Below are 57,671 nucleotides of genomic sequence, written 5' to 3' on the forward strand. Positions count from 1 at the left end.
TCGTGCTGGTGTGGGACCGCCTGAACACCCACGTCTCCCGCGCCATGGGCGAACTGATCGCCGAGCGTGCATGGCTGACGGTGTTCCTGCTGCCCTCCTACTCACCCGACCTCAACCCCGTCGAAGGGGTATGGGCACACGTCAAACGCAGCCTGGCCAACCTCGCCTTCGTGGCCCTGGACCGGCTCGAAGCACTCGTACGCAACCGGCTCAAGCGCCTTCAATACCGGCCCGGAACCCTCGATGGCTTCATAGCCGGCACCGGCCTGACCCTCAAGGAACCAGCGCCACCTTGACGAGCCGAAGTCAGTAACGATGGACCCGGCAGAGCTACAGGCCAAGATCGACGAGCTGATGCGGCAGTACGACCACGAGGAGATTGACGGCGCAACCTACGCCCAGGCGATGATCTGGCGCGCAGGCACCGACGGACCGACGCACGGCGTGAACACGCAGGCCAGCACCGTCAGGACCAGACATGTGGTGGCCGACAGGATGACCCTGCAGCTCCGGAAGCACCATCTTCACGAAGGTGTGTAGAGGCGGATCAGACCCAGTGCAGTGAGAGGTCAGCAGTCAGCCGCATTTCACCGCGCGCGTGGCTGTCGTGAAGGAACCGGATGAGCCACTCTTCGTCGACTGTGTCGGTCGCCTCCTGGTTCCGACGCGCGTCTTCGGCAAGCTCCCTGTTCCAATCATCGGCATACTCAGCCAGAGTCCACGCGTGTCCATCGGGATGCTCGTCGTCGATGATGGTGAAACGGCCAGCAGCCAGCAGCCTCTCCAGCTCGACATCTGCTCGCTGCAGCGGGCCCTGATAGAGGTCCTCCAGCTCTTTGGACCGGGCAGCCCCGAGCTCCCTCTCCGCTTCTCCGTGTTGGCACGGAACGTAGTGCGGATAACGGAGTTGTAGGCTGCGCTGGCTGGCACGCCGAGCCGCTGCAGACTTCTTCGACTTCTTCGACTTCGCCACGCGCACCCTCTCTCCGACGTGCCACGAGCGTACCGGCTTGCATGGCAGCCGCCGGCAGGACGGCGGGCACGGTCTCAGGCCACGTGGCCTGGCTTCGCTACGCGGTGCGGGGCTGACGCGCCGGACTACCCACGGGTGGCTCCGCCTCGGCCGCGGAGGGTAACGCCGGCTTCGGTAAAGATGCCGTGGACGAATCCGTACGAACGCCCGGTGCTCTCGGCCAGGGCCCGGATGGAGGCGCCGCTCTCGTACGCCTTCCCCAGGTCGGCGGCGAGCTTGTCACGCGCCGCGCCGATAACCCTCGTGCCCTTGCCCACCATGACTCGTCTCCTTCGCCGCGTCTCGGAAGGGGATCATCGCGCATCAGCCCGGCGTCCGACACAGGATCGGGGAACCCTGGTGAGGACCGTAGGCCGATCTTGTCCCGGCGGGCGTACGACGTAGCGCCGATTTCCGGTCGGACGATCGGTGGGAGTTGTGGTGCTATGCGTCGTTGGTGAACCGGATCTGGCCGAACTAGGCCCGGAAGGCGTACGTGAGCGCGATCATTCCGGGCGCGAAGAGGCTGGCCCACGCATGGTCGATCCCGGCGAGCTGCTGTTCAGCCACGCCGTGCACGGTGCCATGGCCGGGCCCGGCACCGGATCCCTGCGCTCACCCGCCCTGCGGACCCGGATCGAGGACTTCGTCACCTGGGCCAACGCCGAAGCCGCCCGCCAGGACCTGCCCGGCTAGGTGATCCCGCCCGACCCGCACGGGGCGGTCGGCACAAGGCGCTTCCGCCGCACCCTGGCCTGACACATCGCCCGCCGCCCGGGCGGGCTGGTCGCTTTGGCCATCCAGTACGGCCATCTGCGCACCGCGCTGGTCTCCGAGGGGTACGCGGCGCGCAGCCGCGACGGCGTTCACGAGCTGATCGACATCGAGACCGTCCGCGCCGTGGCCGACACCATCGCGGATTTGAGCGAGGACCTGGAGGCCGGTGGAGGCCTCTCCGGTCCGGCGGCCCGGCGCGCCATCAAGGCCGCCGCCCGCGCCCCGCGCTTCGAGGGCACCGTCATCAACGCCACCACCGCCCGCCGCCTACTCGCCAATGACGACGCCCTCATCTACGACAACCCGCAAGCGCTCCTGCTGTGCCACTACAAGCGCGAGCACGCCCTGTGCCACCGCACTGGTGTCCGCGACTCCCCGCGGCTCGATCACTGCATGCCCGGCTGCGGCAACGTCGTCCGCACCGACCACCACGCCACATCACTGCGCAGCCGCGCCGACACCCTGGACAAACAGGCCACGCAGGTGCCCCAGCCGATCGGTGAACGACTACGCGACCACGCCGACCGCCTGCGCCGCATCGCCGACACCCACGATCGCACGCGGATCACCCTGAAGGACCCCTCACCGTGAGCCGAGCAGCAGACGAGCGCGACCGCATCCGCGCTGCCATGTATCGCATCTTGACCGGCCGCCCCGAGCGCTCCAACGGAGCCCTGACCGTGGTGGCCCTCGCCCCTCGAGGCCGGCGTCCCGCGCAACGCCCTTACGCAGCGCCACCTCGATCTGAAGAACGAGTTCTACGCCAAGGTCAAAGAGCGCGGGCAGCCTACCGACGCCAAGACCCGGCTGCGTAAACAGGTCGTACGGCTCAAGGAACTCTGTGAAAAGGACAAAGCCGAACTCGAACAACTCCGCGCCGACGTTCAGGGGCTGGTCCGGGTGGTCAACCAACTGAGCTTGGAAAACCATCAGTTACGCGAAGCGTTGTCGCCCCCCGATCCGGTCGTCCGGATCCTTCCCGTCCAGCGCACACCGCCTCAGCACGGGTGACCTTTGAGTGCGGATTCCGTGCTACCCGCCCTGGCCGCTCGTGACAGCCACTTCCCTCGTCCTGACCGGCCGCTGGGCCGCCGGCCGCGAGCGCGGTGTACATGCTGCTCGGCCTGCTTCACGACGAGGTGGGCAGCGTCATCTCCGCGCTCGCCTCGTCGGTGGCCCCGCGTGCGCGGGTCTCTGGATCGACGATGGCCTGCACGTTTGCTGAGAACCGGTAGTTACGGGGGGGGGAGGCGCCCACGCCACGGTCACGGATCGGGATGAGGTGCCGTCCACGATCCATACCCCGTCCGGGGCGTCGGCGGAGCGGGAGGCCGGTTCGAGTGCGAGCAGTGGTACCAGGCGCTGGATGACACGGCATACGGTGAAGGAGGAGACGCCGAACAAGGGCCCAGCTGTCGCGTCGTCAACTCCGTGCGGTAGTACACCGCGACTCACGAGCGGCAACAGCACTCTGCGAGGCCGATCCTGGTCTTTGCCGCTTGTAGAACTGCGTCATCCGCAGCCCCGTGAACGTCTCCACCCCCATCCGCTCAGCACGTAACACCGCGGTCATACCCAGAAAGTGCCCAGCTCACGGCCTTGTGCAACACCCTTTAATACTCCTGTTAGAGGTGCTGCGCACGCTACAAAGAAGAGCCATCCGGTCCTCCGGTGGCGTCGTTTCTATGCCCTGCGGGCTTTAGAGGTGCTGCGCTCCGGGGGCGAAGAGATCGTGGAAAGCCCCAGCGCCGGGAGTTTCTATGCCCTGCGGGCTTTAGAGGTGCTGCGCACTTCTTCTTCAATTCGGAAAACTGGGCCAGTGACGGCTACGATGTTTCTATGCCCTGCGGGCTTTAGAGGTGCTGCGCACATTGTCGCAACTGTGTCGGTACCGGCACGCGCTCCGGGTTTCTATGCCCTGCGGGCTTTAGAGGTGCTGCGCACCTTACCCCATCTGAGGGTGTGTTTAACCAGCGGCGATGGAGATCGTTGCGTGGGCCTGCCGTTTGGCACGCCATGGAGGCAGTGACCTGGGTCACATTCTATTGATCATGTCGTTGACCTGGGATGACGGCTTGCGCGCACCTCGGTGGTTTTCCCGCGTGTCGCGTGGGGGCTGTACGTGGTCTACCCGTCGGGGCGAACGGGCAGGTCGGGGCATGGTGCGGCTTGCGGCGGTGGTGTCGGGCGGCGCGGTGAGGGGGCATCGGGTCACACGATCCAGAAGTCGGCGCGTTCTTCGAGGCGGCGGTTGCCGAGGATGGTGATCTCGTTGAGGTCGGGGACGGAGAGCGGGTAGATGCGGATCTGGTCCTCGTCGGGGTCGATGAGTTTCTTGAGGGCGGAGCGGAGGCGGGCGGTGGCGGCCTTGGAGGACAGGGCGACTTCGAAGACGCTGTACTGCACGCGGGGGCCGTGGCCGGAGAGCACGTCGGAGACGTCCTGGCGGCGGTCGTTGTCGGCGATGTCGTAGGCGACGAGGAAGAAGTAGCGGGGGCGTCGCTGGGACACGGGGTCACCGCCAGGGGAGCGGGGTGTAGGTGTCCTCGCGGCCGTCGAGGACGGCGGCGAGGAGGCGGGCCTGGAGGGTGAGGGCGGCGCGGTAGGAGGTCTTGCGGCCGGCCCAGGGGTGGTGGGCGAGGGTGAGCATGCGGCGCTCGTACGCGGCGAGGAAGGTCTTGCGGGCGGCATCGTTCATCCGGCAGCCCTTGCCGCCGGTCTCGTCGACGATGAAGTCGCCGGGGCTGAGTTGCCCGGTGGCGAGGAGGCGGACGACGAGGGAGTCGACGATCACGGGCCGGAACTCCTCGATGAGGTCGAGTGCGAGGCTCGGGCGGCCGCGGTACATCCCGTGCAGGAAGCCGACCTGGGGGTCGAGGCCGGCGATCTCGCAGGCGGCGACGGCGTCATGGGTGAGGATGGTGTAGCCGAAGGAGAGCAGGGCGTTGACCGGGTCGGGTGGCGGACGGCGCTGGCGGTGGGTGAAGCCCCAGGTCTCGCCGAGGATCAGGCCGAAGCAGGTGAAGTACCCGCGGGAGGCCGCGCCCTCGCAGCCCATCAGCTCCAGGTGGGTGGCGGCCGTGGTGGCGCTGGTGCGGGCGGTGATCATACGGGCGGCCGCGGTGGTGACGTCGATGGCGGGGCTGCGGCGGGCGGCGCGCAGCAGCCCGGTGCGCATGTTGGTGATCTTGCCGGTGACGAAGGCCCGGGCGAGGTCGAGGGAGCGGCTGGTCTTTTCGGCGGTGCGGTGCTGGGTGGCCCGGCGTTCCACGTGGTTGCCGGCGGGGCCGGTGAGGCGGCCGAGGTAGCGGCCGAGGTCGTCGAGGAGGACGACGTCGACGCCGTGTTCGAGGGCGCGGTGGAGGAAGGGGGTGCTCATGCCGACACGGCCGGCGCACACCACCTGGCGGACGCGCTTGAGGCTGACCGAGAGCAGGGTCTGGTCGCCCTTGGTGACGCGTAGGCGGTCGCCGCGGGTGCGCAGCAGGGAGCCGGGCTCGGTGATGTAGACGGTGCCTTCGAGCGGGTGGGCCAGTTCGTCGCCGCGCAGGCCGTCCCTCGGGCCGAGGGTGCGGCCGAGGAACTCCACGCCCTCGTCGAAGGAGACGATGCAGGACTTGGCGTCGTTGAGGCGGAGTCCGAGTCCGCGGAGGGTGCCGGCGGCGAGTCGGAGGATGTGTTCGCCCTGGCTTCGGCTGGCGACGGGGATGGCCAGGTCGTCGGCGTAGCGCAGGACGGTGTGTCCGGCGGCGAGCAGGGCGCGGTTGAAGGCGTCGAGGTAGAGGTTGGTGAGTACGGGGGACAGGGCGCTGCCCTGGTACAGGCCCTTGCCGGTGCGGGCCCGCTTGGCGGCGGGGCCGGTGGCGGTGCGGTTGACGAGGCGTTGGACGAGGTGGCAGAGGTCCGGGTCGGGGAGGAGTTCGCGGAGGCGGGTGAGGACGGGCCAGCGCGGGATGTCCTCGAAGCAGTCTTCGATGTCGGCGCGGACTACCCAGGCGTGTCCTGCCTCGTCCCGGGCTGTGGCGAGGGCGTGTACGGCGTCCTTGACGCCGAGGCCCTTGCGGTAGGCGAAGCTCCACGGCAGCAGCACCGGATCCACGTACGGATCGATCACCTCGAGTGCCGCCCGTTCCACGATCCGGTCGGTCACCTGGGGAACGGCGAGCAGGCGTGTTCCGCCGCTGGGCTTGGGCACCTCGATGGCGGTCACGGGCGACGGTTCGTACGTCCCGGTGCGTAACTGCCGGCTGAGGTCGATCAGCCGGTGCAGGGCGCCCTGCTCGAACTCGGCGACGTGGCGGCTTTTCTCGCCGTCCTCGAGGTCGTTGTCGCGGACCTCGGCCCAGGCGGCGAGGCGTTCCTCGGAGGCGACCTGGTGGAGCAGCTCACCCATCGGCGGGACCTTCCCCGGGGTTGGTGGCTGAGACCGAGCCGGGCCGCGATGGAGGCGTGCGGTCGGTGAGGGCGGTACGCACGTATCCGAGCCCGTGCGTGGTCTGGGCGCCGACGCCGGCGACGGCCGCGAAGCGGGTCAGGGCGGAGAAGGCCGCAGCGGCTTCGGGGCTGGTGCCGCCGAGGAGGGCCAGGGCGGCCTGGCCCGTGAAGCCGACGCGGTTGCCGCGCGGGAGGGCGACCGGCTGGCTGAGGATGTCGTGCGCGGTGAGCACCACGGCGTCGAGAAGTTCCTTGACCACCGTCTCGGCTATGGGCGCAGGGGCGTACTGGTTCCAGCGGCGCAGCAGGCTTTGGTAGACGAGCTCGGGGTCCGGCAGCGGGATCCACCGTCCGGACCGGGTGAAGAGGGTGGGGCTGAGGAAGGTCAGCTCGGCGCGTCGTGCGGCGGGCGCGCTCAGCAGGGCTTCGTACGGGGCCGGTTCCGGGTCGGCGTGTACGACGGTGAAGAACTGCGAGCCGAGGCGTATCCGGTGGCCGACAAGGACGTCGAGCGGCGGGTGGGTGCGGTCGTCCAGCCAGCCGATGCACAGTTCGGCGATGCCTCGGCGAGGGTCGGCGGCGAGCAGCGGGGAGGTGGAGAACGGCTTGTGCTGGCTGGTGTGGTCGGCGCCTGCGCCCTCGAAGAGAGCGCAGGCGAGGCCGTGCAACTGCGCAGGGGTGGCGTGCCGCGCGGCTTTGGGCGAGTGGAGCCGTACGGTCCATCGAACGGGCATCGGATGGATCCTCGAGGAAGGTGGGGTGACGGGTCAGCCGGCCGCGAGACGGGCGATCTCCTGTCGGATGTCCTCCATCCGGGTCGCGTTCGCGCTCTGAATGTCCTTGTGCATGTACCTGTGGACCCAGGTCGCCACCGGCGGGGTGGAGGTGCGCATCTCGAAGATGGAGTCCTGGACTTCCCGGCAGTCGGACGCGGTGATGGGGCGTCCGGCCGCGTGCCGCTGCCACAGCTCCTGGATGCTTTCTTCCAGGCGCTCCCGAGCCTGTGCGGCGTCCTGGTGCTGGCGGGGCAGTTCGGAGAGGTCGAGCAGGGCTGGAACCAGTGGGACGAAGAGCTTGGCCAGGAAGACGCCCGTCGAGAACTCCTTGGCTGCCCATACGGCGAGCGCAAGGGCGATGACCACGGCGAAACCGGTCCAGAGGACCTTGGCGTAGGCGCGATGGTTCTTACGGGACCACAGCAGGTTCTGGACCTGGCAGGCCAGGGCGTCGAGGGGCCAGGGGACCTCGGGCACCTTCTCGTACCAGCCGAGGTCCTTGTCGATCGGGCGTGCGCGGACCGTGCTGATGGCGTCCCGGGCCTTCCATCTGGGACCGGCGACGGCAGTGTTCCACTCCAGCCCGAACAGGCCGACGTCGTAGAGCTCCTGGAACTTCGCGCTCCGGGCGTGCAGGCTGCGGTGGAGCGACTTCAGCCAGGTGCGTCCGGCGAACAGCCAGACGACGGCTGCGATCGCGAGCGTGTCGGATCCGTGCGGCCAGAACAGGGCCAGCAGCGGTGCGGCGATGGCCAGGACGATCGTGCCGAAGTTCTGGGCCAGGCGGATCAGGTCGGCACGGTCGGACGTCCTACGCGCTGCCGCGCGCATGGCGACGAACTCGTCCTCGTCCTGCCGGCGGGGGATCGGCACGTGCTCTTCGACGGTTCCGGCGCTCATGGGTCCCTTCTTCCGCGGGTCGCTGCGGCACTGCGGCGCCGGTCAGCGACGCCGCCGGTTCTTGCGCTGTTTGTCGGGGTGGATCGGCAGGTACGGGTTGTCCCAGCGCGGCAGGCTTCGGCCCCGGTCGTCGGATGGGGTGCGCCTGCCCTCGTTGGCCACGAACCAGGCGAAGGACCGGCCTTCGGGATCGGGCACGGTGTGCTCGGACTCGTCTTCGCCGAAGGGGCGCGTACGGGGATAGTGGACGGCGAAGCCCTCCTTGCCGGCTGCGGCGGCGAGGAAGGCATGGAGATGCGGTGCTTTCAGGCCGCCGGCCGGGATGTTCATCTCCTCCTCGAAGCGACGGCGAGCTTCCTCGAGGTCGGCCAGGATGTCGTCACGGGACCGGGTGCTCTCCGGCGCCAGGCTGCGGTAGGAGCTGATCCACTGTTCTCCCGTGCGCAGGTCGCATTCCGAGTCGGGATCGAGGTCCAGACGGATGCTGCCGAATCCCAGCGGCTTGCCGTAGCCGAGCCGGTGGTAGTGCCCGTCGGGGAGCTGGAGCAGCCAGAGCAGGGCGCCGAGTTCGACGGTGGAGAGGTTGGTGACGCCGATGGTGAAGGCGAAGGTCGACCCGGGCCGGATCCAGCCGCGCACGGAACGGTTCTGGGTGTCCCGCTGAGATCCGTCGCGGTCGTCCGGGCGCCGGTACTCCTGGGCGCGGCGGGTTTCGGGCTCGAGTTGCTGGGTGCGGTCCTCGGTGGGCTTGTCCCAGTAGCCGGCGGGCAGGCCGCGGTGGTGCCAGTAGGCCTTGCGGCCGCGCAGGGCCTGGCCGCGGACGTACATCCTGTTGCGCTCGAGGCCGTCCTTGAGCGGGTTGATGCCGTCCGGCCCGGCCCCGACGTAGAAGCGGGCCTGCTGGGGCTTGGGCTGGCCGAGGATGGCGAGGGGAACGCCGTCCGCGCCGAACGTGTCGGTGTGGGCGTCGACTTCGACGACGGGGCCGATGCGCAGCTTGCCCCGGTGTGCTCCCGGGCCTGCGGGAGAGACCCAGCCGAAGACCCGGTCGGCCGGCGAGAGCTGGGTGAGCGCTTGGGCCGGCTTGAGCGAGTCGTGAAGCAGTTCCTCGGGCGGGAGGTCGAAGAGGCTGCGGGAGATCATGACCGGGTAGAGGCCGAGGACGGTCCGGCGGTCTTTGGCGAGGTGTGCGTAGCAGAGGGTTCCGGGCGCGAGCGTGTCGTAGGAGCGCTGGTACTGGTGAGGGCTCCAGGCGGTGGCTCCCGGGTCGTCGCCCAGGTAGTCGTCGGGCTCAGCGTGCCTGCCGGAGCGTGCCTTCCCGCCCGAGGGCTTCTCGCGCTCGTGGATCTCCGCGTGGCTGTGGGCAGCGCGGTAGTTGCGGATCGTGGCGTTCCACTGGGCGTCACGTGCGGGGGTCAGCGGGACCTCGACGAGGTCCTCTTCATCGGTGAAGAAGACACGTTCGTCGTGCTTCTTGTTGATGTTCTGGTTCGTCACGCAGACCCAGCCGCGGATCTGCTTCTGCTCGCCGGTGGGCTCGTGCCAGGAGTTCCAGGGCGTTCGCGGCATCTCGGGTGCCGGTTCGACAGGCCGGGGAAGGTGCTCGCCCTCACGGGCGATCACGCGGACCCGCCAGAACTGGAAGTCGGCCTGGTGCTCCTTCTTGTCCCTGTTCCAGCGGTGGTGCTGGATCCGTTCCACCCATGCGACGACGCGGTCTGCGTGCTGCGGAAGCTCGCCGTTGCTGTAGGAGACAGCGAAGCCGCCCTTGGGGTCTGCGGAGTAGCGCGGCAGCCAGGCTGCGTGCAGCAACGGGTTTCTGCCCGCCTGCCCGCCCAGGGGGGTGTCTCCCGGCAGCAGGGTGATCGCCGTGCGGTCGTCGCTGATTCTGGCAGGGACCATGTGCCGGCTTGCGTCGGCACCCATCCGGTGGGCGAGCCGTTCGTCGTGGCCGTTGAAGACGCCTAGACGGGAGTTGGTCACCGCCTCGTAGGCGGCGCGGAGCATGCCCTTGATCGACGTGGCCGGCAGGTGGACCCGTCCGTTCCGCTCGAGGAGGGGGAAGGTGGCGTGGCTGCTGCCGTCCTTGCCTGCTCGTTCGGCACGGGAGGGGTCCAGGAGCAGCAGTGGGGTGGCAACGGTGAGCCGCACCGGAAGCCGGCCGGTCCACCGGTCCTCGTGCAGGCGGTCGTGGCCCACGGGCGCGGCGTCGGCGAGGTCGCCGACGGCCTGGCTGCGCGGGGTGGCGGGCAGGAAGGTGTAGGGGTTGATGAATTCGTTGCTGTCGACCGGCTTCCGCTTGGCCTCAGCCTTGGCCTTGACCTGGGCGGCTGTTCCACTCGGGCGGACGTCCCGGGTCTTGCTGCCGCTCCAGGTGAAGTCCACCGGCATGCCGTCGAGTTCCGGGACGGGCCGGTCCTGCAGGACCGGGGAGAGGTCGTGCGGGGGCCTGACCCGGCGTCGGCGGCCGCCTTCCTCGGCGACCAGGACGAACAGTTTTCGCTGGGTCTCGTCCCAGGACAGGACGCCGGTGCGGGGCTCGTCAGGCATGCTTCCTCCTGTCCGGGACGGACTGGGTCGGCTCGATGCCGAGGAGCCGCTCCTCGCTGACATAGGCGTTGCCGTGATCGGGTTCGACGCTGATGTACTCGCGGGCGACCAGGCGCAGCCGGCGGTCGGGCTCCGGGGTGGGGACGGGCACGTGGAGGGCGCCGATCCGCGGGGTGTGCAGGGTGGTCCAGTCCGCGCGGTGCTGCGGCTGGGGGCGGCCCCACAGCAGGTAGTGGGTCTCGAGGGTCTCCTCGGCGGCCAGCGACGGGACGTCGGCGGCGAAGGTGGCGGGGAGCTTGTCCGCGTCCTCGGACAGCAGCACGGCTCGGCCCCGGGTACCGGAGTCGCAGAGCCACCGCAGTTCCCTGTCCTGGTCGAAGACGCGTGCTTCGAACACGGCCTCCAGGGGGTACGGGTCGCAGTTGCGGATGCGGCAGGCGCCGTCGCTCACCTGGGCGACGACGTGCTCGTGCGGGGAGGACAGCAGCGCGACGGCGTTGTGGAAGCCGACCCGGGCCAGGGCGTCGGTCAGGGTGATGCCGTCGTGGGCACGGGCGTGCAGGGTGGTCATGCCGTGCTCCCGTCGATGTAGGCGCACCAGCTGGTGGTGAGCTCGCGGGCGGTGTCGCTGGTGAGGTAGTCGTCCAGCTCCACGCCGTCCGGGTGGTCGGGAAGGGTGAGGGTGATGTCGTGCACAGTGATGTCGCCCATGCCGCGGTTGGTGGCGTAGCCGACGGGGATGCGGCCGGCCTTGAGGTCGCGCAGCACCAGCAGGACCAGTGCCTGCGCCGGCTCGTCGATGCCCGCGTGGTGGTGGGCGAGGCGGCCGAGGTCGACGGTGAGGTTGATCGGGTCCCAGGCCACGCCGTGGGGTTCGAGGACGCTGTACAGCCGTTTGTCGGCGGCGCCGCCGGTCCAGCGGTCGATGGCCACGTGGTCGGCCCGCTCGAGTTTGTGCTTGCGCAGCTCGACCAGGGCCAGGGGTGTGGCGTCGGCGTCCTTCGCCGCCGGCTCGTACACGGCCTCCCACGTTGTGGCGGGGACGAGGTCGGTGGCGTAGCAGTCGTCGACGGTGACGGTGCCCATGCCGCGCGGGTCGTCCGGCTTGCCGAGCGGGGCTGCGCCGAAGAGCGCGCGGACCGCGTCAAGCTGGTCGAGCTGCTGGCGGAAGGCGGCGCTGCGGTCGGTCGCGGGGGCGTCGTGGGCGGCTGCCGGTGCGTCACGCCGGAGGACGGTGCGTTCGATCTGCTCGGCGCGGGAGCGCAGGACGCCCTTGAGGGAGGTGCCGGGCAGGACGAGGGCGAACTTGCCGGGCTCGACGGCGGAGGCGAGCGGGATGGCGTCGACCATGAAGCCGTCTGCGGCCGAGCGGACCATGACCGGCGCTGCCGGACTCCAGGTGATCTTCACGGACATGGTCTGCCGCGCGGGTGGGGACGCCTTCTTCCACTCCTCGGAATCCCACGGGGTGGCTGCGCCGCCGAGGGCGGCGAGCAGCCCGGCCGCGCTACCGAAGTCCTCTTCCCGTACCTCGGTGTGCTCGTCGGCCAGTTCCAGGTGACCGAGGCCGCGGGTTCTCGCGGCGCCGACCCGCAGGCCGCCGTCGTGCAGCAGCCGCAGCAGCCGTTTGAGCTGCTCCCGGTCGTCCTCGAGGGTGCGCTCGGTCGCGTTCAGGTCGAGTTCGAACCGCAGGTACGAGCCCTTGGGCACGACGGTGCGGGCGTGGAGGAACCCGTGGGCCGCGACGCCGCCGCGCCGGTCGATGCCGACGGAGAACCGCGTCTCCAGCCGGGCCGGGTCCAGCGCCTCGCTCGGCAGGTCGTCCTCGTCCAGGCCGGTGCCTGCAGTGATCAGCGCGTCGCGGACCACGATCCGGCTGACGGTGCCGTCCTTGCTCCTGGACTCGGCGTAGCCCCACAGGTCGTTGGCGGTCTTGCCACGGGGCCCGGTGGCCTGGTCAGGTCCGGGATGGAGCAGGCTGCGCAGGCCCCCGGCCAGGCTGGTCCCGGGCACGTACGGGCGGCTTCGGCCGTCCAGCGCGACGGACAGCGCCGCGTTGGGGTCCTGGCCGGCGCCGCCGACGTGCAGCGGGCTGACGGCGTGCAGCCAGCCGCGGACCCGAAGCCGGGCTGTCATCGCTCGCGTGGTCGTCATCTCAGTCCTCCCCCCGTTCGCGGGCGGCGCGGGCGTGGGCGGTCAGGCAGTCCTCGACCAGGGTGCGGACCGCCTCCGGCCAGAGCCGCGCACGGAGCCAGCTGATCCGGCTGGCGGCCGCGGTGATCTTCTCCTCGGGCAGGTCGAGCAGCGCCCAGATGCGGTCGTCGGTCCGCAGCAGTGCGGTGAGGCTTGTGACGGTGTCCTCGGGCCAGCCGCGCCGCAGCTCCTGGCCCTCCTGGGTGGGGCGCAGCCGGGAGAGCCAGGTCTCGGCCTGCCCGTCGCCGGGACCGCCGAGCCGACTGACGAGCATGCGCAGGGCGCCCAGTTGCGAGGGGGGTACGTCGGCGTGGTTCTCGCCGAGTACGGCGGCGCGGCGGTCGCGGGCGACCTTCTCGCTGTGGCGGCGGATCTCCTGCCGCCAGGCCGCCTCCTCCAGGATGTCCACCAGGCCGCCGTGGTCCCGCAGGACGCTGTCGGGGAAGTCGGGTTCGGCCGTGGTCTGTCCTGTGCCCGTGCCGTCGGGTTCCGGCTGGGCGGTTTCGCCGGTCTCGGCGTACAGCAGCGGGTCGCCGATGCGGAGCTGCCCGAAGCCTTCTGCGCGGCGCAGCCCCACGCCTGCGGTCTCCACCCGCTGGACGGCCTGCGGGGTCAGCGTGCCGCCGACGATCTCGAACGACAGGCAGCTTCCTGCCCGGATGCCCAGCAGCGAGGCCCGGGGCAGGCCCCACCGCTGGTGCCAGGACTCGAAGCGCCGCGGTTCGCTGACCCGGCGGAGGGCGCCTGAGCTGTCCAGGTCCGCCACGGGCCGCAGCTGCACGCCCAGTGCCCGTCCGAGTTCGGCTGCCAGGTCCTGCGGGCGGGAGCTGGGCCGCAGCCGTTCGTCGGTGACCAGGACGTCCGAGAGCAGCCACACCCGAAGCGGGCCGGGTGGCACCGTCCTGGCGGCGGGTGTCCCGGCCGGCCCGGCTGTGACCTCGGTGAGGCCGTAGCCGTCCTTGCGGGAACGGCCCAGACGCCAGGTCCCGTTCAGCCGCTCCTGCCATCCGGCGGGCAGCAGTCCCTCCGGGACGCGTACCTGCGCGCGCAGCTCGGTGCCAGCGGCCATGGCCTGGTACGTGTAGAGCCCGCCGACCTCCTCCACCGGCCGCTGCTGGCGGTCGTCGATGGTGTTGTGGGTGTGCTCGGTCCGCGTGCACGACTGCACGGCCAGCGGCTCACCCGGCCGGTATCCAGCCGTGTAGTCGTCCTCGAAGGGCTCCGCCGGGCCGCCGCCCGGGGCCGCGCAGGTCAGGAGGTTGGACCAGGTCGTGGAGCTCTTGCCGTGCACCAGGGCCAGCGGCACCGGCTGCCCCAGCCGGCCCTCGACCTCGACGGTGGCGTTGGTGACCACCAGATCCCCCCGGCGCGCCGCCAGCGCAACCTCCGGGCAGTCCAGACGCTGCAGTACGGCCGGCAGCAGAGCCGAGCCGGGGACGAACGCGGCGCTGCGGACGGCGTTGCCTACCGTACGCGCATGCGCGACCAGGGGGCGGCGCAGTACCAGCCGCAGCTCGGCGCCCTCCCAGCGGTCCTGCGGCTCGGCCGCCGCCGGTGCACCGGGGGCCGTGACCCCGACCGGGTCGGGCAGGGGCGGCGGGGAAGGGCGGTCGCGCAGCCACTTCCAGTCGGCCGGCGGCCCCTGGAGGCTGATGCGACAGCGGCCCGCGCCCCGCCGACGCTTCCCGCCGATGCTCTCCACCAGCCGCGCACCGGCGTCCAGCAGCGCCGAAGCGCACTTGAGCTGCTCCTCGTCCAGCCGCGCGGCCCCCGGGATCGCGGCGCGTCCGGACAACGTCGCGCCGCCACGCGCCATCTCCTCGAACCGCAGCTTCTTGTCCTCGGCCCGGCCGGTGGCATCGTCGATGGCGACGCCCGGCTTGAGGAAGGTCACCGCCTGCCGCAGCATCGGCTTGCCGCCCAGGGCATCGGCGAGGTCGGCGGGGTAGTGCAGACTGTCGAGGAACACGGCCGCCGGCCGCGGCCCGTCGTCGGTGCGGCCGGGGATCACCCCCAGCTCCTCCAGGGCCGGCTGGCTGCCGAAGAGGAATTCCAGCCACTCCTGCCACGGCCCAGGCGCGCCGCCGTCCAGGGCATGGACCACCGTTTCGCACCCGTCGCGCCAGACCCCGGTGAGGGACTTGGCGGGGATGTACGGCAGATCGTGCCCGTCACGCTGGAGCAGCCGGTCGACGAAGGCGTGGCGGCCGGTGCCGGTGCCCACGTGCCAGTCGCCGAGCATGGTCACGTTCAGGGCCAGCTCCGTCATCGCTCCACCCCCACGAGCAGGAATCCCTCGGCGTCCATGGCGTCCAGCAGACCGGTCACCCAGCGGCCGGGCCGGCCCGGATCGCGGCGCTGCTCCTGCCAGAAGAGGCTCTTCGGATCGCCGAGCAGTTGCCGCAGGCCGCTTTCGCCGTAGGCGGGCAGGAGGTTCTCAAGCCGGGCATCGGCCACCGCCGGGCCCAGGAACAGCCCCTCACGCAGTTCGTGAAGCTGAGAGGCGGGCAGCTTGCGCTCGCCCTCGTCACCGCGGGAGGCCAGGGCCGCCACCCGCTGTTCGAGGTCCCGCCAGTGCCGGCCGCGGGCCCATGGCGCCTCCTGCTGTGAGGCGCTGACCACGTAGGGCTGGGCGCACAACACGGTCCTGCCGTCCCGCGCGGCTTGTGCGGCGGTCTGTGCCGCGGCCTCGTCCGGCTGCCGCGTGGGGGGCCACTGGGGCAGCTCGGTCAGCGTGATCTGCCGGCGAATCCGGTCCAGATCAGCGCCGGAGCTGTCGTACAGCACATGGAACGACAGCGCCGAACACGGGCCCTCGATCTCCTTCTTGACCTGCTTCGCCTCCCTGAGCAGGGCATAGGCGAGATCCTGCGAGGCGGCGAAGGGGAAGTGCGGCTTGACGATGGCCACCCCGGCGCAGGCCGACAAGGCGGCCACCTCGCCCTGCCTGCGCAGCGGCTCCATGATCTTCTCTGTTGCGGCCGTCAGACGTTCGAACTCCCGCAGGTATGCTTCGGCGAACGTGAGCGCCCACTCCCCGTCGCACAGCGCCACCATGTCGTCTCCGCCGAGAATCAGCGGCAGCACCGGGACCGGCCCGTCACCGCCCTTCACTCCCGCCCCCGCGTGCTCCATCGCCCCGACCGCCTCCAGGAACGCATCCCGGGCCGCGGCCTGCATGGCCGCCGAGAAGTCCCGCAAGGTGTCGGCGTAACGGCGGTTGGACCCTCCGTCCACACACTGATTGAAGGCCCCGAAGACCTTCCCCAGGCCATTGCCGTCCGCATAGACCACCCCGACCCACTCCGCGTGGTCGTTGAGGTGCTCCACCACCCTGCCGAGCTGCTCGGGCTTCGTACCCGCCAGATCTGCCAGACGACCGAGCCCGTCACCGTCGTCCTGCTTGCCGTACGCCCGCCACTTCGCGCGGCTCTCCGCGGAACGCGGCTCGTAGGAAGGCTCCGGACCGGGCTGCCGCATCAAGGACTCGGCCGGCAGGCCCGTCGAACGGCACTGATCCACGATCGGCAGACGCAGGAAACGGGCATCCGGCCCCGGCAGCGACGTACGCACGGGGGCCAGCTGCCGTGCTGCCAGCCCCAGCGCCTCGTGCAGCAATCCGTCGGCCAACCAGTCGAAGGGTGCGCTCACCACCCCGCAGACCTCGAGCCCGGGAGCATCCCGCAGCGCCCGCGACGTCACGCGGGTCACCAGCAGCCGCGCGAGCCCGGCATCGCGGACCAGCACTTTCGCGTTCCCCGCACCCGTCTCAAGGAGCTCCACCGGCTTGTCCTCGATCCGCCAGGCGGGGTCGAAGCCGTCGAAGAGCTCCGCCGCTGCGTCCTTGACCCAGCGGCGGTCCAGATACGTGATCAACTCCGAGGCGCCTGCGATCTCCCTGCGCTTGTTCGTCACGGAGATGAACCGGCTGATGTTCCACGCCTCGAACAACACAAGGTGCACGTGCATCCGACCCCCCGACCGACACACTCCCCCCGGGCAGGCACGACATCACCCGTCGCCCTGCAGGGGAATGCCCTTAACACCGGAAGCCGAGTAAACAATCTGATCAAGCGTCAGAGCAAATCCGGGTGGTGAGATACGCCACACAGAAGGGCCTCCGGTGCGAACGCTGGCAACACGTCAACTTCTGGAGGTAGAAGAGCAACTGATCCACGACGCCAAGGCCGCCGCCCGTGAGATCGCGGCCACCGAGGGTCTCGACGGTCTCACTCTTGCGGAAGTCGCCCGCCGCGTCGACGTCAGCTCACCAGCGCTGTACCGCTACTTCGACGGCCGCCCCGGCCTCATCCGCGCCCTGTACGACGACCTCACCACCGACCTCATCGACACCGTCGCTGCCGCCGTCCACGGCCAGGACCCCGACAACCTCAGCGCACAACTGCGTGCGGGCATCCGCGCCATCCTCACCTGGGCCACCGCCAACCGGGCCGGCTTCAGCCTCCTCGTGGGCGACGCTCACCCCGTCGCAGCAGCCTCCGAGGACGGCATCCCCCAGGTATTCCCCCGCGAACTCGGCGGCTTCTTCGGCCTGCTCTTCCTCGAACTGGACCGCAGAGGCCACCTCACCTACCCCACAGACGAGCACATCGAGCCCGTTCTGCGCCGTCAGCTCGACACCTACCGCCAGGCGGTGATGCCCGAACTCCCCCTGGGCGTGGTGCTGCTCATGCTCACCTGCTGGCGCCAGGTCTACGGCACGGTCGGCATAGCCGTCTCCCAGCACCTGGACTTCACCTTCCCCGACATCGAGGCTTTTCGAGCACATGTTGGATCCTCTCCCTGCTCGGCCTCACCCCCAGCCCCCACCCGCACCGATGACCTCGCTGGCAACCTCTCCGGATAGTACGGTGGCCAGCAGCTTGGGGTCGTGCGTCGCGCGCGAGCAGTGTCGGAGATTTCCCCTTCTCTGCGTAACCTCCCCTGTACCGTTTATGAGTGCTTCGGTGGTACCCGCCGGAGCAGATCCGCAGTGATGCATGAGGGGGGCCACAGGCATGGAGATCGAACTGGCTGCCGCAGTGGCCGCGTTGCGTGACGAGCTGACGGAGGCCGCCGCTCGTGGTAGTGGGCAGGAGATCACTTTCCGCGTGGGTCCCATCGAGCTGGAGTTCGCTGTCGAGCTCCGCCAGGACGTCAAGGCGAAGGCGGGCTTCAAGGCCTGGGTGGTCTCGGGTGACGGTGAGGCGGGGGCGGCCTGGGGCCGTGCCCACCGAGTGAAGGTGGCGCTGACTCCGCAGGGACCCGACGGGGACATCCTGATTCGCCGAAGGCGGCTGACGGGCCGGGGACCGGGCGTCGTGTCCGACCGCATAGCGGACTGACGCGCCGAGGGACGAAGGACCGGGCCCCGACTTCGAGCCTCGGAGACCCATGCGCGGGGGGCAGCACGGTGAATGGTGATCTGATGGTCGGGGTGGACGGGCCCAAGGGGGTGGGTTCGGGGTACGTCATTGCTGCGGGCCTCGTCCTGACCTCGGCGCATGTGGTGCCGGCAGTGGGCGGGACGGTGTCCTTTTTCCGGCCCGGCAAGGAGGGGCAGTACGCTGCGACGGTGGCCTGGCGGGGCACTCCCGGGGGGCGTGATGACGCGGCCCTGCTGTGCTTTGACGATGAGCATCCGGCTGCGCAGGGAGCGCCGCGGCCGGTCGCGCCCGTCCGGTGGGGGCGGCTCGTCACCCACCGGCCCGCTACCGACTGCGAGACCTGGGGCCTGCCGGCCGTCGTCCAGCGGAAGGACGAGGCGGAGGAAATCCGGCAGGTGATGGGAACCATCAACCGGGCGGACCGCTCCGTCGCCAACCGCCACCTTATGCGCCTTGGTGTGCGGGCTGTTGCGAGCACCGACGCGTCCGGGCGGCTGGTGCCACCCTGGGCAGGCCTGTCGGGTGCGGCCGTGTTCTGCAACGGGCTGCTCACCGGGGTGGTCGGCAAGGACTTCGGCGGTTTCGAGCATACCGAACTGGAACTGGCGCCAGCCTACGTCCTGCTCCACGACGACGGCTTTCGCCGGGTTGTGTCGGAGCATGGCGCGGGAACCGTGCTGGAACCGGCAGAGTGGGCGTGCCTGTCGTCCGGCACCGGTGGCCACCTCGCGGCGCGGACCTCGCTGGCCTCACCCGCCGCGCTGCTGGAGCCCTGCCACACCGTGGTTCCCTTCCGCGGTCGGCAGGAACTGCTCACGGAGCTGCAGCGGTGGTGCGCGGAACCCGGCCTCGACGTGCGCCTGGTGCACGGAGTGGGAGGCCAGGGCAAAACGCGTCTGGCCCTCGAACTGTCGACACGGCTGGCTGACGAGCGCTCGGCGGTGGTGTGGCTAAAGAGCGAGGCGAGGGCCGAGGCCATGGCGATGCTCGGCGACACGGCTGTTCCTCTGCTGGTGGTCCTCGACTATGCCGAGACCCGGGTCGAGCAGCTGACCGCCTTGCTCACGACACTCGTCGCCCGCCCGGTCCCGGTGCCGTTGAAGGTGCTGCTGCTTGCCCGTACCGCCGATGACGACTGGTGGCAGCCCGCGCGGCGGGCGAACAGCAGCACCCGGGACCTTTTCGACGGCATGGTCCAGGTTCCGCTGCCCCCGCTCGAACCGCTTCGCCAAGGACGCGCCGAGGCCTATCGGGACGCCGTGGAGCATCTGGCCCAGGCCCTCCCGAGCGTGTACGGGCAAGAACACCACCCCTGGCCTGAGGTGGCCGCGACGGTGACCGATGCTCTGCGGCGCCAGTTCGGCCGACTGGACGGCCCCGGAGTGGACACGGCGCTCACCTTGCACATGACCGCACTGGCCGACCTCTTGGACGAGGCCGTCCGCGTTGCCTCGGCCCGGTCGGAGGCCACGCCGGAGCCGGTGACCGGCGCTCGTCCGACCCTCGCAGCCGGCCGCGCGACCATGTGCGTGGAACAGCGACTGCTCGACCATGAGTCCGAGTACTGGGAACGCGCCGCCGGGCAGCACCTGCCTGGGAACCTGGACAAGGAGACCCGCGAGGACGCTCTCGCCGCGGCCTTCCTGTGCGGCGCCGACACCCGCCACCAGGCGGAGTCCCTGCTGGGCCGCATCTCCTACCTCCATCACCACGGACGGGCGTGCCACCGGGCCCTCACCCGCTGGATCGCTGCGCTGTACCCGCCCCGCGACGGCAAGGCATCGGGGTCAATGCGGCCGGACAGGCTGGCCGAGTACTTCGTCGGGAAGCGGCTGACCCAGAACCCCGACCTGGCACAGGACCTGCTCGGCGGCGGGATGGCGGGCGGCTGCGCGCCGCAGGGCCTCACGGACGCTCAGACCGACCAGCTGCTCACCGTCTACACCCGGGCCGCCGCCCACCCCGCTCACCTCGACGCCCTCGACGCCCCTCTCACCGAGCTGTGTGTGCGTCGTCGCGACGTGCTGGTGCGGCCCGCCGTCGATGTCGCAACGCGGGTCGAACGACCGGACCCGTTGGTGTCGGCGTTGGAACGGCTGGCCGACGGACCGGACGCCACGCAGGAAGACCTGCAGGGACTGGCCGACTATCTGCCGCGCCCGACGCACGCTTTGGGCCCGCTCGCTGCGAAGGTGACTGAGCGGCTCGTCGAGTTCCACCGCGAGCGGGCCCGTGAGGACACTGACTGTCTGCCCGGCCTGGCCCTGATGCTGCGCCGGCTGACCGGCCGCCTCGGTGATGTGGGGCGAACCCGGGAGGCGTACGCGGCCTCGAGCGAGGCCGTCGAGCTCTACCGGCAGCTCGCACACGACGATCCAGTCGCTTACAGGCCCCATCTCGCTGCCGTTCTCCACAATCTGTCGCTGACTGCGCGCGCTCTGGGCCAACGGGCAGGGGCTTTGGTAACCGCCCGGGAAGCTGTCCAAATCTACGACGAGTTGTGTCTCGCCCGGCCGGACGCCTACGAGTTTCGGTCCGGCCTGGGCCACGGCCTCGGCGCCCTCGCCCAGTCCGAGGGCGAACTGGGCCGCCCCGCCGCGGCGATAAAGGCGATGGACAAGGAAGTCGGCATCTGGCGCGACCTGGTCGCGGAACGCGGCGACGACGTCCTGCCGGAACTCGCCGCCGCCCTGAACAACCAGGCCATCTGGCTGACAGAATACGGACGCGCCGAGGAGGCGCTGTCGGCGAGCGAGGAGGCCGTCGCCCACTACCGGTCCCTGGCGGAGCGGCGCCCCGACGCCTTCCGCAACGGTCTCGCCCGCAGCCTGGGCACGCACTCCACCTGCCTCCGACTTGCGGGCCGGACGAGGCACGCACTGGAGGCGACCGAGGAGGCTGTCGAGATCCGGAGCAGGCTGGCTGCCGACCGTCCCGGGGCCTACCTGGCCGACCTGGCGCTCAGCGTGCACTCCCTCGCCATCGACCTGGCCGAGACGGGATGCTCGGACAAGGCCCTGGCGCGGGCCGCCGAAGCCGTCGCACTCTACCGGCGCCTGGCGGAACAGGAACCCGCCGGGTTCGGACACCGGCTCGCCAACTCCCTCAACACCTATGCCCACCGGCTGAACGACGCAGGGCGACCGACGGAGGCGCTGGAGGCCGCCCGGGAGGCGGTTAACAGGTACCGGTCCGTGTTCGAGGCCGAACCCGCAACGTTCCGGGCCGATCTCGCCATGAGCCTGGACACGCTGGCCACCCAGCTGGAGGAATCCGGGCAACTGCAGGATGCCGTGCGGACTGGCGAGGAGGCGGTCTTTCTGTACCGCGAGCTGGTCGAGCAGCGTCCCGACGCCCCGCTCGAAGACCTGGGCTGCTCCCTGCACAATCTCTCCCGCCGACTGCACACCGCCGGGAGAGCGGACGAGGCCTTGGCGGCGCTGGACGAAGTAGTCCGCATCCGACGCCGCCCGGCGGCAGCGGACGCGGCTGGCAGGTCCCGGGCCGCCCTGGCGGATGCCCTGCTGACCCGGATGCACTGTCTGAACGACCAGGGACGGACCGAGGACGCCGTCGCGGCGGCGGCCGAAGCGGCAGAGCTGTACCGCGGCCTCGTGCAGCAGGACGCGGACGGGTACGCACGCGGGTTCGCCATGGCTCTGTCCGGTCTCTGGCTCATGCAGTCCCGGGCCGGGAAGGCGGCCGAGGCACTGACCGTGCTGGAGGAGTCCATCGAGGTCAGCGACCGTCTGCTGGAACGGCAGCAGGACACCGGCCACTCCTCGGCGTACGGCGAGGAGTTGTTCGTACTGGGCACTCAGCTCTCCGCGGCGGGCCGCCCGGATGACGCGGCGCGCGTCATGCGCCGAGCCGTCACCGCACTTCGGGAGCCGTCCGGACGCGGCTCCGCCAAGCCTTCGCCCCGGCTGCTGCCCGCCCTGTCCTGCCTGGCGACATCCCTCATCGATGCGGGACGGCGCGCCGAGGCGCTACCTGTCGCCGAGGAGGTGACCGCATTGCTCGGCAATGCCGCCCGGGGGGATGACGCCCACCAAGGTCCGCTGGCGTACTGGCTGTGGTTGCTCGGCTGCCTGCAGCACAACGACGGCCGGCGGGAAGCCGAGGTGCTCTTGCGACGGGCCGTCGCCGTCGCGGACGCCCTGCCCCTCACCGGCGAACGCGACGTCGTCCGCGTCCTGGCCCGCTCCGGCCTGGGCGCGCATCTCGTAGAAGGGGGCGCGGCGGCCGAGGGCCTGGCGCACGCCCGGGAGGCCGTCGGTATCGCCCGCGACCTGGCGGACACCGATGCTGCCCACGGCAGGGTGCTGGCTCTGACGCTGATCGACCTTGGCCGACTCCTGGCCCTGAGCTCATCGGCGCGCAAGGAGTCCTTCGACGTCTCGGCGGAGGCCCTGGCGGTGTCAGAGCAGGTGGCAACGGCCGATGCCGCGGTAGGCGAGCCGGTCTTGGTCGGCGCACTCGCCCACCACGGCCTGCGGCTGAGCGAGGCCGGACGGCACACGGAGGCCATGAGCGCCACCACCCGGGCGGTCTCCCTGAGCCGTGGACTGGCCGCCCACCATCATGCGGCACACCGGGACCACCTCGCCTTCGCACTCTTCGCATACGCCAGGACCCGGCTGCTCGCGAACTTGCGACGGGAGGAGGCGAGGGACGCCATCACCGAAGCCGCCGTCCTGTGGCGGACGATCACCGACACCGAACCAGGCCTCACCGCGCCGTACCTCGATGTGGTGGCAGAAACCCACGCGCGCCTCACCGGCGCGCAGTGAGACCACCTTCCTGCAGTCCTGCACCCTGAGCGTGGCCGACGTCGGGCTTGGGCGTCCCCACTTCCCCGAGCCCTCGGTCGTCGGCGCCGGCCCCGAGCGCGGTGCGGCAATGCGGCTGCTTCGGCAGCGGGGTGAGACCGGGATGGTCGCTCTTAGCCTGGACACGGACGAGCGTGCCGTACGGCAGCTGCGCTGGGAGCTTGAGGTCATGGCATACGAGCTGGGAGAGGCCGGCAGTGTCGAGGCCCGGACGGTGGTCAGTGGTAGGCGCTGACGGCGGCTAGATACAGCGAGCACGCTGCGCCGGTGGCGCAGCCACCGATCAGGGGCCGTGCCGGGGTGGGTGCCTGCACGTAACCTCGACGGTGCCCTCGTCGAGCCAGCCGCGGCACAGAGCCGCCTGAGGAAAGTGCCAGTCGTTTCGCGCTCCTGCGGCTCCGATGGAAGCGGCGGCCTCCTCGATGCAGTCAGTGCACTATGACCATCTGCCGTCCTCGAAAGGACCACGGCCGATCCCCTCGGGTCGACACGCACAACTTGACAGGGAACCGCAGGGCGTGCCGCGCCCGGTAGGTCTCGGGCATGCCGGTGACTGCGGTCCGTTCCCGTCTGCACCTCTTGATGATCGCGTCGTACACCTCCAGGCGCCGCTCGGATTCCACGTCGAGGTCGATGTCCGGCAACGACGTACGCCGCTCGCCGAGGAACCGCTCGAACAGGAGCCGGTGTTCGGGGGGGTGGCGGTGGCGGTGTAGCGGGTGTTTGATCCTGACCGTTGACCGTGCCGTGAGTGGAGATCGCGTCGGCGTCACTTGTGCTCAACTGGTGGGCGCGCCCGCTTCGTTCGCCGGCCCCGAGGAACCACTTCGGCACCGTATGCCCGGGCTGCTTCTAAATCCCCACGGAACCCCCCTTGTCTAGCCTCGCGCTTTCGTGAAGCGGGCTGTCCGGCAGGCGGTCAGGAAAGCAGAAAGTGCCCCTGACCAGCAAGAATGAGGACTGTCGAGGTCCTTGTTCCTGCCACCGCCGGAGGCACTTCCCAGGTGAAGCACTCCCTCGCGGGACTGTACGGTCACTGGTGTAACTCCCGAGCTGGAAGCGACAGTTGATGACTGACGTGGTGAGTGACACCAAGGCCCAGGAGGTGCCCGTGGATGAGGTCGTGGACGATGCCCTGATCCAGCAACTGATGGCCCGCGCGAAGGACGGCGGGATGAAGCTGGCCGGCGAGGGCGGTCTGCTGCAGCAGCTCACCAAGAAGCTGCTGGAGTCCGCCTTGGAGGGCGAGATCACCGACCACCTGGGCCACGAAAACGGCGAGCGAGCCGAGGCCGGTCGGAGGGAGAACTACCGCAACGGCCACCGGGCCAAGACAGTGACCACCGACATCGGCACCGTCGAGATCGAGGTTCCCCGGGACCGGGCCGGCACCTTCGAACCGATGATGGTCAAGAAGCGCCAGAAGCGCCTTGCCGGTGTCGACGAGATGGTGCTGTCCCTGTCCGCCAAGGGCCTGACCCACGGCGAGATCTCCGCCCACCTGGCCGAGGTCTACGGGGCGAACGTCTCCAAGCAGACCATCTCCACCATCACCGACAGCGTGGTCGCGGGGATGACGGAATGGCAGAACCGGCCGCTCGACGGGGCTTGAGTTCTATCGATGGTTGCGAACGCTCCGGAAGGAGAGCGTTCGGATGCCGAAGTATGCCCCGAACAAGATGCCGAGTTCGGTGAAGAAGCGGTACTTCGAGTTGCTCAGGGAGGGCTATAAGGGTGCGGCTGCCGCCCGGGTGGTGGGGGTCTCTGCCAGCTGTGGTTCGAACTGGTTCATCGAAGCTGGAAGCATGATCGTCCCCGACGCCGGCCCGATATCGCCGCGCTTCCTGACCCAGAACGACCGCACCGCCATCGCCGACGGGCTCCAGGCCAAGCAGACCGTCAAGGAGATCGCCGCGTCGATCGGGAAGAGCTTTCAGACCGTCTACCGCGAGATCAAGCGCAACGCGAAGCCGGACGGCAGTTACTACCCCTGGTGGGCCCACAACCAGTCCCTACTGCGGCGTCGCCGTCCCAAGGAGGAGAAGATACGCGGCAGCGAGCCGCTGCGCACGCTCGTGCGCGAGAAGCTCACCGAGAAGTGGTCGCCGCAGCAGATCGCGCGTTACCTGGCTCGCGAGTACGCGAATGACGTGATGATGCGGGCCTGTCCGGAGACGATCTACCGGGCCCTGCGCACCGGCCGCACCCGCCGCAAAAGACAGCGCCGAGGCGTCCCCACCCACAAGATCAAGAACATGAGGCTCATCCACGATCGCCCCCTCGAGGTCAACGACCGTACGATTCCTGGACATTGGGAGGGCGACCTCATCATCGGCCATGGCCAGGGCTCGGCGATCGGCACCCTGGTCGAGCGCGCCACCCGCTATGTCCACCTGATCCACCTGCCGCATGGCTGGAAGGCCCCGCAGGTCCGGAACGCGCTGATCACGCAAACCGCGCACATCCCGCCCCAGCTGAAGAAGATCTACTTCTGCGACCCGCACTCGCCCTGGCAGCGCGGCACCAACGAGAACATGAACGGTCTGCTGCGGCAGCGGCCTGCTGCTGGGGGCCCTGCCGGAGGTCGTCTACGAGAAGGACGAGGTGCAACTGCAGCCGGGGGACACCCTGCTCATGTACACCGACGGCCTCGTCGAGCGGCGGGACACCGCGATGCACGAATCCCTCACCCAGTTGCTGACCAACGCCCAGGCCCCGGTCGACAGGTTCGGCCAGCGCCTGGACCGCCTGCTGACGTACAGCAAGTCCGACACCGACGACGACACCTGCCTGATCGGCATCGAGGTCCTTGAGGAGCAGCAGCCGTGACGGGTCGCCCGTAGACCCGTCACGGGCCGGACGGCCGTCACATGTCGTCGGCGAGGCGTTCGGCCAGGGCCAGCATCTCCGGGTCGTGGGGCCACCGGTCGGCGAGCGCCCGCACGGCCGCCTGTTGCAGTCGCCAATCGGAGTCGTCGGCGGCCCGCTGACGCAGCAGCACCTCGGTGGCGGGATCGTGGCGCCAGCCGCCGGCCAGCGCCTCGACCGCCGCGCGCCGGCCCGTCGCTTCGGTGCCGTCGGCGACGATGCGCCGAAGCAGTTCGCCGGTCGCCCGTTCCTCGCGCCAGCCCGCGGCCAGGAGGTGGATGAGCTTAGCGCGCAGGAAGTCGTCGAGGTCGTCGACGGCGAGCCGACGCAGCAGATCGCGGGTCCACGAGGTACGAAAGCCCAGGACGAGGGCCCGGACGGCGGCCGTGCGGACGTAGGAATCGGGGTCCTTCACGGCCCGCTCACGAAGCAGTTCCTCGGTCGCGGGGTCGTCGCGAAGGCTCGCGCCCAGCATCCGTACCGCCGTCGTCCGTACGTACGTGGCATCCAGGCCGACCGCGAGTCTGCGCAGCAGCAGCCGGGTGTCCGGGTCGTCGCGCCATCCGGAGGTAAGGGCGAGAACAGCCATTTCGCGCGTCCTCGGCTCGCCCTCGCCGTCGGCGATGCGGCGCAGCACCACTCCGGCCTCGGGGTCTCCCGGCCACAGAGAGCCGAGGGCCCACAGCGCGGCCTGCCGCACCGACTCGCTCGCCTGTGAGGCGGCGAGCCCGCACAGCCACGGCAGCGTACGTGGATCATCGCGCCATCCCGTGGCCAGGACCCGCACGGCGGCCACGCGGACTTCCGCGTCCGGGTGTCCCTCGGCACGCTCGCGCAGCAGCAGGGGAGTCCTCGCGTCAGCGCGGCGGTCGACGACGAGTGGCCCGAGTGCGGTGATGCGCGGATCCTCAGCCGGTGCAGGGTAGGACGCGAGGGCAGCGTCAGGGCGGACGGGCCCGGGCCGCATCCGGTCGAGCGCCTGCTTCGCGGCGTCGCGCAGCCACCTCTCCTCAGCCTGACCGGCGGCGACGTCCTCCAGCAGCTCCGCGGTCCGCGGGTCGTCGGGCCAGCCCTGGACCAGGACGGGAAACAGGTCAGCCCGCAGATCCGGGTCCCGGTCGCGCGCGGCCCGCTCGCGGACCGCGGCCCCGGCGTCGGGGTCGCCCGGCCAACCGGAAGCGAGGCACCGCACCGCGGTGAGGCGGACTTCGGGATCCGGGTCATCGGCTGCGTACCGGCGTATCGCGGCGAACGTCTCGGGCTCGTCGCGCCAGCCGTTGACTAGTGCTCCCAAGGCTCCCCGGCGGAGGTAGGTGTCGTCGTCGCCGAGCCAGTGTCGCAGCGAGCGTGCGGCGGACGGGTCCGTGCGACGGGCCAGGGCGAACAACCGGACCCAGCCCTCCCTCATGTCTCCATCGGGGTCCGTCTCAGCGCATTCGCGCAGCAGTTCGGCCAGTCGCGGGTCATCGGGCCGTTCCTGGACGAGCGCGCGCAGGGCCTCCACCCTGGTGGCCGGCGTGGGGCCGAAGACCGCCTGGCTGTAGAGGTTCTCGTAGAACTCCGGGCGGTCGCCCAGCAGTGCGGCGCCGACCTGTGCGGCCGGTGGTACCTCGAACCAGGCGAAGTTCTCCCCTTCCCTCATGACACTGAGGAACTGACCGCGCGCCAGGTACCAGTCGTAGTAGAGCCGATGGACAGCGGGACAGCGTGCGCCGAGCCGGGCGAACACGGGCGGCAGGGTTTGTTCCACCGCGAGCATCACCGGCGAACCCGCCCGTGCTCGTTCCGCGACCACGTGCTCGATCAGCGCGATCACCGCGCTGACGACGGCGGAGCACTGGGCAGGCAGTGCGCCGGGGTCGCGGACCTCACCGAGGCAGCGGGCGGCGAGCACGATGTGGTGGGGGATCTCGCGCGAAGACGCCCCGGACAGGCGGACGAACCACAGCGGATCCGCCGCCAGGAGGTGGTCGACGATCCGTCCGGCGACCCGAGGTTCGACCATGCCCGCAGTGAGGACGAGGGATTCGTGCCGGGAGGGGTCGTTCCAGTTCTCGCCGTACTCCTGGTGAACGAGCGCGTCCTCGGTCAGGCTGCGCTCCACGGTGAGCCGGTGGTGGAGATCCGCCGCGTCGAGGTATTCGAGCAGCGCGCGATGGAGGAATCCGTACATCGCGCCGCCGAAGTGACTGAGGATCCCGTTGCGTACGCGGAACTCCTCCAGCATCGCGCGGGTGAGCGCCAGCGAGCGATCGGGTGGGAGCTTGTCGCGCAGGTAACCGTCGAGCTCCGCGGTCAACTCCCCGTCCGTCAGGAGGTTTCCCGCCGTCCCGCCCGCCCCGGTCCGCATCCGATGGGCCACGCGGCGCAGCAGCTCCATCCGCTCGCCGGCGCGCAGGCGCCCCGCGTCCTCGGCCACCCGTTTGTCGCGCGCGAACCGGCCCGGGTCCCACTGGGCGATGAACGTGCTCACGGTCTGTTCGAGCACCGCGCGCCGGTCCCTCGGCAGATCCCGGTGTTCACCGCGAAGGGCCAGCATGGTGAGCATCAGCGGGTTGCCCGCCAGCGCAGCCGCCGCCGGTGTGTCGTCGACGGCGGCCAGCAGCCGCTCCCGCAGACGGGCCGCCTCGGCGGGCTGTTCGGGGAAGGCCAAGCGGTACCAGCGGGTCACGAACGCGTCGATCCGCGCCCGGTCGAAGTCCCGCAGTACATGGACGCGAAAGCCCTCGCGTTCGAGTACGGCGTGCTGGTAGTCGACGATCCGGGACGTCACCACGAGGCGGGCGCTCGGGTAGCGTTCCGCGAGCCCCGCGATCTCGCCGGTGACCTCCTCGCGCAGCCGTGGGTCGAAGACCTCGTCGAGCCCGTCGAAGATCAGTACCGCGCGGCCACCGGTACGCAGGTACGCGTCCAGCACGTCCTTCGGCAGGCCGGGCCCTTGGGTGTGGTGGAGGCGGTCGACGAGGTCGAGGAGTGTGCCGGTGCGCCACTGCGGGTCGGCGTACGCGCCGAGCTCCACCAGGAGCGGCAACGCCCCCGCGAGCGGCGCGAGATCCGCGTCCACCTCATGGTCTTTGTCCATCGCGTCCGCGAGCGTCAGCGCGAGGTAGCGAGCCAGTGTCGACTTGCCGTGGCCCGGGTCGCCGAGCAGCACGATCCGGCGCGCGTCTTCTTGGGCCAGTACCTGGAAGGCGGGGCGGGTCCGGCCGTCGTCCAGCGGCCAATGGTCGGAGGCCGATGCGTCGGCGCGGCGGGCCGGCGGTGCGCCCAGCCCCCCACCCTGCGCTGGCGTCTCCGGACGAACGGCCGGGGCCACGAACACGTCGGTCAGCCGAAGCAGGTCGGGGCGGACCGGCGAATGCGCGGAGGGGACGACGGCGAGCTGTGCGTGCCGTCGCCGCAGTTGGGCGAAGTACGTCTTGCGCGCGGCGTCGAAGCCGGCCGGGGCGGAGCGGGCGCGGCGTGCGGCAACGGCGTCCTTGTACCAGCGTCTCCACTGATCCTCATCGCCCAGCGCGTTGTTCTCCGGCCCAAATGCCTTTGCCTCCCGCGCCCGCTTGATCAAGTTTTTCAGCACGGGACTGAATGTGTCCCAGCTCTTCGGGTGGTGGCCGCTGGCTCTCATCCAGTCGCTGATAACAGTCTTGTTCAAAGGCTTCTCGCTGTCGGTGCCCCCCGACTTTTTCGCCACCGCTGTCAGGCCGGCGCGTGCGGCGGCCTTCGCCACCGCTGTCAGGTCGGGGCGTCCGGCGGCTTCATACAAATCCCGAAGCCGCTCGATGAACACCAGCCGTTCCGCGCTCAGAACACTTCCGCCTGCCATGAGACTCCCCCTCCGGCGCGTCCTGCCGTCCGGTCCGGTCCGGTCCCGTCCGGGCCGGACAACTCGCAGAATCCCAGCTGACCTGCGCATTTGCACGGGTCGAGGTGAGCGGTCGCCAGCGGGCCGGCCCTGTTGCTGCTGAACTCAGGCGAGACCGACTGCCGAGTACTTCCGATCGAGGAAAAGGAGTCTTCCATGAGCACCGCGATGATCACCCTGCTTTTCGGAATCTGCCTCGCCCTTCTGACATCCGCCCTGTTCGCGGCCGTCGTCGGCTTGGCGGCCCGCATAGGAGGAGCGAGTCCCGCCTCGGCCCTTTCCCGGGCCGGTGACGCCTTCACCAAGACCCTGAATCTCACGCTGCTGATCATCGGCCTCGTCGTCACCGTCGCAGCCAGTTGAAGCAGCGGCGGTTCACCCCTGTTCGTCGCCCAGGAAGAGCGGCATGCGGTGGACGCCGTAGATGGACATGGTGTCGCGCATCTCGATGTCCCGCGCCGGCCGCGCGAACCGGAGGCAGGGGAAGCGCCGGAACAGTTCCTTGAGGGCGATCTGCATCTCCAGGTGCACGAGCTGCTGGCCCGTGCACTGGTGGATGCCGAAGCCGAAGCCCAACTGCCCCTGCGCGGCCAGGTTGCCGATGTCGAGGGTATCCGGGTCGGGGAAGCGGTGGGCGTCGCGGTTGGCGGCGACCAGGGACACCGTCACCGCCTCACCGGCCCTGATCACTCTCCGGCCAGCTCGACGTCCTCCAGGGCGGCCCGCGCGGGGCCCGCGTGGATGATGCTTTGGTGCCGCATGAGCTCTTCCACGGCGTGCTCGGCAAGCGAGGGGTCGGCCAGGGCCGGGCCAGCTGGCCCGGGTGTTCGAGGAGGGTGAAGACGCCCAGGGAGAGCATGTTGGCGGTCGTCTCGTGGCCCGCGACGAGCAGCATGATCCCCATGAACCTGAGCAGGTCGTCGGCGGGCGCGGCGCGCTTGCTGAGGACCAGCCGGCGCAGGCGGCCGGCTCCACACCGAAGGACTCGCGGCGCTGACCACGGCCCGTGGCCTCCGCGCGTGATGCGCAGCGAGGCTGCTCTGTCGGTGGGGGCGCGCAGCGTGAGCCGGCACACCGAACTCGCAGCAGGAATCGCCATGTCCATCGTCGGAGAGCATTTCGCTTCCGTCGCCGTGTCGGCCGTACGGCAGCGGCCGGGTGCTGCACGCGGGAAGTTTCTGCCAAAGGGGGCGCCGCCATGTGGCTCGACCCCGTGCTCCGGTCTCTCCGCAGATCCGAGGAAGCTGCTTGGATGAGGACTGACGCGTCACGAGGAGGGGGTTGGCATGGGGCTCAACATCGAGGTCACGTGGGACGCGCCGATCACGGTCGGCCTGCTCGAGCAGTTCATCCTCCAGGCCAAGGCGGCCGGGGCCACGTCAGATACCACGCTCGAAGAGATCACTCACGACCAGGACCCGCAGATCACTCTCGGGTGGCGCGTCCCGGTGACGGGTGCCGCAGGTCCACCTCGTGAAGTAGCGATGCCACACCGGCTGATGTGGAACATTCACAGCATGCTTGAGCAGATCGGCAGCGGAGAAGGGGACGTCCGTGCGCTCCAAGCCGAGATAAGCGATCTCGATCTCGAGCTATGGGAAGCGCTGATGAAGCACGTCGGCCAGTGATGTAGCACCTCACATGCACGTCGAGACCCGTCGCCACGGGGGAAGGCGACGGGCCCCGACTAGTTCTACGGTGTCACACCCGACTGGGACATGCGGGCCGCCCAGCTCTTCCCAAGTGGTGCGAGGTGTCAGCCGACGTCTTCGGCTTCCGCCACTCCGCCTTGCGTGAAGACTGTCAGGAGAAACATCAGCCGCCCCACCGGTCAAGAGATGTGGCTTAGCCCCAATACCGGTGATTTAGGTCGTTTTCCGGCTGGTCGAGGTGGCCCTGGTGGGCCCGACCAGCCGGACCGTCGGGGTGTCTGGCCGTGGTGGGCTGTGGTGCTCGGTTCGTTTGAGGGCCCAGTTGGAATCTTGCGTTTGATCACACGCGGGTTGGAGCGCAACCGCCGTGCGGGCAGCAGCCGTTCGGTGATCTCACGCAGGCTCTGGGTGATGGCCCGGGCCAGTCGCGAGGGGGGAAAGCGCCGCCTGCCCGGTGACGTGGCGGCGGACGACGCGAAGGGTGCGGGTGAAGGAGATCCGGTCGGGATCGTGCCCGGCCTTGAGGGCGGCCTGGTGCATCAGGTCCCGCAGCGCGTGGTGGACCAGCAGGAACGCGAAGATCTCCTGTTCGACACCGCGTGGGTGCTGGGAACGCAGCACCAGCCCCGGAACGCCCTGGTGGTTCTTGATCTCGTCCAGGGTGTTCTCGATCTCCCACCGCTGGTCCTCGGCCGGTGCCTGCTCGGGGTCGAGGACGGTGGTGATCAGGCGGTAGACGGTGCCGTCACCGCCGGATGGGCCGAGGGTGTACTCGATCACCCGCACCCGCTCGGGGTCCGCGCGCCAGTAGTTGTCCCGCGCGGCGACGATCTCCGACAGGTAGGAGCCGTCGGCGAGGGTTTCCAGGACCGGCAGCACCACGACGCTGCGGACCCGCCATAACAGATCCGCTCCGCCCGCCTTCGCCGCCCGCCACAGGTCGAGGCCGCAAAACCCCCGGTCGGCGAGCACGAGCATGCCCTTCGTCAGCGCGGGGAACAGTCGCTGGGCCAGAGCGGTCTCGTGGACCCCCAGTGGTCCGACCTCGGCCGCGAACACGGCATGGGTGCCGCACTCGGCCAGGGCCGCCACCCTCGCCTGCGGATACGCACTGCGGCCCTGCCCACGGCTGGTACCGGGACGACCGAAGAACTGCGCGTTCGCCGCGGTGTCCGGAACGTCGAAGACCGTGCCGTCCACCGCGACCAGCCGCCACCGCCGATACCAGGCACCCTGCGTGACCCAGTAGCCCTTGGCCACGAGAACCTCCAGTAGTCGGAAAGTGCGCGTCCGAGAATGCACGTCGGAAAGTGCACGTCTGACGCCGGATTCACTGCTGCGAGCGAGCGTATCCGGCGGAAGATCAGGAACGGGGCGGCGCCGTCTGGCTGGTGGTCAGGCGGAACCTGGTGCCCCACACCGCCACGTTCCGGGAGTACCTGCTGCGGACCTGGGTGAAGCAGCACGACCTGAGGTTGGACGATGGCGGACTGTTCCAGGTTGACAGGCGCCGGCTGCGGACGACGTTCATCGCCCAGTGAGGTCAGCGCGAGTGCTCGCTGCGGGCTACGATCGACCCCAACCACTCGCCGCAGGTCGAGGGCGATCACTACCTGTCGGCGGCGACGCCCGCCCAGCGGGCGGTCGTTGACGAGATCGTCGCGGACGCACAGAGGGATCTGCTGCGGCGGGCGAGTGCGCGGCCGTCGTCGATGACGCGGTCACTGCCGCCCGTCTTCCGGAGGAAGTGCGACGTCTCGGGCTAGGCGAAGGCGTCCTGGCCCAGCTGCTGACCGGGCAGCGGGATGTGTTCACCGCGTCCTGCGCCGACCAGTTGTCGGGACTGCACGGGCCGAAGGGGAAGCCCTGTCCGGGCCGGCCCTGGGTCTGCCTGCTCTGCCCGCTCGCGCTGTTCGCCCCGCGACACCTGCCGAACCTGCTCAGGCTGAAGGCCTACTTCGCCCGGCAGTTCAAGGCGATGTCCCGCGAGCAGTTCGGCGTGGTCTTCGCGCCCTATGCCCACCGGCTGTCCTCGCTGATCCTGCCCCGCTTCTCGGCGGCCGCTATCGCGGCCGCCGAGAAGGAGATCACTGACCTCGACGCCGAACTGCCGCTGCTGGCAGAGGAGATGGCCCCGTGACAATCCCCGCAAGACACGACGAACGTCCCGCGCGGTCGCTGTTCGCCGGAGCTGACATTGCGGCCACCGCCGGGCTGAATTGGAGGAGCGGGGCTGTCCGGCCCCACTTCGAGGACGCCGTCCGTTCCGACATCGAGGATGTCACACGTCCAGCCGGGTTCACCGGCCACCCGAGACGGCCTCCTTCCTCTCTTGATGCCGGGCGGCGGCACGCTCTCCCAAGCCGCCCTTACGGAAGCGGCACTGGCCGCCGTGGGCCTCGATGACGTCGATCACGGCCGCGATGAGCTACTTCCTGCTGGAGGCTTTCGGCGTCGATCTCCCAGAAAGATCGATCTGTACGATTGAAGCCATCTTTCCTTCATCATTTGGCAAAGACTTTGAGGGGTCTCGGGGACCTCCTTACTGGATGACGGGATACCCAAAAGCATGCATTGGGCGCAACAACGGCGATTACTGAACCCCATTTCGCGAGGGAATTTCCGCTTCATTTAGCCGTTTTTGACCTTTGCATTACCTTGTTTACTTCTAATGGTCTGTTCATGGTCGCCGACCGTCAAGATCAGCTCGTTTGTGTTGTCTCCATCTCACGGAGAGTTAGGGAGGGAGCTGATCGTGCGTCATAGACCTGTGACCCATGGCAGACCTACGAAGAGACCCCCGCGGGGGCGCTGGGTCTATCGGAGCGCCATCGGTGTGGCGATGCTCGTTGTAGCCGAGACCGCACTGGTGTCGTGGGACACCGGCATGGCCTTCGCAACGGACTCCGCTGTGACCGCGGCCGAGTCCACTTCAGCGGATTCCAGTAAGGCGTCCGGTCCCGCTGAAGTTCAAGACGAGGCGTCAGCGGTGCTGATGGCTCGCCTGCAGAACCGCAAGATCGAAGTCTTGTCGGCGCGGACTGCCGACTCAACGACTTACGCGCTGCCCAGCGGCGAGCTCGAGACAGAGGCATACGCCGGGCCCGTCCGTGTGAAGCAGGATGACAAGTGGCGGGACATCGACACGTCGCTGTCCGATACAGGCTCTGACCTCACGCCTACCGCAGCGGCCGCGGACATCGCGGTGTCCGACGGCGGAGACACCGACCTTGCCTCGGTGGCCAAGGGCAAGGAGACCTTCGGGCTGGGCTGGGAGGACAAGCTACCCACCCCGAGCGTAAAGAACAGCACCGCCTCCTACAGACTGGGCAGCGGGCAGACCCTGTCCGTCACCGCCTTGGCGCAGGGTTTCTCCGAGAACATCGAGCTGACTCAGCAGCCCGAGAGCGACTCGGTGTCGTATCGGATCCCGCTGCGCCTCGACGGGCTGAAGTTGTCTCAGGCTGACTCCGGTCACCTACTGCTGAAGGACGCTGCCGGGGACCTGATAGCTGAGGCGCCGGCGCCGATGATGTGGGACGCGTCCAGGGACGAGGCGTCCGGCGAGTCCGCGCACCAGAAACAGGTCGCAACGAAGATCCAGGTTGCGTCGGACGGCTCGCAGACTCTCGTGCTGACCCCGGATAAGGACTTCCTCGCGCACGCGACCTATCCGGTGACGGTGGACCCCACCACGACGCTAGCCGTTACCACGGACACCTGGGTGCAGAACCCGGACTACCCGGACTCGCAGATATCCTCCCAGGAGCTCAAGTCGGGCACCTACGACAGCGGGACGGACACGGCCCGCTCGTACCTGAAGTTCGACGTGTCGAAGTTCGCCGGCAAGCACATCACCGCCGCGACGATGTCGCTGTACAACTACTACTCGGCGACCTGCTCCACCTCAGGAGCAGCCACCCAGGCCCGCCGGATAACCTCCACCTGGTCGTCCTCGTCGATCACGTGGGGTGCCCAGCCCTCGACCACGACCACCGGGGTGGCGACCAACACGGGCCACTGGGGCTACTCCTCGTCCTGCCCGGCCAACTGGTCCAACTGGAACCTGCAGCCGATCGTCCAGGCCTGGGCCGATGGATCAGCCAACTACGGCCTGCAGATCCGCAGCGCCGACGAGACGGACTCCACCACCTGGCGCCGCTTCCGGTCGGCGAACTACACCACCTCCGGGTACACCCCGAAGCTGGTCGTCACCTACAACTCGTACGCGACCACGGCCTCCGCTGCGGTCTCACCGGAGTTCGCCAACCCCTACAACGGCAAGACCTACGTGACCTCGCTGACCCCGACGCTGTCGGCGAAGGTGACGGACGCGGACGGCACCACGGTCAAGGGCCAGTTCGAGATCACCGCCGACCCGGCCTACGCGGACACCACGTACTCCTACACGGGCACGTCCTCATCGGTGGCCTCCGGTTCGACGGCGAAGTTGACGATCCCCTCCGCCTCGGCATTCCCTGCGGGCACCCACATGCGCTTCCGGGCACGCGGCTATGACGGCACCGACTACGGTGCCTGGTCGCCGTACACGGTCTTCGCGATGAACACCGGCCTACCGGCCGCCCCGACGGTCTCCTGCGACCCGTACACGGCCGACACCTGGACGGCGAAGGTTGACAGCGGCGCCACCTGCACGCTGGACACGTCCTCGTCCGACGGCATGGGCTACTACTGGGGGCTGGACGACTCCGCCGTGCCCAACCGGGTCTACGACACCACAGACGGCACCGGTGGCGATGCATTGACCATCACGATCAAGCCCGGCGAGGACTGGCACAAGCTGTACGCCAAGACCGTCGACTCTGGCGGAAACCTTTCCTCGGCCTCGACGTCCTACGTCTTCGGTGTCGGTGACGGTGCCGGTCTGCTCACCCCCACCGAGGGCGACAACGCCGCCCGCAGGGTCAGCCTGACCTCCACGGGCAAGACCAGCTACACCGGCGTCACCTACCAGTACCGCCGGGGTGAGACCGACTCCTGGCAAAACGTGCCGATCGGGGACGTCACCAAGACCTCCGACGGGTCGGCCGTCACCGCCTGGCCGGTCTCCGTTACCAACGGCAGTCCCGCGGCACTCACCTGGAATGTGACGTCGTCGCTGTCGCAGGACGGTGCAGTCGACATCCGTGCCGGCTTCACCGACGGTTCGTCCACCGGGTACTCGCAGGCACACACCATCAGGGTGGACCGCAATGCCGGGACCGCGCCCAGCGAGGTTGCGGGGCCTGGCGCGGTGAACACGCTGACGGGCGACTTCACGCTGTCAGCGAACGATGCCTCCGGATTCAGCGTTGCGGTGTCGCGTACCGCATCCTCTCGACGTCCTACGGCGGGGGCAGAGGCTGAGGGGCAGGCGGACATCTTTGGCCCGCAGTGGACCTCCGGCACGACGGCGGACCTGACCGGCTCCGGTTGGGCGTATCTACGCAGTACCTCCACGGCTTCGGTCGCGCTGGTCGACGCGGACGGCGACGAGACCGGGTTCACCGCCACCAGCGGTGACGGGTGGAAGCCTCAACCCGGCGCTGAGGATCTGACGCTGATCAGCAAGGACAAAGACGGCAAGACGACGAACAATACGTCCAACGTTTCCGTTTTTACGCTGACGGACCATCAGGGAACCACGACCTCGTTCAAGAAGGTGGACCCGGCAGCGGCGACCTGGCAGGTGACCAGCTCCTCGCTTCCGACGGACAACTCCACCACGAAGGTCCTCTCCGAAACGGACCCCAGCAGCTCCAGCACCAATCCGCTGGCCCGCCCGAAGTACGTCATCGCGCCCACCTCGGCCGTGGCGTCGTCGACGTGTGAGAGCACGCCCTCGACGGCCGGCTGCCGGATGCTGGAATTCGTCTACGCCACCTCCACCACCGCCACCTCCGGCACACTCGGGGACTACAGCGGACAGGTCAAGCAGATCAAGGAGTGGGCGACCGACCCGGGCGCTTCGGCGGCAACCGCCACAGTCGTCTCCCAGTACGCCTACGATGACTCCGGCCGCCTGCGCGAGCAGTGGGACCCGCGGATCAGCCCCGCGCTGAAGACCGCCTACACCTACGACAGCGCCGGCCGCGTCGCCACCCTCACCCCGCCCGGCGAACTGCCATGGACCTTCACCTACGGCAAGGCCGGCAGCGCCGCCACCGCCGGCGCGGGCATGCTCATTTCGGCCTCCCGCCCCAATCTGACAGCGGGCACCAAGAGCACCACCGACGGCACCACCGCCACCACCAGCGTGGTCTACGACGTGCCGCTCAGCGGCAGCACGGCGCCCCATGCCATGGCCGCCTCAAACGTGGCGTCCTGGGGCCAGAGCGATGTCCCGGTCGACGCGACGGCCGTCTTCCCGGCCGACTCCGAGCCGCTCTCCCACACCGGAAGCGACCTGGCCGCGTCCGACTACAAGCGGGCGACCATCACCTACACCGACGCCTCCGGACGAAAGGTCAACACGGCCACACCCGGTGGGCACATCACCACCACCGAGTACGACCGCTTCGGCAACACCGTCCGTGAGCTGACCGCCGCCAACCGCGAGCTCGCGCTCGCCAGCAGCGGCGACGGACAGGCCGAGCAGGTAGCTCTGAGTATCGACCAGATGACTACCGCCGACCGCGCCGAGCTCCTGTCCACGCGCTCGGTGTACTCGAGCGACGGTCAGCGCGAGACGGACAAGTACGGTCCCCTCCACCAGGTGACCCTCACCTCCGCGCTCAAGGCCGGCAGCGGCGGCACCGACCTGCCGGCCGGCACCCAGGTCCCGGCACGGCAGCACACCGCCAACACTTACGACGAGGGCCGCCCCACCGACGGCACGGCCGCGGTCGACAACCAGATCACGACCACCAGAGTGGGCGCATACGTCGACGGCTACCCCCAAGACGCGGACGTGCATACCATGGCCACCGGCTACGATTGGGCCAAGGGCCTGCCCACCAGTACGGTCACCGACCCGAGCGGGCTGGCATTGAAGAGGGCGACGTCGTACGACTCCCAGGGCCGGGTCACCAAGACCACCCTGCCGAAGTCGTCCGGCTCGGACGCGGGCGCCACCGTGACCACGTACTACTCGGCCACCGGCACCGGAGCCTGCAACGGCAGGCCGGAGTGGGCCGACCGGGTTTGCTCCACCGGCCCGGCTGGCAGTATTACCAACGGCGGCTCCAACCCCACCGAGCTGCCCATCACGACCACCGAATACGACCGCTGGGGCAACCCCTCGAAGGTCGTGACCGCGAACTCGGTGACCCGTACGACCACCACCTCCTACGACGCTGCCGGACGGCAGACGAAAAAGACGGTCAGCGGCGGCGTGGGCACAGCCGTCCCGGACACCACCACCACATACGACACCGACAACGGCCGCGTCGCGACGGTCACCTCGAACAGCCAAACCATCATCCACACCTACGACCAGCTGGGGAGGGAGATTTCCTACGACGACGGCGCGGGCAACACGGCCGTCACGCAGTACGACGTGCTCGGCCGCGTGGTGAAGACCAGCGACTCCGCCCCGTCGACCACCACCTACACCTACGACACCAGCAAGGACCCGCGCGGTCTGGAGACCTCCCGCACCGACTCGGTCGCCGGCACTTTCGCCACGACCTACGACGCGGACGGCGAGGTGGCCACCGAGTCCCTGCCCGGCGGCTACACCCTCACCGTCAGCCAGGACGAGAGCGGTTCACAGACCTCGCGGGTCTACACCCGTGACAGTGACGGTACCGTCGTTGCCTCCGACACCGTGAACCAGAGCATCCTCGGCCAGATCGTCGCCAACAACGACACCGCCGGCCTGACCCGCTCCCGCAGCTACACCTACGACGCGGCCGGCCGTCTCGCACGCGCTGACGACACCGACCCGGACGGCGCCTGCACCCGCAGGAGCTACACCTTCGACGACAACAGCAACCGAACCGCCCTCGCCGTCGCCGCCAGCGACATCGGCGCGGCCTGCACCTCGACCGGCGCGACGACGTCGTCGTACTCCTACGACAGCGCCGACCGCCTGGTCACCTCCGGCACGGTCTACGACGCCTTCGGCCGCACCACGACCCAGGCGTCGGGCACGACCATTGGCTACTACGCCAACGACCTCGTCCGTCGCCAGACCTCCGGCACCGGTCGGCAGACCTGGACCCTGGACGCGGCCGGCCGCCTCGCCGCCTGGACCACCGAGACCCAGGGCAGCGACGGCACCTGGACCCAGACCGGATCCAAGACCAACCACTACGGCTCCGACGGCGACAGCCCCGACTGGATCCAGGAAGGCGCCTCCACCCTCACCCGCAATGTGCCGGGCATGGATGGCGACCTGGGTGCTGTCACCACTTCGACCGGCGCCATCATCCTGCAGCTGACCGACATCCACGGTGACGTGACCGTGCAGCTCCCGCTCGACTCCTCCACGGCGACAACCGCGTTCGCCTACGACGAGTACGGCAACCTGGAAGGCGACGGCACGGCAGCCCGCTACGGATGGCTCGGTGGTCAACAGCGGTCCAGTGAGACCCCGACCGGAGCGATCCTCATGGGCATACGTCTCTACGACGCAACCACCGGACGCTTCCTCTCCACCGACCCCATTGCGGGCGGCAACGCCAATGCCTACGACTACTGCGGGGCCGATCCCATCGCCTGCAACGACGTAAGCGGCGCCATGAGCATTTCCTGGTGGAGCCCGTGGTGGTCACCCGTCTATTACGTCTCGATCAAGTTCAACAGATGGGAAACCAGGCAGATGATGTATGGTGCCGGGCCCGCCGGTACCATCATAGGCATCGCGAAGGACTACGTGCCGAAGTCGTACAAGCACGTCATAGCCGCGATCAGGTTCATCGGCTGGTACCTGTCCCTCGTCTCGGGATATGCCACCAGACACCACAAATGCACGAAGGTCTGGGCCGGCGCTGCAAGGGGCGCTTGGCTGTATGCATGGAATGCATACGCCACTAAATGCTAAAGCAGAAGGGCGGGGAAGTGAAAATCGGTCCCGAAACGCTGCAGGCTATCGGCGACGTAATCTTCGCGGTGGTTTTGCTGGGCTTTTCCATTTGGATGGCCACGGGCAACCAGACCACTCTCGCTGTAATATTCGGCGTAGGGTTCCTGACGTACCTGCTGGATATCGCGCGTAGGGCGAGAAAGCGCCGAAGCGCATAAACAATAAATGGGCCCCTGGGTGACGAAAGCCTCGGGGCCCATTTCATATCGTCTGTCAAAACTCGTGAACATCGCCCGGCCATGGAGACGAACTGCAGCTGGACGGTGATCTCCTGCTTGAAATAGGCGGTGTGCCCGGATCAGACCTCGCTCTACAGCACGCCGTGCAGGGCGTTCTCGAGGAAGCCGTCTGCGGCCACCGGAGGCGGCGCATCACCTTTGAAGCCCTAAGATCACCGGCATGTCTGAGGGAGAAATGACGGGCGCCGAACACGCTGGGCAGGCTGGTCAGCTGACGGTCGAGACCACCGCCACCGACGGCATCCGCGTACTGAGCCTGGCCGGAGAGATCGACCACCACACCGGCGACACACTCCGCCAGGCCCTGGACGCATCCGGCACCCCTCGCCCCCGCATCGTCGTCGACATGCACCAGGTCACCTTCATGGACTCCAGCGGCATCAACATCCTCATCGGCGCCCACCGCTCCCTCAGCGAGGCCGGCGGCTGGCTCCGCCCGGCCGCCATCCGCGAATCCGTGATGCGCACCATCAGCCTCGTCGGCATCGACACCGTCATCGACTGCCACGAAACCCTCCAGCAAGCCCTCATCGACTGACCACCCCGCAGCCGACCACACGCTGACCTGCCATGTTTGGGCCTATGGGCGGACAGCGGCATCAAAAAGACGACAGCCTTCCCCAGGACGCGGCGTGCAGCCTCAGGCTGCACGCCACTGATGGGCCCGGCCGCCGCGCCACTCGACCCGCCGGTCGTCGTCCAGGATGCTGTCGGGGGCGTGGATGCCCGCGGCCTCGAGGAACACCACCAGGTCGTGAAAAGGGTGACCGCGCATTCCCATGGGTGGGACAGGATTCTCGGTACCGCCTACAGCGAAAGTCAGGGTGTGCTGACGCCGGGGCTGGGGTGTGCGGGGTTCGCCGGGCGCGGGGGCACGACCCAACGGGCAGAGCCGGAGGCCGAACAACTTCGAGCGCTGGCCGCGCTCGGATCCACAGGGCCGGCATAGCCGGTTGTCGATGGCCATGCCCGCCGCAGGCCACCCGCGCTACCACGGCTATGTCTGCGGCTTGCCGGGAGGCGGACGCTGTCATGGTGAGTTGGGAGCCGTACGATGACCTTGATCCCGCCGGGCGACCAGTGCTGGAGTCGAAGGCATCCAGGCTGCTCTGCGGCACGCCTTGGTGGCGGTACTCAATCAGGCCGGCCTTCTGCAAGTGCCGATCTCGTGGACCTCACACCGGCCGAGATCCGCCGTCTCCTGGCAGCTGAACCCCCGCACCCCCGCGCACGCCACAACCACACGCTGACCTGGTCACGGTGGAGACGACGCCACCAGGCACGCGCCCGCCAGAGCCACTACGAACGGCGCGGCTACCTCTTCGCCGGGGCGCGGTGGGAAAGTCCGTCCCGCCCACCTGGCGCCCCGCTACACTCCACACCACCAGGCCGCTGACCAGCCCAGATACCGAACTACGGCTGGAGTATAGTCGCACCGCCCCCGGGACACGAGGCCCACACGGTGCCGCGGGAACCCATCCCCCGGCGCCTGATCGTGGTGGACGACCGCGCTTGGCAGGGAGCCACCCCCGCGGAGGTGCGCAAGGCCCTGGACGGAGACGGGACGTGGATTCCCGACCTGGTCCTGCTTGCCAACGACAGGACCACGGCCAACCCTCACCTGCGTCCGCTGCTAGCGTTCCGCGGCACCGACGGGAACACGTTCCGGATCACGCCCCGCCAAGCGGCCCTGACTTACCTGGTGCTGCACCGGCCGTACCAGGAGACGACCCTGGAGCACTTTGAGGAGGAGGCCCCCGCCGAACCCGATTGGGAGCCCGAGGAGGACGAGACCGCGGAGGACTGGGAGGACGACCTCCCCGATCCCGTGGGTACCTACCTGGAGTCGCTGAACCCTCCACCGCGCTACGAGCCCCCGACCCGGGCTCTGCCCCTCCTCACCCAGGAGAACTTCGGTCTGCTCGTGCGCACCGACTTCACCGATGACGCCGCCTGGACGTCGCTCCTCGACAGCGTGCACCGCCCGGGACGGGTCTATGGCGACCCCATCGAAGACTTCGGCGACGACATCGACACCGTAGACGACCCGACGTTCGAGGGCTCCAGCCCGGAGCATCTGATGGCGCTGGTCCGCGACAGCCAGGACCCCGGGCAGATGACCGCGGACATCGTGGTGATCGCGGATGGACCGCCATGCGCGATCCCGACCATCGCGTCCTGGTCGTGCCCCTGAACGGCCCCATCGGGTACACCTTGGACCCTGAGCAGGTCGGAAGCATGGTGGGGGTGTGTCAATTTACAGCCCCCAAGGTGCTCGTCGAAGAGCGGGGTCACCTGGGCCGGGTCGGGTCGAGCTGGGCCGCGAAAAGAGCCGAGGCCGTCCGCAGGCCCTCGTTCGCCCGCTCGAGCTGGGCATTCTCCTTGCGCAGCTCGGCGAGTTCGGCGCGCTCATCGGTGGCGAGTCGGTCGTCACGCTCGCCGGCGTCGGCCTGGGCCTGCCGGATTCAGCCGCGCAGGGCCTCCGGGTGCACGCCGAGAGCGAGGGCGAGCCTCTTGATCTGCGACTTCGGATCGGCGGTGCGGTACATCCGTGCCGCACACTCATGTAACTCCCAGCGAGTACTTTCTGGGGGCGGCCATGGCCGATACTCCTCCTATGAGTCCCATCTGACCCTCTGTCAACACACTCCGCATCTCGGCGGAACCTCACATGACACCGCTGACCGCGCGGGCCTGCCGCCCGGAAGACCACGCAGCGTGCGCTGACGGTCAATGACTGCGGCGCCTCGGTGCCGGAGTATTGCCGCGTGAGGCGCCCAGCGGACTGACAGGTTGCCGAGTGGCAGGTTCGGTGTGGAGCCGATACGTGAAAATCGAACGGGGAGAGGGCACCCAGTGACCTGACCCACGGCACTGGACCCGCTCACCCACGACCCGAGGAACCTGGAGCACGCAACCCGAGCGTCGGGCCCCAGCCATGCCCGCTCAACGACAATCAGCCATTAACCTCCGCGTTTCACTTGCGGCGGCGTCCGGATCTTGATCAGAAAAGCGAAAGTGCCTTCTGAGCTGGGATGATGAGGCTTGTCTAGGGCTTCTGCCACCACAGCAAGAAGGCGCTTTCTGCGTGCAGACTACCGGGTCGCGTCCCAAGCTCGTCGTCTCCGCCGACGGCCGTGGGGTCGTCAGCCACGCCGGATCCCGCCTGCTGGCTGATCTCGGCGATGTCACTGGCCTGAGCGGCGCGTTCACGGACGGGCTGCGCAGGCTGCGACCGCGTGGCACCGGGCACGACCCCGGCCGGATCGCGGTCGATCTGGCAGTGATGCTCGCCGACGGCGGCGAGGCGATAGCCGACCTGGCCCTGCTGCGGGACCAGACGGAGGTCTTCGGTCCGGTCGCCTCCACCCCGACCGCCTGGCGCCTGCTGGCGGGCATCGACCCGGCCGCACCCGCCCGCCTGCGCTCGGCGAGAGCTGCTGCCCGGGAGGTCGCCTGGCTGCAGGCCGCCGAGACCAGGGGCGGCATACCCGCGGCCCGTGCTCCAGGCGGCGGCCACCTATAAACGCGGCTTCGGCTACCACCCGCTGCTGTGCTTTCTGGACAACACCGGCGAAGCCCTGGCCGGAGTGCTGCGTCCGGGCAACGCCGGCGCCAATTCCGCCGCAGACCACATCACCGTCCTGGACGCGGCCCTGGCCCAGATCCCAGACGCCCACCGCCACGGCACCAACGTCCTCATCCGCGCCGACAGCGCCGGAGGCGCAAAAGCCTTCCTCACCCACGTCCGAGCACTGCGCGAGCGGGGCATCCGCACCTCCTTCTCCGTCGGATACGCCGTCACCGAACCAGTCCGTCGCGCAATCCGGGCCCTGCCCGACCATCTGTGGCACTCCGCGCTGGAGCAGGACGGCACCCTGCGGACCAGCGCCGAGGTGGCAGAACTGACCGGCATGGTGGACCTGGCCGACCACCCGGACGGCACCCGGATCATCGTGCGGCGCGAGCGCCCTCACCCCGGCGCCCAGTTGTCCTTGTTCGACCTGGACGAGGGCATGCGCCACCAGGTCTTCCTCACCGACACCCCTCACGGCGAAGGCTCTCTGCAGCATCTGGAGGTCCGCCACCGTGCGCACGCCCGCGTCGAGGACCGCATCCGCTGCGGCAAGGCCACCGGTTTCGGCCGCTTCCCGTCACGCCACTTCGCGCTCAACACCGCCTGGCTCGAGCTGTCCCCGACCGCCGTCGATCTGCTCGCCTGGGCCCAGGCGCTATTGCTGGACGGCGAATTGACCTCCGCCGAGCCGAAGAAGCTTCGCTACCGGCTGTTGCATGCAGCCGCCCGCATCACCCGTGGAGGCCGCCGCCTCCACCTGCGGATCGCCGCTACCTGGCCCTGGCGAGACGACCTCGTCGCAGCGTTCACCCGCCTCGCCGCCCTGCCACGACCAGCCACCTGACTGGCAGCACGGTCCCTGCTCACTCACGACCCGAGGAACTGGAGCACCCGATCCGAGCGTCGGGCCCCAGCCATGCCCGCTTGACGGCAGGCGGCCACGAACCACGGTCCTCCGCGATCAGCCCGACTGATCCCTCCCAACCGAAACGCGGAGGCTTGTGGATCACCGCTCTGCGCGAAGACCCGTATGTTGGTTCGGAGTGCCTTGGCACTTCGTTTGGAGAACCCGGTCAGATGTGCCACCGTGCCGTCTCCCAGATCGATCCCGTGATGTCTGCGCCCTGCAGCCACCCAGCCGTCGGGCCGGGCCACCACGAGATGGTCTCCCGCGGCCACTGTCCCGCTCCTCCCCGCACGCAACCCGATGCGGGGGTGGTCACTCATCGGACTTGAAATGCCGCCGTACGTCGCCCAGCGGCTCCTTATCGATGAAGTAGAAGATCGCCGCCTCGCCGAGTGACTTCGTACCGGCTGCCGCTATGGCACCGGATGCCGCGTTCCCCGCCACCGGGATGATCTTCAAAAGACCTCGGGCGATTTCGCGCAATGCGACCCCGGCTCCGATGTTCCCCCCGAGACCGACGATCAATTCCTTGGACGTGGCGAGGGACAGCTCGCGCCCAGAAATATATGCGATCAGCGTGATCATGGTGATTTGAAAAGTCGTGAGCACCGGAAGATCGGCTACCGGTATCGGAGTCGCCCCCACGGCTCCGCAAATGACGGCGAAGGCCGTGACTATCCTTCTGGCCAGCCTTTTCTGAACCTTGCGAAACTGTGCCGTACGCGCGAATTCGATCTGGGCGTCGTCCGGCAGGACTTCTTGCATCCTGAGCGCCAGAAGATCGATGTTCCAGCGGTAGTCTCTCCTCTTGTTCACCTTTCCGTCGTCACCGAAGATCAGCAGTGCCGCTGTCGGCAGCACGTCGCAGGCTATGTGCCGGGAGAGGTACGCATTGCCGTTGAGATGTTCCTGGAGGACCGAAGCCGCCTCGTTAACGTTCTGCTTCTTATCCTTGTCCTCGTAGTCGTGCGGAGGAACCTTTATGTCGCTCGGATGAAGCTGGTCGCACTGGGCGAGGACCGGGATGATCTTTATGTCGGTCTCGTGGATACGGGCAGCCTCTCGATGCACTTTTTCAAGAGCGGCCAGATCCCCGTCGATCGCCGCATCCACGTCCGTTGCCTTGACCAGAAAGGCGATGACGTCCGGGCATTTCTCCCGAACTGCGGCGAGCAAGGACTCTTCCGCCGACTCCGCAGGGTCATCCTCCGCGGGGGCGGACCCCTCCTGCACCCCTCGGGTATCCAGAATCTCCACTTCCCGCTCACCGATTTGACAGAGTTCCCAGAGTGTCGCTCCTGTCTGCGCACGCACCGCTCCGGTCTTGCGTACAGGGGTGCTGAAGATCGCGTTGATCAAGGATGACTTTCCAGCGCCACGTCGACCGAAAAGCATGAGACGGGGGCTTCGGCGTTCCCGAAGCATGGTCAGCAGCAACTGGATTTCTTCTTGCGCCTTGGCGCGGACCGGCTCCGGCAGTCCATCCAAGGCGTCGAAAAGCAGGTTGAGGGTTCTGTCCAGGGCCCGCGGGTCCTCGCCCGGATTCTCCTGACCGTCAGCCAATTGTCGTCTCCTCCTGACAGGAGCGGTTGAAGATGCGGGTGTTCTGTGTCGGCCTTCAGGGATCGGTGATTCCTGCGAGGAAGAAGCTCTTCGCGTCCGCAGAGATTTACTACTGCTCAGCCTGACTCGCCGTTCCGAAGAGTATCCATTCACCGCGGTTCCTGTCACCGGCGCGTGCAGCAATTTGTGCGCCATATGTCGGCCACCGGGCTCTTGACGACAGCAGCGTTTTTACGGTAATTGGGGGGCTCCATGAACCTTGGCGCGTTCGGCTCGGTGGTGACGGCGTCTTCACCGGCGCATGCGGTGGGAGTGATGAGCAGGCCTGCGGCGAGCAGAGCGGATCTGGTGTCGGCGTACAAGCGAACGTGGCCCTGGCAAGATTTCCGTGAGGCTGGGGTGTGCCACCGTGCGCCGGTGACGCTCCGTCACGAATGACGGCATTGTCAGCGAGTGTGATGACCTCGTACAGATCATGTCTCCGCACCTCGATGCGGTGCGGGTGGAACGAGTGTGGGTCGCGGGCGGCGTGGTTCGCATCAGCGCCTGCGCCCGCGAGTTGACGGTGGCGTGTCCGGACTGCGGTCGCGGTTCTGCGCGGGTGCACAGGCTATTGCCGCACGCTTGCCGATGTCGCTGTCGGTGGGCGCCCGGTGCTGATCGGGCTGTCGGTGCGGCGGTTGTTCTGTGACAGTCCGGGCTGCGGTCGGCGGACGTTTGCCAAGCAGGTCGAGGGGCTGACGGTGCGCTACCAGCGCCGGAGCCCGCTGCTGCAGCACCTGGTGGAGATGACCGGGGTGCTACTCGCCGGCCGCGGCGGTGCCCGGCTGCTGCAGATCCTGAAGGTGCCGCTGTCGCGGACCAGCGTGCTGTTCCACTTGATGCGCTTGCCGCTTGCGCCGGCAGCGATCCCGCGGGTGCTGGGCGTGGACGACTTCGCGTTATACGCGGACGTCTACGGAACCCTGCTGGTGGACGCCGACACCCGCTTGCCGATCGAGCTGTGGGCCGGGCGCGACGCCGAGCAGCTGGCCGCCTGGCTGCGGGCGCACCCCGGTGTTGAGGTGGTCTGCCGGGATGGCTCGCTGGTCTACCGCCAAGGCATCGCCGACGGCGCCCCGACCGCGGTGCAGGTCAGCGACCGCTTCCATCTGTGGCAGGGGCTGTCGAAGCGGATCGGGGACATCGCCGCCGCCCACCGCGGCTGCCTGCCCGCCGCAGTTCCCGAGCCCGAACCGGCACCGCCATCAGCGACCCCGGCGGGACCGCCCGATCAGGCCGACACGCCAGCCCGCCGCCACACGAAGCGGCTGTTCGAGGCGGTGCACGCGGTGACCGACACCGGTCTCTCGCTCAGCGCCACAGCCCGCGAGCTGGGCCTGAACCGGCGCACCGTGGGCAAATACGCCCGGGCCGCGACCTGGCAGGATTGCGTTCGGCGCACCCGGCCCCGCCGAACCACCAGCCTTGATCCATATCTGGAGTATTTGCGGCAGCGGTGGAAGGAAGGTGAGCACACCGCGACGGTGCTGCATCAGGAGGATCTCGGCATCGAACTGCGGCAGAGTGCCTCGGCTGGCGGCGGGGTGAAGGCCTTCGTCGTCTCCGCCGACGCGCGCGGCGAACGCGCGAGCACTGCGACGCACCGGATGACCGTCACTCTCCAGGTCGACACTGGCCCGGCAGGTCGTGACGTTCTCATCGGCGACACGGGCCGCGGCCTGGACCCGGTGCCCGCTCCCCCAGCCGGCATGTAGTCCCGGAGCAGGGGCAGCCTGGTGGAAGCACGAACCGTCGAAGTCATCAACCCCCGCGTCCGACGTTCGGTTCGGGCGCCCTGGTCGCGCCGGGACTGGTCCTGACCGCCTACCACGTCGCTTGCCCGGGCGGCGACCGGGAGCCTGTCACCGTCCGGGACAAGAGTGGCCGGGCCGCCGAAGCCACCATCGCGTGGGCGGACGCGGACTTGGACGCCGTCCTGTCGCAGACGGACCGCACCGTGCTGGGGGCCGGCTTCCCCGTCGTCCGCTTCGGTGAGCTGACCTGCGACTATCCGGACGCGCGGCCGGTGTGCTCCCTGACCGGCTTCCCCCGAGCCCTGCGCAGGCCGCACCCCACGCTCCCGGACGCGTTCGCGGACGAGCCCATGACGGTCGACGGGAACATCAAGCCAGCCACCTCCTCCCGGCTCGGCTACTACGCCTTCGAGCTGATCAACACCTCTCTGGACTCAGCCGAGTTGTGGCAGGGCATGTCCGGCGCCGGAGCCTTCTGTAACGAGCGGCTCGTGGGCGTGGCCACCTTCGCCTGCGACTTCGCGCATGGCGGCCTACTCCACCTGATGCCCGCCGCCCGCCTGTTCGGCTCCCCCGGATTCACCGACACCGTCACCGCCGTGACCGGCATGACCCCGCAACTGCAGCCCGCCGACCTCAAACTCCTGCTCGACGACCTCCCCGACCCCCGGCTGTCCACCTCCTACCTACTCAACGCACGCTCCGGTTGCGCTGATCCATGGCTCAGTGAGCAATGTCGCGTCGCTTCATCTGCCAGAAGGTTCGTTCCCGGGTGTCCAGCAGCGACAGCAAGGGTGCGTCAATGCCGAGACGGACCGCGGTTTGGTGAATGGCTTCACGCAAGTACGGGCGCACTATCGGTGTGGCCACAGTTTTCGCGAACTCCGATACGACCTGTGGAGGGACACTGACCTGCTCAGGAGTCAGGAAGACTGCGGCGACGTCCGCGGTCAGGCGACCTTGGGCTGTGACGACGTGGGCGCGCAATCGGATGTCGATGGTGTCGCCTTCAAGGCGTTGCATCAGTTCGAATTCCGCGGTGTCGTCGTCTGACGCGGCATCATCGCGGCATCCGGAGCCGTTGCGGGAAAAGCCGTCGTGTCGGCGTCCGGAAACCTCGTAGTACAGGATGTCGACCAGCTCGGCTGTGTCTCGCAGCTCGTCAACGGATGACAGGACTCGTGCCGCTTTGGTGCTCATACTGCGGTCCGCCTGCCTGCAACCGCGACGGGCTCCTCTTGGTGTGCCACTGGCTGCCAGCCGGCGTCCGAGGGCTGCTCTTCGACGACCATTGCCGCGACCCTTACGCACAGCCCGACGGCCCGTGCGTAGCGCATCACCGTGCTGAGACGCGGATCGCCGCCCAAGCGCTCGAAGTCTGATACGGCCGACTGCGTAGTCTCCATGGCTTCGGCTACCTGCGACTGCGTGATCCTCCTGGTCTTGCGGTGCTGCACCAACGTCTCGATGAGCTTCATGAGCCGCTCAGTGTCGTCGAGCGCGTCCTGAGTGCGGGCGTCAGCGAGATCGATGCCGAGCATGTCAGCGAGGTACTCATCCACGGTGTCCCCCTTCCCCTGGTGTACCGAGTATCGCCTAAAACCGATATCAACTCAACGCGTCAGGTCATTGATCGTCACGATCTGACCTGGTTTGCCACTCGTTTAGGCGCTTACGAGCAGTCTCGATATCGGATGGATCGGTTGCGATGCCCTGCGTCGACTTCTTGTTCACAAACTTCACAGCAAGCAGCACAGCCATGCTGGCCGCCTCCACCTCGCCATAGAACAGGCGAAAGATCCGCTCACCACAGTTCAGCCTCAACTCGAGCAAACCGCTCCCGAGACTCTTGCAGTCCTTGGGCAGGAGCTCGCCACGCTGCGCCCGGTCCATCAGCCGGCCCAGCTTGGCCCTCTCGTCACGGGTGAGCTGACACTTCTCCATCTCCCTGCGTACAACATCCGCCCCCAGAGCCGTCTGGTAGAACTCCCAGTGCTTCGTCACGCGCCCGCTCCCCCTCCCTGCAGCGGCAGAAAGCAACATCAGACGCCCAAACTGTTGCAGACAGTGAGAGGACGGTCGGATGGTTATTTAGCCTGACAGCGGGCCGTGTCATCGCCCCTGCGGGGAACCATTTGCCTGCTCAGCGGCCGCCGTCAGCGACATGCCAGCTTTCCGTGCTGACGGAGAACAGGAGGAATCCCGCTAGAACAATCACCCGAATGGGTGGCAGTGCGCGCCCGACGACCCGACCAGATCCCCCCAAGATCCGCCATGCAGGGGGTGCAGGCCCGCTACCAAGGACGCGTTGGAAAACCGCCCTCGCGGCTGGCATGACCTTCAAGGACCCACGCCCATCACCGTCTACGAGCGGACGTACCGCCACGACGGCACCACGGCCAAGGTCACCGCAACCCGCGACGACACCCGCCCCGAGCCGTACGTCTGGACGTGTACGTGCGGCGCGTCCCGTTCCTTCCCCACCGAGCACGACGTGTTTCCCACCGCCTGGCGGCACACCCACCGGACCCGCTTCGACCGGCTGCGGTCGTGGGCCACCCGCCTGTTCACCGCCCGCTGACCTGACGCTCTGCCTGGCCCTCGCTCTCGCCTCGCCCCCCGGGGCCGGGCGAGGACCGGACAGGCCGCCTGGCTGAACGCACCACCCGCTGCGCCCCCGCCGAAACACGACAGCGGCGGGGCGCAACGCTGTCACCCGACGCCTCAAGGAGATCACTCGTGCTCATCCCCCGCCAGCGCCGCCGAATCGACCGGCCCCCTCCGCAGCGTCCCGGCCATCGCTACCCGCACCGCCCCGATCGGCTGCCCGGCGCCTGGAGCAGGTGATGCCGCGCCGTCGCAGGAAGCCCCGCCTCGAGTTCAACCGGGTGCCGCGCACTGCCAACTGGAGTTCGCGCGGGTTCCTTGAGGGCTTCGGGCCGGTGGAAAGTGCAAGTGTGCAGGTGAGAGTCCTTTTTCTGCCAGTCAGTCCTGCGTGTCAACTTCTCCGAGTTACTACTGGCAGATTCCGCGAATTTGGCCAGCAACTTGCGAGGCTCGACGGGATTCCGGAAGTCGCCGACGTCTGACAGCGGCTCAAGGGGTGCTGGAAGGGATCCAGTCGTCGTTGTTTCGATGGCGGTCCAGTCCTACGGCCTCGAATTCGCCCTCGCCGAGGCGCCTCCTCGCGCCGAGCCGTCGAAGAGCCTGCGAGATCGGCGTGACTGCTCGCGAGAACCACTTCTTCGCCGGCGCCTCCAGTGGCCCCAAGGTCAGTACGCCGTCAGCCTAGACAGCGGCCCGTTGCTCGCCGACGCCTCCGAAGGCCTCGGCCTCAACATAGGCAACGGGCCCCGCGGCGGACCACTGGGCGAGCAGTCTCTCGAAGCCTCCTGGCAGCCGCCAAAACCCCAGAGCCCCCAGGGTGCTGCCATCCGTGACGGCGTCGAAGACCTCGTCTGTCATCGGCATCAGCGACAGGCCCTGCCGGAGAGGGGCCAGTCGGGCGCCAGGAATGTCCCGTGACGCGGCTCCCAGCAACTCGTCTCCCGCAATCACTGCCTGCAATTCGTAGCCCACCGAGGCCCTCTCCCGCCGATTGGAGACCTCATCATGCCTCAGCCATCCCGGACGAACCCACGTGTCTCCTCATGCCATAACCCGCCCTCCGCCAGCGTGTTCCCGACCAGACGACCTTCAGATTCTGTGAACCCGCTGATTTCCGAGTTCGACCGCGGCGCTGTCCCGGGCAGTTTGGCCACCCGCCGCAAGTTGCGGGTCATGGGACTGAGCCCGGGTGACAACGACGGTCCGGTGGCGATCCTGCGCTGCAAGTGGCGCGCCTACCGGCCGCAGTGGTCGTGCAACCACCCCACCCGCGGGTTCCTGATCCGGGTCGACCTGGCGAAGCCCAAGCGGACACCGACGCTTGCTCAGGAGCGGGCCTTGGACATGGCGATGGCCGCGAGGCAGACCTGTGGCGGCTGCGGTAGGCGCTTCTATTTCTGCCTCTCGAAGAAGCTTGGGTGCTGCCTGGAGTGCTTCGACGGCACACCCGTAGAACCCAGCAGATCATGTAGAGGGCGGACGCCATCGGTGACGACGCGACGTGTGCCAGGGTCGACGGGGTCCGTATGTGCCCACTCCGGAGACCCGATGCCGATCTCAACTTCCAAACCTGAGGCCGTGGCGTAGCGTCGTTCGGTGATGGGCCCCCACGCTTGCGGACGAGCTCGCCGAGGGCGAGCTCGTCGGCCCAGGAGTTGTTGAAGTATTGGGTCTGATCTGTCGTGAGCAGGACGATGTCAATGTCGGAGTCAGGCCGTGCGGCATTGCGGGCATATGAGCCGACAAGTAGCAGGCCGACGATGTCCTGGCGGGTCGTGGCCCAGCGTGCGATGTGGGCGATGACCTCCTGTACTTCGGAGGCTCGTTCCTGGGAGACTTCGTTCCGGTTCGATTGTCCGGCGCGGTGCGTCATGTGGGCTCCTGGGTATTTTGACGGCGGCTGACCTCAGCCGCGTAGGCGCCCCAGTCTCCGGCGGCGGCTCGCTGCCATTTGACGGCGACGGTGATGTCGATGCCGAGGGTGCGGGCGAGGACCGCGGCGGGCAGTTCGGGGTTCGTAGGAGGTTCCGTCGCGGAGCATGGCGAACAGGACGCTGATGCGGTGGCGGGCGAGGCGGAGGAGGGCCTGGGTGTGGGTCTTGCCCCGGGCTCGGCAGCGGTCGTAGTAGGTGCGCGAGGCGGGATCGTGGAGGCCGGCGGCAACCGCTTACGTCACCGGCCTGTGCAAGACGCTGCGTGAGTCCAACATGGACGACGCGAAGCGCCGCGCAAGCAGCGGCACACCGCCAAGCGGATCGGCACGCGGCTGGAGGACGGTCACCGTCTATCTGGTGAGGGCCAGGTATCCCGTGGGGCGGGAGAGCTCAGTGGGTCTTCACGGCCGGGCACCCTGCGGCCGCCCGTTCCGGTTCTAGCCTGTCGGGCGGGCGGTGCCACCAGAGCGTGCTCATGCTGCGGTGCGTGGCGTGCCAGCACCGCAGCATAGGTGTCAGAGAGTGTGATCGGCGGCTTGGTCAGCGAAGGAGCGTGCTAGCTCTGCGAGCCGTGCCCGGTCCCGTTCCAATGCTTTCTTGTTCAGGCACTGGAGCAAGGTAAAGAAGGTGTCGTCGGATTCGATCTTCGTGTCCAGGAGCATCGCGAGTGAGCCGGGTTCGTCGTACGGCACCTTGCGGATGCGTGGGCCGGTAGTCGTGTCCTCTTGGGAGCTCGATGTGGACGAGTCCGCCCGCGGCTCCGGCACCACCTGCTGCGGTGCCGGATCATCATCGGTCTGTACCGACTGAGCGCTGGCCGGCGGTGCGCTCGACTCGCCTTCCCCTATTACGTCGTAATAGGGCGCGGGCTCTCCGGCTGCCTGGGGTGCGGGTGTCTCGTTCCTCCCTGGCTTCCTGCGGCCACGCTCTCGCTTCTCTGCTTCCTTACGGTTCCGCTCCTCCTTGAGTTCGTTGAATGCCGTCTCCTGCTCCGCGGCAGGCTTGTTGCCGACAGCTCGGAGCAGGTCGATGGGCTCTTCACCGATCCGGGCTTGGAGTTCGGGCGTGAGATTGAGCAGGGCGAGGCGTTGTGACACCCAGCCTTGGGAGCGGTGGAGTCGTTTGGCGAGCGCGGTCTGGCTGCCGTGGATGGTCAGGAGGCGTTGGAGGGCTCGTGCTTCGTCGAGCTCCTCGAGGTCTTGGCGGTGAATGTTGGCGACGAGTGCGGATTCGAGGAGTTCCTCGGAGGTGCTGCCCTGGTCGTCACTGACCATCACCTTGATGGTGGGGAGTTGTGCTTCGCGGGCGGCGGCGAGCCGGCTGCTGCCATCAATGACGATGTGGGTGGTGTCGGGTTCGAGGTCTGCTTCGCGTTCCGGGTTGGCCTTGACGTAGGCGTCCCGGTTCATGACCGTGATCGCCTGCTTCTGGCCGTGGGTCTTCAAGCTGCCTGCGAGATCGGTGAGGTCACCGAGGCTGGAGCGCGGGTTGTCGGGGTTGAGGCTGATGCGGTGCGGGGGAAGCTCGGTGGGCGGGGCGACGCCGTCGGTGGGGACGCCGGTGGCGGCGGCGACGGCTTGGCGTCGTGCGCTGACGGGCCGTACTCCCCCGCCGAAGCGGCCGGCGCCCAGCTGGTCGGCCTTGCTCATACGATCTCCCGGGCCAGTGCGCGCATGCCGATCGCCTGCTGTGACTTGGGCGCGTAGGACAGCAAGGGTTGCTTCATCCTGACTGCTTCCTTCTGTTCTTTCAGATCCCCGATGAGCCCGACGACCCGTGGATCCTTTATGTCGACCCACCCCTGCAGTGAGGAGGTGGCGATGAAGCCGCGGCGGGAGTCGTAGAGGTTGACGACGATGCCGAGGTAGTCGATGTCGACCTTCAAGTCGTTGCGCAGGTCGTCGACCTGCGTGGTGAGGAGTTCATAGGCGTCGGCGGAGCTGTCCTCGGCCTGTACGACGATGAGGGCGCCGGATTGGCCCGGCTTTTCGCCGTCGCGGCGGCGGCCGTAGTAGGCAGCGGCGTCCATGCTGAGGCCGAGGCTTGGCGGGCAGTCGACGAGGATCACGTCGTAGTCGGCTTCGAGCGGAGCGAGCGCGCGCTCCAGTGCCGCTTCCCGGGCACGTACGGCGGACAGGCGCACATCGAGGAGGAAGGCGTCATTGCAGGCGGGCAGAAGATGGAGCCGGCCTGCGAATGCGTCGTCATCGACGGAGACGATGAGGTCGCGGAGGTCGCCCTTGGGGTCGCCTGCCATGTGGTTGGTGAGGCTGTCGCCGTTCATCGGCAGGGGGGCTGCACCGAGTTGGTTGGTGAGGTGGCATTGCGGGTCGAAGTCGACGAGCAGGACACGCTGCCCCAGGCCGGGCAGATTCTCAATGTCCAGCGGGTCGCTGGACGGCTCCTCGCCGGATTCGGTGTCACTGGCCCGGAGGGCCTTGGCGAGGGCCTTGGCGACCTGGACGGCATGCAGCCTGTTGGGGTCTTCGGCGAGTGCCTCTCCGAGTCCAGCGGTGATCGCTGTCTTGCCGACGCCACCCTTCTGGTTGCAGACGACGATGCGGCGGGTGACCTCAGGCCGTGCGACGTCTGGTGCGGGGTTGGAGTCGAGCCACAGTTGGACAGCCTGGGCCACGCCCTGGATCAGGGAGACGCGGCGGTCTGTGGCGACTTGGCGGAACTCATCCCACTGGCCGGGAGGCAGGAAGGTGGAGAAGGAGTCGGCGCCCGAGGTGTCGATGGTTGCAGGGGTGGCGGCAAGGCTGCACCAGTCCCTGATGCCCTGTTCGACGGCTGCCTGGATCTCGATGCCGCGCTGGGCGGCTCTGATCTTGAGGTTCTGCCGGAGCCATCCCGGCAGTTTGGAGACGACCTTCTCGCGGTCGCTGGAGGGGGCTGACGAACTCATGGATGACACCTTACTAACGTTCAAGATCTATTGAAGCATCGACGCGTTAGTTAATGACTCTTGGTGGGGCATCAGGGAGCCCGAAGGTGGCATTCGTGGCCTGTTACACCGTAATTGCCGGACTCGGTGACAGCGAAGCAGCAGCCACCCAGATGCTGCAGCGGTTGGCGCAGCGCTCACCCGCCGGAGGCACAGACAGAGCGCCAGAGCCCAAGAGAGGCCAATGCAGTTGCCTGACGAGCGTCTGCTGCCCTCGGCAACGGCATCCCGGCAAGCGCACCACGGAGCCGTGCAACGTCGATCCGTCCCTGGTTCAAGGAGGTCATCTTCCGCCTCCCACTCCCCCAGGTCACCATCGCCTGAGCCGACCGCGCCTACGCTGGCAAACTCGTGACCTGGGCCGAACAGCACCTCAACCGCCTGAGCATCCGGGCCGCGGTCACTCTGATGATCCGCCGTCTGTGGCCCACTGGCCGGCAGTCACCTCACGTGCGACGCGGCGCCACTGGGCTTCCCCGCCTGGCAGCGGCCAGGCCCAGGTGGGCTGTTGCGCCGTGCGCAGTTCCTGGAGGCGGCGGGCAAGGGACGGCCCTGCGATGGCGGCACCATCTGGGACGCCGGTCCCATGGGCAGTGCGGAGTTCGGCGAAGCGGGCCAGTTCGGCCTCATAGAAGTGCACCGCCCGCTCGGTGCGTGCGACCACCTCATCGCTCGGTGCAGTGCGGTGCAAATGCAGCAGCGAGGGTGCCGTCGACTCGGCGATCGCTGCAGCGAGCCGCGCGTGCCCGTCCAGAATCAGATGGCAGTCCAATCCGCTGACCCACCACAACAGGACGGGCGGGAGCGTTCCGTCACGGGCCTGCTTGCGGTACGCCTTCACCCGGCCGTCGCCCGCATCGGGCATCGGGCGCAACGGGAGGATCTCCCATGAGCCGGAATGGATGAACCAGTCGATGTATCCGTCCGGATGGCCGTCGATGAGCATCGAGTTCCAGTACTCGGCCTGCGGTCGGCGGCCGTGGTTCCAGCGCAGGAGCGGGCTCTCGCGTGAGAGCAGCCATCGGCCGTCGTGCACAGGACTGCCTGGAGAATCGAGCAGATGCTGTATGAAGCGGTACGCCCAGCGGTCCGGGTTGCCGGCCAAAGCCCGTCCCGTCTCGGCACGCAACGGCGGGATGAGCGACCGGTAGCCGTCAGTGCGCCAGAACGCAACTCCACAGAAGTCCTCGTCGACAGCGGCAAGGAGCACGGGCCGCGACTGCTGGGCGAGAAGCAGCCGCCGCTCGGCGCTGAACAGACACAGACCTGGTTGGCGGCGTGTCTGTACCTCTAGGGACAAGCCCGTCCACGTGCCGTCGTCCCGAGTGACATCAGTGCGCCGCATGCCGAGACAATAGAGGGTGCACGCGGTCGACCGCGCAGTTGCTTACAGGAGCCCCCCGTTATGTTTTCCGCGGTCCTGCAAGAGGGCCGCTGGCCTCCGGGCCCGGCATGGCTGGTCCCCCCTGTCGAACGGATGACCTGGGGGGTGGTGCCACCGGGCCCGAGAGGCGCCGTTGGAGACGCTGATGAGAGGTCCGACTACCGCCCGGCCGAGCGCAATGCCCGGCCGTACACGGGCGGCAGGTCTGCATAACGTGGATGCGCGCACGACGCCAACGCCCAGGCCAGCACCCCACGCCCCGTTCGGGAGGACGGCTTGAACGAGTACGACGAGATAGGCGTCTTCCTGGGCCTGGACGTCGGGAAGAGCGCTCACCACGGACACGGACTCACCCCGGCCGGCAAGAAGGTCTTCGACAAGCAGCTGCCCAACACCGAACCGAAGCTGAGGCAGGTCTTTGACAAGCTCCGCGAGAAGTTCGGCAC

43 protein-coding genes, 9 pseudogenes and 1 CRISPR repeat array (1 of these 53 running past the window's edge) are annotated in these 57,671 nt (G+C 68.5%); of the genes and pseudogenes, 24 read left to right on the forward strand and 28 right to left on the reverse strand.

Features of this window, described 5'->3' with window-relative positions; all coding sequences use genetic code 11:
- The coding region (locus tag ACFZDC_RS38180; protein ID WP_391331221.1) for a transposase at nt 1-296 on the forward strand (296 nt) is incomplete at its 5' end.
- A 19-nt stretch (nt 297-315) separates the two neighbouring features.
- Nucleotides 316-540, forward strand: a complete 225-nt coding sequence (locus ACFZDC_RS38185; protein WP_391331223.1) for a hypothetical protein — start codon at nt 316-318, stop codon at nt 538-540.
- 7 nt (nt 541-547) lie between these two features.
- On the opposite strand, the gene ACFZDC_RS38190 is transcribed toward ACFZDC_RS38185, so the two are convergent.
- Together ACFZDC_RS38190 and ACFZDC_RS38195 are read right to left on the reverse strand one after the other, a co-directional pair.
- On the reverse strand, nt 548-973 hold the full coding sequence (locus tag ACFZDC_RS38190) for a hypothetical protein (protein WP_391331225.1): 426 nt from the start codon (nt 971-973) through the stop codon (nt 548-550).
- A 125-nt stretch (nt 974-1,098) separates the two neighbouring features.
- Nucleotides 1,099-1,293, reverse strand: coding sequence for a helix-turn-helix domain-containing protein (locus tag ACFZDC_RS38195; RefSeq protein ID WP_391331227.1), 195 nt, complete (start codon nt 1,291-1,293; stop codon nt 1,099-1,101).
- Between the two features lie 256 nt (nt 1,294-1,549).
- Here ACFZDC_RS38195 and ACFZDC_RS38200 point away from each other — a divergent pair, with 256 nt between their 5' ends.
- A complete protein-coding gene (locus ACFZDC_RS38200; protein ID WP_391331229.1) occupies nt 1,550-1,708 on the forward strand; it encodes a hypothetical protein in 159 nt (52 codons plus the stop codon).
- 96 nt (nt 1,709-1,804) lie between these two features.
- Nucleotides 1,805-2,380, forward strand: a complete 576-nt coding sequence (locus ACFZDC_RS38205; RefSeq protein ID WP_391331232.1) for a hypothetical protein — start codon at nt 1,805-1,807, stop codon at nt 2,378-2,380.
- A 595-nt stretch (nt 2,381-2,975) separates the two neighbouring features.
- Here ACFZDC_RS38205 and ACFZDC_RS38210 read toward each other — a convergent pair.
- The 10 genes and pseudogenes from ACFZDC_RS38210 to ACFZDC_RS38255 all read right to left on the reverse strand — a co-directional run.
- Nucleotides 2,976-3,362 (reverse strand): annotated as a pseudogene (locus ACFZDC_RS38210) (transposase family protein); the annotation flags it as partial.
- A gap of 32 nt (nt 3,363-3,394) precedes the next feature.
- Nucleotides 3,395-3,733: direct repeats of the CRISPR family, unit length 37 nt; unit sequence GTTTCTATGCCCTGCGGGCTTTAGAGGTGCTGCGCAC.
- Nucleotides 3,734-4,000: 267 nt separating this feature from the next.
- Nucleotides 4,001-4,300: a CRISPR-associated endonuclease Cas2 gene (gene cas2 / locus ACFZDC_RS38215; protein WP_391331234.1), complete on the reverse strand. Its 300-nt coding sequence runs from the start codon at nt 4,298-4,300 to the stop codon at nt 4,001-4,003.
- A gap of 4 nt (nt 4,301-4,304) precedes the next feature.
- Nucleotides 4,305-6,182 carry a CRISPR-associated endonuclease Cas1 gene (cas1, locus tag ACFZDC_RS38220; protein WP_391331236.1) on the reverse strand — a complete coding sequence of 626 codons (1,878 nt, stop codon included), beginning with the start codon at nt 6,180-6,182 and terminating at the stop codon, nt 4,305-4,307.
- Nucleotides 6,175-6,957, reverse strand: a complete 783-nt coding sequence (gene cas6 / locus ACFZDC_RS38225; protein WP_391331238.1) for a CRISPR system precrRNA processing endoribonuclease RAMP protein Cas6 — start codon at nt 6,955-6,957, stop codon at nt 6,175-6,177. Before cas6 ends, cas1 begins: the two co-directional genes overlap by 8 nt.
- 33 nt (nt 6,958-6,990) lie before the next feature.
- A complete protein-coding gene (locus ACFZDC_RS38230) occupies nt 6,991-7,899 on the reverse strand; it encodes an S-4TM family putative pore-forming effector (protein WP_391331240.1) in 909 nt (302 codons plus the stop codon).
- Between the two features lie 42 nt (nt 7,900-7,941).
- Entirely contained in the window at nt 7,942-10,449 is a 2,508-nt protein-coding gene (locus tag ACFZDC_RS38235) for a TIGR03986 family CRISPR-associated RAMP protein (RefSeq protein WP_391331243.1), read from the reverse strand.
- Nucleotides 10,442-11,020: a CRISPR-associated protein Csx19 gene (gene csx19 / locus ACFZDC_RS38240; RefSeq protein WP_391331245.1), complete on the reverse strand. Its 579-nt coding sequence runs from the start codon at nt 11,018-11,020 to the stop codon at nt 10,442-10,444. Before csx19 ends, ACFZDC_RS38235 begins: the two co-directional genes overlap by 8 nt.
- Nucleotides 11,017-12,603, reverse strand: a complete 1,587-nt coding sequence (locus ACFZDC_RS38245) for an RAMP superfamily CRISPR-associated protein (protein ID WP_391331247.1) — start codon at nt 12,601-12,603, stop codon at nt 11,017-11,019. Before ACFZDC_RS38245 ends, csx19 begins: the two co-directional genes overlap by 4 nt.
- 1 nt (nt 12,604) lies before the next feature.
- Nucleotides 12,605-14,911 (reverse strand): RAMP superfamily CRISPR-associated protein, encoded by a 2,307-nt coding sequence (locus ACFZDC_RS38250; RefSeq protein ID WP_391331249.1) that lies wholly within the window; start codon nt 14,909-14,911, stop codon nt 12,605-12,607.
- Complete coding sequence (locus ACFZDC_RS38255; RefSeq protein WP_391331251.1) at nt 14,908-16,611, reverse strand: hypothetical protein; 1,704 nt, start codon at nt 16,609-16,611, stop codon at nt 14,908-14,910. The genes ACFZDC_RS38250 and ACFZDC_RS38255 overlap by 4 nt, the downstream gene beginning before the upstream one ends.
- A gap of 154 nt (nt 16,612-16,765) precedes the next feature.
- Here ACFZDC_RS38255 and ACFZDC_RS38260 point away from each other — a divergent pair, with 154 nt between their 5' ends.
- From ACFZDC_RS38260 to ACFZDC_RS38275, 4 genes are all read left to right on the forward strand, one after another.
- A complete protein-coding gene (locus ACFZDC_RS38260) occupies nt 16,766-17,509 on the forward strand; it encodes a TetR family transcriptional regulator (RefSeq protein ID WP_391331253.1) in 744 nt (247 codons plus the stop codon).
- A gap of 151 nt (nt 17,510-17,660) precedes the next feature.
- The gene (locus ACFZDC_RS38265; RefSeq protein WP_391331255.1) at nt 17,661-17,987 is read left to right on the forward strand and encodes a trypco2 family protein; all 327 of its coding nucleotides are present in this window, start codon (nt 17,661-17,663) and stop codon (nt 17,985-17,987) included.
- A gap of 83 nt (nt 17,988-18,070) precedes the next feature.
- On the forward strand, nt 18,071-22,822 hold the full coding sequence (locus ACFZDC_RS38270; RefSeq protein WP_391331258.1) for a tetratricopeptide repeat protein: 4,752 nt from the start codon (nt 18,071-18,073) through the stop codon (nt 22,820-22,822).
- A 31-nt stretch (nt 22,823-22,853) separates the two neighbouring features.
- Nucleotides 22,854-23,096: a hypothetical protein gene (locus ACFZDC_RS38275; protein WP_391331260.1), complete on the forward strand. Its 243-nt coding sequence runs from the start codon at nt 22,854-22,856 to the stop codon at nt 23,094-23,096.
- A gap of 274 nt (nt 23,097-23,370) precedes the next feature.
- Here the strand turns inward: ACFZDC_RS38275 and ACFZDC_RS38280 are convergent.
- Nucleotides 23,371-23,562 (reverse strand): annotated as a pseudogene (locus ACFZDC_RS38280) (hypothetical protein); the annotation flags it as partial.
- Between the two features lie 368 nt (nt 23,563-23,930).
- Here ACFZDC_RS38280 and ACFZDC_RS38285 point away from each other — a divergent pair.
- The 3 pseudogenes from ACFZDC_RS38285 to ACFZDC_RS38295 form a co-directional block, all read left to right on the forward strand.
- Nucleotides 23,931-24,464 (forward strand): annotated as a pseudogene (locus tag ACFZDC_RS38285) (transposase); the annotation flags it as partial.
- A 202-nt stretch (nt 24,465-24,666) separates the two neighbouring features.
- Nucleotides 24,667-25,326: pseudogene (locus ACFZDC_RS38290) on the forward strand (IS30 family transposase); the annotation flags it as partial.
- Between the two features lie 91 nt (nt 25,327-25,417).
- Nucleotides 25,418-25,690, forward strand: a pseudogene (locus ACFZDC_RS38295) (SpoIIE family protein phosphatase); the annotation flags it as partial.
- A gap of 37 nt (nt 25,691-25,727) precedes the next feature.
- Here the strand turns inward: ACFZDC_RS38295 and ACFZDC_RS38300 are convergent.
- Complete coding sequence (locus tag ACFZDC_RS38300; RefSeq protein WP_391331262.1) at nt 25,728-29,306, reverse strand: HEAT repeat domain-containing protein; 3,579 nt, start codon at nt 29,304-29,306, stop codon at nt 25,728-25,730.
- A gap of 441 nt (nt 29,307-29,747) precedes the next feature.
- Between ACFZDC_RS38300 and ACFZDC_RS38305 the strand changes: the two genes are divergently transcribed.
- A complete protein-coding gene (locus ACFZDC_RS38305; protein WP_391331264.1) occupies nt 29,748-29,954 on the forward strand; it encodes a hypothetical protein in 207 nt (68 codons plus the stop codon).
- A gap of 12 nt (nt 29,955-29,966) precedes the next feature.
- Here ACFZDC_RS38305 and ACFZDC_RS38310 read toward each other — a convergent pair whose 3' ends face one another.
- Complete coding sequence (locus ACFZDC_RS38310; protein WP_391331267.1) at nt 29,967-30,281, reverse strand: cytochrome P450; 315 nt, start codon at nt 30,279-30,281, stop codon at nt 29,967-29,969.
- Nucleotides 30,282-30,877: 596 nt separating this feature from the next.
- On the opposite strand from ACFZDC_RS38310, the gene ACFZDC_RS38315 reads away from it, so the two are divergent.
- The gene (locus tag ACFZDC_RS38315; protein WP_391331269.1) at nt 30,878-31,219 is read left to right on the forward strand and encodes a hypothetical protein; all 342 of its coding nucleotides are present in this window, start codon (nt 30,878-30,880) and stop codon (nt 31,217-31,219) included.
- A 417-nt stretch (nt 31,220-31,636) separates the two neighbouring features.
- Here the strand turns inward: ACFZDC_RS38315 and ACFZDC_RS38320 are convergent, their stop codons facing one another.
- On the reverse strand, nt 31,637-32,503 hold the full coding sequence (locus ACFZDC_RS38320; protein ID WP_391331271.1) for an IS4 family transposase: 867 nt from the start codon (nt 32,501-32,503) through the stop codon (nt 31,637-31,639).
- A gap of 131 nt (nt 32,504-32,634) precedes the next feature.
- On the opposite strand from ACFZDC_RS38320, the gene ACFZDC_RS38325 reads away from it, so the two are divergent.
- From ACFZDC_RS38325 to ACFZDC_RS38340, 4 genes are all read left to right on the forward strand, one after another.
- The gene (locus ACFZDC_RS38325; RefSeq protein WP_391331273.1) at nt 32,635-32,784 is read left to right on the forward strand and encodes a hypothetical protein; all 150 of its coding nucleotides are present in this window, start codon (nt 32,635-32,637) and stop codon (nt 32,782-32,784) included.
- Nucleotides 32,785-32,990: 206 nt separating this feature from the next.
- Nucleotides 32,991-33,383, forward strand: a complete 393-nt coding sequence (locus tag ACFZDC_RS38330) for a hypothetical protein (RefSeq protein ID WP_391331275.1) — start codon at nt 32,991-32,993, stop codon at nt 33,381-33,383.
- Between the two features lie 1,065 nt (nt 33,384-34,448).
- Complete coding sequence (locus ACFZDC_RS38335; RefSeq protein ID WP_391331277.1) at nt 34,449-40,229, forward strand: DNRLRE domain-containing protein; 5,781 nt, start codon at nt 34,449-34,451, stop codon at nt 40,227-40,229.
- Nucleotides 40,230-40,670: 441 nt separating this feature from the next.
- Complete coding sequence (locus ACFZDC_RS38340; protein ID WP_391331280.1) at nt 40,671-41,048, forward strand: anti-sigma factor antagonist; 378 nt, start codon at nt 40,671-40,673, stop codon at nt 41,046-41,048.
- A 102-nt stretch (nt 41,049-41,150) separates the two neighbouring features.
- Here the strand turns inward: ACFZDC_RS38340 and ACFZDC_RS38345 are convergent, their stop codons facing one another.
- On the reverse strand, nt 41,151-41,291 hold the full coding sequence (locus ACFZDC_RS38345) for a hypothetical protein (RefSeq protein ID WP_391331282.1): 141 nt from the start codon (nt 41,289-41,291) through the stop codon (nt 41,151-41,153).
- 681 nt (nt 41,292-41,972) lie between these two features.
- On the opposite strand from ACFZDC_RS38345, the gene ACFZDC_RS38350 reads away from it, so the two are divergent.
- Together ACFZDC_RS38350 and ACFZDC_RS38355 are read left to right on the forward strand one after the other, a co-directional pair.
- Nucleotides 41,973-42,704 carry a DUF6924 domain-containing protein gene (locus ACFZDC_RS38350; protein ID WP_391331284.1) on the forward strand — a complete coding sequence of 244 codons (732 nt, stop codon included), beginning with the start codon at nt 41,973-41,975 and terminating at the stop codon, nt 42,702-42,704.
- Nucleotides 42,705-43,568: 864 nt separating this feature from the next.
- Nucleotides 43,569-44,931: pseudogene (locus ACFZDC_RS38355) on the forward strand (IS1380 family transposase).
- A 23-nt stretch (nt 44,932-44,954) separates the two neighbouring features.
- On the opposite strand, the gene ACFZDC_RS38360 reads toward ACFZDC_RS38355, so the two are convergent.
- Together ACFZDC_RS38360 and ACFZDC_RS38365 are read right to left on the reverse strand one after the other, a co-directional pair.
- Nucleotides 44,955-45,314: a lecithin retinol acyltransferase family protein gene (locus tag ACFZDC_RS38360; RefSeq protein ID WP_391331286.1), complete on the reverse strand. Its 360-nt coding sequence runs from the start codon at nt 45,312-45,314 to the stop codon at nt 44,955-44,957.
- The gene (locus ACFZDC_RS38365) at nt 45,307-46,557 is read right to left on the reverse strand and encodes a GTPase (protein WP_391331288.1); all 1,251 of its coding nucleotides are present in this window, start codon (nt 46,555-46,557) and stop codon (nt 45,307-45,309) included. The genes ACFZDC_RS38360 and ACFZDC_RS38365 overlap by 8 nt, the downstream gene beginning before the upstream one ends.
- A gap of 653 nt (nt 46,558-47,210) precedes the next feature.
- Here ACFZDC_RS38365 and ACFZDC_RS38370 point away from each other — a divergent pair.
- Both ACFZDC_RS38370 and ACFZDC_RS38375 read left to right on the forward strand, forming a co-directional pair.
- A complete protein-coding gene (locus ACFZDC_RS38370; RefSeq protein ID WP_391331290.1) occupies nt 47,211-48,314 on the forward strand; it encodes a transposase in 1,104 nt (367 codons plus the stop codon).
- An 80-nt stretch (nt 48,315-48,394) separates the two neighbouring features.
- Nucleotides 48,395-48,841 (forward strand): annotated as a pseudogene (locus tag ACFZDC_RS38375) (serine protease); the annotation flags it as partial.
- A gap of 235 nt (nt 48,842-49,076) precedes the next feature.
- On the opposite strand, the gene ACFZDC_RS38380 reads toward ACFZDC_RS38375, so the two are convergent.
- From ACFZDC_RS38380 to ACFZDC_RS38390, 3 genes are all read right to left on the reverse strand, one after another.
- Complete coding sequence (locus ACFZDC_RS38380) at nt 49,077-49,553, reverse strand: hypothetical protein (RefSeq protein WP_391331292.1); 477 nt, start codon at nt 49,551-49,553, stop codon at nt 49,077-49,079.
- Entirely contained in the window at nt 49,550-49,915 is a 366-nt protein-coding gene (locus tag ACFZDC_RS38385) for a helix-turn-helix domain-containing protein (RefSeq protein WP_391331294.1), read from the reverse strand. The genes ACFZDC_RS38380 and ACFZDC_RS38385 overlap by 4 nt, the downstream gene beginning before the upstream one ends.
- 64 nt (nt 49,916-49,979) lie before the next feature.
- Nucleotides 49,980-50,357 (reverse strand): type II toxin-antitoxin system RelE/ParE family toxin, encoded by a 378-nt coding sequence (locus tag ACFZDC_RS38390; protein ID WP_391331296.1) that lies wholly within the window; start codon nt 50,355-50,357, stop codon nt 49,980-49,982.
- 304 nt (nt 50,358-50,661) lie between these two features.
- Here ACFZDC_RS38390 and ACFZDC_RS38395 point away from each other — a divergent pair, with 304 nt between their 5' ends.
- Nucleotides 50,662-50,934, forward strand: coding sequence for a hypothetical protein (locus ACFZDC_RS38395; RefSeq protein WP_391331298.1), 273 nt, complete (start codon nt 50,662-50,664; stop codon nt 50,932-50,934).
- A gap of 707 nt (nt 50,935-51,641) precedes the next feature.
- Here ACFZDC_RS38395 and ACFZDC_RS38400 read toward each other — a convergent pair.
- Nucleotides 51,642-51,932 carry a hypothetical protein gene (locus ACFZDC_RS38400; RefSeq protein WP_391331299.1) on the reverse strand — a complete coding sequence of 97 codons (291 nt, stop codon included), beginning with the start codon at nt 51,930-51,932 and terminating at the stop codon, nt 51,642-51,644.
- 33 nt (nt 51,933-51,965) lie between these two features.
- Between ACFZDC_RS38400 and ACFZDC_RS38405 the strand changes: the two genes are divergently transcribed.
- Nucleotides 51,966-52,547 (forward strand): RRQRL motif-containing zinc-binding protein, encoded by a 582-nt coding sequence (locus ACFZDC_RS38405; RefSeq protein ID WP_391331301.1) that lies wholly within the window; start codon nt 51,966-51,968, stop codon nt 52,545-52,547.
- A gap of 115 nt (nt 52,548-52,662) precedes the next feature.
- Here the strand turns inward: ACFZDC_RS38405 and ACFZDC_RS38410 are convergent.
- The 5 genes and pseudogenes from ACFZDC_RS38410 to ACFZDC_RS38430 form a co-directional block, all read right to left on the reverse strand.
- Nucleotides 52,663-52,833: pseudogene (locus ACFZDC_RS38410) on the reverse strand (nucleotidyltransferase domain-containing protein); the annotation flags it as partial.
- A gap of 126 nt (nt 52,834-52,959) precedes the next feature.
- Nucleotides 52,960-53,118 (reverse strand): annotated as a pseudogene (locus ACFZDC_RS38415) (IS110 family transposase); the annotation flags it as partial.
- A 291-nt stretch (nt 53,119-53,409) separates the two neighbouring features.
- The gene (locus ACFZDC_RS38420) at nt 53,410-54,543 is read right to left on the reverse strand and encodes a ParB/RepB/Spo0J family partition protein (RefSeq protein ID WP_391331303.1); all 1,134 of its coding nucleotides are present in this window, start codon (nt 54,541-54,543) and stop codon (nt 53,410-53,412) included.
- A complete protein-coding gene (locus ACFZDC_RS38425) occupies nt 54,540-55,802 on the reverse strand; it encodes an AAA family ATPase (protein WP_391331305.1) in 1,263 nt (420 codons plus the stop codon). The genes ACFZDC_RS38420 and ACFZDC_RS38425 overlap by 4 nt, the downstream gene beginning before the upstream one ends.
- A 439-nt stretch (nt 55,803-56,241) precedes the next feature.
- On the reverse strand, nt 56,242-57,186 hold the full coding sequence (locus ACFZDC_RS38430; protein WP_391331308.1) for a hypothetical protein: 945 nt from the start codon (nt 57,184-57,186) through the stop codon (nt 56,242-56,244).
- Nucleotides 57,187-57,501: 315 nt separating this feature from the next.
- Between ACFZDC_RS38430 and ACFZDC_RS38435 the strand changes: the two genes are divergently transcribed.
- Nucleotides 57,502-57,671, forward strand: the start of a protein-coding gene (locus ACFZDC_RS38435; protein ID WP_391331309.1) for an IS110 family transposase. 1,033 nt of this gene lie beyond the right edge of the window; the window shows 170 of its 1,203 coding nt (coding positions 1-170); it begins with the start codon at nt 57,502-57,504; its stop codon lies off the right edge, out of view.

Origin of the sequence: Streptomyces sp. NPDC007905, assembly GCF_042959345.1 — a bacterium.
GTDB lineage: Bacteria > Actinomycetota > Actinomycetes > Streptomycetales > Streptomycetaceae > Streptomyces.

What these genes read in the sequence shown, in the direction of transcription:
- ACFZDC_RS38230 (WP_391331240.1), bottom strand. Translation starts at nt 7,899, where the DNA reads ATGAGCGCCGGAACCGTCGAAGAGCACGTGCCGATCCCCCGCCGGCAG.
- ACFZDC_RS38340 (WP_391331280.1), top strand. Translation starts at nt 40,671, where the DNA reads ATGTCTGAGGGAGAAATGACGGGCGCCGAACACGCTGGGCAGGCTGGT.
- ACFZDC_RS38250 (WP_391331249.1), bottom strand. Translation starts at nt 14,911, where the DNA reads ATGACGGAGCTGGCCCTGAACGTGACCATGCTCGGCGACTGGCACGTG.
- ACFZDC_RS38270 (WP_391331258.1), top strand. Translation starts at nt 18,071, where the DNA reads ATGGTCGGGGTGGACGGGCCCAAGGGGGTGGGTTCGGGGTACGTCATT.
- ACFZDC_RS38200 (WP_391331229.1), top strand. Translation starts at nt 1,550, where the DNA reads ATGGTCGATCCCGGCGAGCTGCTGTTCAGCCACGCCGTGCACGGTGCC.
- ACFZDC_RS38265 (WP_391331255.1), top strand. Translation starts at nt 17,661, where the DNA reads ATGGAGATCGAACTGGCTGCCGCAGTGGCCGCGTTGCGTGACGAGCTG.
- ACFZDC_RS38380 (WP_391331292.1), bottom strand. Translation starts at nt 49,553, where the DNA reads ATGAGCACCAAAGCGGCACGAGTCCTGTCATCCGTTGACGAGCTGCGA.
- ACFZDC_RS38195 (WP_391331227.1), bottom strand. Translation starts at nt 1,293, where the DNA reads ATGGTGGGCAAGGGCACGAGGGTTATCGGCGCGGCGCGTGACAAGCTC.
- csx19 (WP_391331245.1), bottom strand. Translation starts at nt 11,020, where the DNA reads ATGACCACCCTGCACGCCCGTGCCCACGACGGCATCACCCTGACCGAC.
- ACFZDC_RS38420 (WP_391331303.1), bottom strand. Translation starts at nt 54,543, where the DNA reads ATGAGCAAGGCCGACCAGCTGGGCGCCGGCCGCTTCGGCGGGGGAGTA.
- ACFZDC_RS38255 (WP_391331251.1), bottom strand. Translation starts at nt 16,611, where the DNA reads ATGCACGTGCACCTTGTGTTGTTCGAGGCGTGGAACATCAGCCGGTTC.
- ACFZDC_RS38405 (WP_391331301.1), top strand. Translation starts at nt 51,966, where the DNA reads ATGCCTCAGCCATCCCGGACGAACCCACGTGTCTCCTCATGCCATAAC.
- ACFZDC_RS38430 (WP_391331308.1), bottom strand. Translation starts at nt 57,186, where the DNA reads ATGCGGCGCACTGATGTCACTCGGGACGACGGCACGTGGACGGGCTTG.
- ACFZDC_RS38345 (WP_391331282.1), bottom strand. Translation starts at nt 41,291, where the DNA reads ATGGGAATGCGCGGTCACCCTTTTCACGACCTGGTGGTGTTCCTCGAG.
- ACFZDC_RS38305 (WP_391331264.1), top strand. Translation starts at nt 29,748, where the DNA reads ATGAGCACCGCGATGATCACCCTGCTTTTCGGAATCTGCCTCGCCCTT.
- ACFZDC_RS38315 (WP_391331269.1), top strand. Translation starts at nt 30,878, where the DNA reads ATGGGGCTCAACATCGAGGTCACGTGGGACGCGCCGATCACGGTCGGC.
- ACFZDC_RS38185 (WP_391331223.1), top strand. Translation starts at nt 316, where the DNA reads ATGGACCCGGCAGAGCTACAGGCCAAGATCGACGAGCTGATGCGGCAG.
- ACFZDC_RS38360 (WP_391331286.1), bottom strand. Translation starts at nt 45,314, where the DNA reads ATGAGTGACCACCCCCGCATCGGGTTGCGTGCGGGGAGGAGCGGGACA.
- ACFZDC_RS38425 (WP_391331305.1), bottom strand. Translation starts at nt 55,802, where the DNA reads ATGAGTTCGTCAGCCCCCTCCAGCGACCGCGAGAAGGTCGTCTCCAAA.
- ACFZDC_RS38245 (WP_391331247.1), bottom strand. Translation starts at nt 12,603, where the DNA reads ATGACGACCACGCGAGCGATGACAGCCCGGCTTCGGGTCCGCGGCTGG.
- ACFZDC_RS38235 (WP_391331243.1), bottom strand. Translation starts at nt 10,449, where the DNA reads ATGCCTGACGAGCCCCGCACCGGCGTCCTGTCCTGGGACGAGACCCAG.
- cas6 (WP_391331238.1), bottom strand. Translation starts at nt 6,957, where the DNA reads ATGCCCGTTCGATGGACCGTACGGCTCCACTCGCCCAAAGCCGCGCGG.
- cas1 (WP_391331236.1), bottom strand. Translation starts at nt 6,182, where the DNA reads ATGGGTGAGCTGCTCCACCAGGTCGCCTCCGAGGAACGCCTCGCCGCC.